The 57,420-nt window shown below is 65.6% G+C and carries 51 protein-coding genes and 1 tRNA gene (1 of these 52 only partly in view); 15 read left to right on the top strand and 37 right to left on the bottom strand.

Features of this window, described 5'->3' with window-relative positions:
- From FOZ70_RS21070 to ccsA, 7 genes are all read right to left on the bottom strand, one after another.
- Positions 1 to 174, bottom strand: the start of a protein-coding gene (locus FOZ70_RS21070) for a histone H1-like DNA-binding protein (protein ID WP_021161894.1). It extends 495 nt beyond the left edge of the window; 174 of the gene's 669 nt are visible here — the first part of the coding sequence; the start codon lies at positions 172 to 174; its stop codon lies beyond the left edge, outside the window.
- Positions 175 to 202: 28 nt separating this feature from the next.
- Positions 203 to 529: a hypothetical protein gene (locus tag FOZ70_RS21065; protein ID WP_219706633.1), complete on the bottom strand. Its 327-nt coding sequence runs from the start codon at positions 527 to 529 to the stop codon at positions 203 to 205.
- An 83-nt stretch (positions 530 to 612) separates the two neighbouring features.
- Positions 613 to 1,824 carry a ribonucleotide-diphosphate reductase subunit beta gene (locus FOZ70_RS21060; protein ID WP_014898151.1) on the bottom strand — a complete coding sequence of 404 codons (1,212 nt, stop codon included), beginning with the start codon at positions 1,822 to 1,824 and terminating at the stop codon, positions 613 to 615.
- 365 nt (positions 1,825 to 2,189) lie between these two features.
- Positions 2,190 to 5,180 (bottom strand): ribonucleoside-diphosphate reductase subunit alpha, encoded by a 2,991-nt coding sequence (locus tag FOZ70_RS21055; protein ID WP_021161897.1) that lies wholly within the window; start codon positions 5,178 to 5,180, stop codon positions 2,190 to 2,192.
- Positions 5,181 to 5,631: 451 nt separating this feature from the next.
- Entirely contained in the window at positions 5,632 to 6,222 is a 591-nt protein-coding gene (ampD, locus tag FOZ70_RS21050) for a 1,6-anhydro-N-acetylmuramyl-L-alanine amidase AmpD (RefSeq protein ID WP_021161899.1), read from the bottom strand.
- Entirely contained in the window at positions 6,219 to 6,539 is a 321-nt protein-coding gene (locus FOZ70_RS21045) for a PP0621 family protein (protein WP_059493393.1), read from the bottom strand. Before FOZ70_RS21045 ends, ampD begins: the two co-directional genes overlap by 4 nt.
- A gap of 13 nt (positions 6,540 to 6,552) precedes the next feature.
- Positions 6,553 to 7,446 (bottom strand): cytochrome c biogenesis protein CcsA, encoded by an 894-nt coding sequence (gene ccsA, locus FOZ70_RS21040; protein ID WP_027788432.1) that lies wholly within the window; start codon positions 7,444 to 7,446, stop codon positions 6,553 to 6,555.
- An 89-nt stretch (positions 7,447 to 7,535) separates the two neighbouring features.
- Between ccsA and ffh the strand changes: the two genes are divergently transcribed.
- Positions 7,536 to 8,903 carry a signal recognition particle protein gene (gene ffh, locus FOZ70_RS21035; RefSeq protein ID WP_021159890.1) on the top strand — a complete coding sequence of 456 codons (1,368 nt, stop codon included), beginning with the start codon at positions 7,536 to 7,538 and terminating at the stop codon, positions 8,901 to 8,903.
- 94 nt (positions 8,904 to 8,997) lie between these two features.
- Entirely contained in the window at positions 8,998 to 9,549 is a 552-nt protein-coding gene (locus FOZ70_RS21030) for a hypoxanthine-guanine phosphoribosyltransferase (protein ID WP_021159891.1), read from the top strand.
- 79 nt (positions 9,550 to 9,628) lie between these two features.
- On the opposite strand, the gene FOZ70_RS21025 is transcribed toward FOZ70_RS21030, so the two are convergent.
- Both FOZ70_RS21025 and FOZ70_RS21020 read right to left on the bottom strand, forming a co-directional pair.
- Complete coding sequence (locus tag FOZ70_RS21025) at positions 9,629 to 10,231, bottom strand: MarC family protein (RefSeq protein WP_009688453.1); 603 nt, start codon at positions 10,229 to 10,231, stop codon at positions 9,629 to 9,631.
- A 21-nt stretch (positions 10,232 to 10,252) separates the two neighbouring features.
- The gene (locus FOZ70_RS21020; protein WP_219706632.1) at positions 10,253 to 11,989 is read right to left on the bottom strand and encodes a proline--tRNA ligase; all 1,737 of its coding nucleotides are present in this window, start codon (positions 11,987 to 11,989) and stop codon (positions 10,253 to 10,255) included.
- 228 nt (positions 11,990 to 12,217) lie between these two features.
- Between FOZ70_RS21020 and FOZ70_RS21015 the strand changes: the two genes are divergently transcribed.
- Together FOZ70_RS21015 and FOZ70_RS21010 are read left to right on the top strand one after the other, a co-directional pair.
- Positions 12,218 to 12,865, top strand: a complete 648-nt coding sequence (locus FOZ70_RS21015; RefSeq protein WP_175894442.1) for an RNA pyrophosphohydrolase — start codon at positions 12,218 to 12,220, stop codon at positions 12,863 to 12,865.
- Positions 12,866 to 12,878: 13 nt separating this feature from the next.
- Positions 12,879 to 13,487 carry a CNP1-like family protein gene (locus FOZ70_RS21010; RefSeq protein ID WP_034195819.1) on the top strand — a complete coding sequence of 203 codons (609 nt, stop codon included), beginning with the start codon at positions 12,879 to 12,881 and terminating at the stop codon, positions 13,485 to 13,487.
- Between the two features lie 104 nt (positions 13,488 to 13,591).
- Here the strand turns inward: FOZ70_RS21010 and proB are convergent, their stop codons facing one another.
- From proB to rplU, 4 genes are all read right to left on the bottom strand, one after another.
- Complete coding sequence (gene proB / locus FOZ70_RS21005) at positions 13,592 to 14,710, bottom strand: glutamate 5-kinase (protein WP_042975353.1); 1,119 nt, start codon at positions 14,708 to 14,710, stop codon at positions 13,592 to 13,594.
- Positions 14,711 to 14,800: 90 nt separating this feature from the next.
- Positions 14,801 to 15,913 (bottom strand): GTPase ObgE, encoded by a 1,113-nt coding sequence (gene obgE, locus FOZ70_RS21000; RefSeq protein WP_042975354.1) that lies wholly within the window; start codon positions 15,911 to 15,913, stop codon positions 14,801 to 14,803.
- A 188-nt stretch (positions 15,914 to 16,101) separates the two neighbouring features.
- Positions 16,102 to 16,365, bottom strand: coding sequence for a 50S ribosomal protein L27 (gene rpmA / locus FOZ70_RS20995; protein WP_006476999.1), 264 nt, complete (start codon positions 16,363 to 16,365; stop codon positions 16,102 to 16,104).
- 24 nt (positions 16,366 to 16,389) lie between these two features.
- Positions 16,390 to 16,701, bottom strand: a complete 312-nt coding sequence (rplU, locus tag FOZ70_RS20990; protein WP_006025184.1) for a 50S ribosomal protein L21 — start codon at positions 16,699 to 16,701, stop codon at positions 16,390 to 16,392.
- Positions 16,702 to 16,911: 210 nt separating this feature from the next.
- On the opposite strand from rplU, the gene FOZ70_RS20985 reads away from it, so the two are divergent.
- The 9 genes from FOZ70_RS20985 (at position 16,912) to FOZ70_RS20945 (ending at position 24,826) form a co-directional block, all read left to right on the top strand.
- Positions 16,912 to 17,907 carry a polyprenyl synthetase family protein gene (locus FOZ70_RS20985; protein ID WP_042975355.1) on the top strand — a complete coding sequence of 332 codons (996 nt, stop codon included), beginning with the start codon at positions 16,912 to 16,914 and terminating at the stop codon, positions 17,905 to 17,907.
- 177 nt (positions 17,908 to 18,084) lie between these two features.
- Positions 18,085 to 18,161, top strand: a tRNA-Pro gene (locus FOZ70_RS20980).
- Between the two features lie 141 nt (positions 18,162 to 18,302).
- A complete protein-coding gene (locus FOZ70_RS20975) occupies positions 18,303 to 19,595 on the top strand; it encodes an HlyC/CorC family transporter (RefSeq protein ID WP_060072261.1) in 1,293 nt (430 codons plus the stop codon).
- Positions 19,596 to 19,678: 83 nt separating this feature from the next.
- Positions 19,679 to 20,956 (top strand): ATPase, T2SS/T4P/T4SS family, encoded by a 1,278-nt coding sequence (locus FOZ70_RS20970; protein WP_021159897.1) that lies wholly within the window; start codon positions 19,679 to 19,681, stop codon positions 20,954 to 20,956.
- Positions 20,953 to 22,164 (top strand): type II secretion system F family protein, encoded by a 1,212-nt coding sequence (locus FOZ70_RS20965; protein WP_219706631.1) that lies wholly within the window; start codon positions 20,953 to 20,955, stop codon positions 22,162 to 22,164. Before FOZ70_RS20970 ends, FOZ70_RS20965 begins: the two co-directional genes overlap by 4 nt.
- A gap of 46 nt (positions 22,165 to 22,210) precedes the next feature.
- Positions 22,211 to 23,122 (top strand): A24 family peptidase, encoded by a 912-nt coding sequence (locus FOZ70_RS20960; RefSeq protein WP_060131190.1) that lies wholly within the window; start codon positions 22,211 to 22,213, stop codon positions 23,120 to 23,122.
- 1 nt (position 23,123) lies between these two features.
- Complete coding sequence (gene coaE, locus FOZ70_RS20955; protein WP_059484638.1) at positions 23,124 to 23,732, top strand: dephospho-CoA kinase; 609 nt, start codon at positions 23,124 to 23,126, stop codon at positions 23,730 to 23,732.
- Positions 23,733 to 23,841: 109 nt separating this feature from the next.
- Entirely contained in the window at positions 23,842 to 24,597 is a 756-nt protein-coding gene (gene zapD, locus FOZ70_RS20950; protein WP_021159901.1) for a cell division protein ZapD, read from the top strand.
- Positions 24,598 to 24,625: 28 nt separating this feature from the next.
- Complete coding sequence (locus FOZ70_RS20945; protein ID WP_021159902.1) at positions 24,626 to 24,826, top strand: DNA gyrase inhibitor YacG; 201 nt, start codon at positions 24,626 to 24,628, stop codon at positions 24,824 to 24,826.
- A gap of 72 nt (positions 24,827 to 24,898) precedes the next feature.
- On the opposite strand, the gene FOZ70_RS20940 is transcribed toward FOZ70_RS20945, so the two are convergent.
- The 4 genes from FOZ70_RS20940 to secA form a co-directional block, all read right to left on the bottom strand.
- On the bottom strand, positions 24,899 to 25,342 hold the full coding sequence (locus FOZ70_RS20940; protein WP_021159903.1) for an NUDIX domain-containing protein: 444 nt from the start codon (positions 25,340 to 25,342) through the stop codon (positions 24,899 to 24,901).
- Entirely contained in the window at positions 25,339 to 26,208 is an 870-nt protein-coding gene (locus tag FOZ70_RS20935) for an ATP-binding protein (protein WP_059649657.1), read from the bottom strand. The genes FOZ70_RS20940 and FOZ70_RS20935 overlap by 4 nt, the downstream gene beginning before the upstream one ends.
- 19 nt (positions 26,209 to 26,227) lie before the next feature.
- Positions 26,228 to 27,469: a bifunctional glutamate N-acetyltransferase/amino-acid acetyltransferase ArgJ gene (gene argJ, locus FOZ70_RS20930; protein ID WP_021159905.1), complete on the bottom strand. Its 1,242-nt coding sequence runs from the start codon at positions 27,467 to 27,469 to the stop codon at positions 26,228 to 26,230.
- Positions 27,470 to 27,611: 142 nt separating this feature from the next.
- Positions 27,612 to 30,410 (bottom strand): preprotein translocase subunit SecA, encoded by a 2,799-nt coding sequence (gene secA / locus FOZ70_RS20925; protein WP_059484641.1) that lies wholly within the window; start codon positions 30,408 to 30,410, stop codon positions 27,612 to 27,614.
- Positions 30,411 to 30,666: 256 nt separating this feature from the next.
- Between secA and FOZ70_RS20920 the strand changes: the two genes are divergently transcribed.
- Positions 30,667 to 31,143 carry a DUF721 domain-containing protein gene (locus FOZ70_RS20920; RefSeq protein ID WP_021159908.1) on the top strand — a complete coding sequence of 159 codons (477 nt, stop codon included), beginning with the start codon at positions 30,667 to 30,669 and terminating at the stop codon, positions 31,141 to 31,143.
- 79 nt (positions 31,144 to 31,222) lie between these two features.
- Here the strand turns inward: FOZ70_RS20920 and lpxC are convergent, their stop codons facing one another.
- The 18 genes from lpxC to coq7 form a co-directional block, all read right to left on the bottom strand.
- Entirely contained in the window at positions 31,223 to 32,140 is a 918-nt protein-coding gene (lpxC, locus tag FOZ70_RS20915; protein WP_027788449.1) for a UDP-3-O-acyl-N-acetylglucosamine deacetylase, read from the bottom strand.
- 240 nt (positions 32,141 to 32,380) lie between these two features.
- Entirely contained in the window at positions 32,381 to 32,887 is a 507-nt protein-coding gene (locus FOZ70_RS20910; RefSeq protein ID WP_027788450.1) for a peroxiredoxin, read from the bottom strand.
- Between the two features lie 188 nt (positions 32,888 to 33,075).
- Complete coding sequence (gene ftsZ, locus FOZ70_RS20905; protein WP_021159911.1) at positions 33,076 to 34,272, bottom strand: cell division protein FtsZ; 1,197 nt, start codon at positions 34,270 to 34,272, stop codon at positions 33,076 to 33,078.
- A gap of 113 nt (positions 34,273 to 34,385) precedes the next feature.
- Positions 34,386 to 35,618: a cell division protein FtsA gene (gene ftsA, locus FOZ70_RS20900; RefSeq protein ID WP_006487138.1), complete on the bottom strand. Its 1,233-nt coding sequence runs from the start codon at positions 35,616 to 35,618 to the stop codon at positions 34,386 to 34,388.
- 26 nt (positions 35,619 to 35,644) lie between these two features.
- The gene (locus tag FOZ70_RS20895) at positions 35,645 to 36,397 is read right to left on the bottom strand and encodes a cell division protein FtsQ/DivIB (protein WP_021159912.1); all 753 of its coding nucleotides are present in this window, start codon (positions 36,395 to 36,397) and stop codon (positions 35,645 to 35,647) included.
- Positions 36,398 to 36,416: 19 nt separating this feature from the next.
- Positions 36,417 to 37,358 carry a D-alanine--D-alanine ligase gene (locus tag FOZ70_RS20890; RefSeq protein ID WP_021159913.1) on the bottom strand — a complete coding sequence of 314 codons (942 nt, stop codon included), beginning with the start codon at positions 37,356 to 37,358 and terminating at the stop codon, positions 36,417 to 36,419.
- Position 37,359: 1 nt separating this feature from the next.
- A complete protein-coding gene (murC, locus tag FOZ70_RS20885; RefSeq protein ID WP_059493375.1) occupies positions 37,360 to 38,757 on the bottom strand; it encodes a UDP-N-acetylmuramate--L-alanine ligase in 1,398 nt (465 codons plus the stop codon).
- Positions 38,754 to 39,857: an undecaprenyldiphospho-muramoylpentapeptide beta-N-acetylglucosaminyltransferase gene (gene murG, locus FOZ70_RS20880; RefSeq protein WP_021159915.1), complete on the bottom strand. Its 1,104-nt coding sequence runs from the start codon at positions 39,855 to 39,857 to the stop codon at positions 38,754 to 38,756. The genes murC and murG overlap by 4 nt, the downstream gene beginning before the upstream one ends.
- Complete coding sequence (gene ftsW, locus FOZ70_RS20875) at positions 39,854 to 41,137, bottom strand: putative lipid II flippase FtsW (protein WP_021159916.1); 1,284 nt, start codon at positions 41,135 to 41,137, stop codon at positions 39,854 to 39,856. The genes murG and ftsW overlap by 4 nt, the downstream gene beginning before the upstream one ends.
- A complete protein-coding gene (gene murD, locus FOZ70_RS20870) occupies positions 41,134 to 42,648 on the bottom strand; it encodes a UDP-N-acetylmuramoyl-L-alanine--D-glutamate ligase (protein ID WP_060072275.1) in 1,515 nt (504 codons plus the stop codon). Before murD ends, ftsW begins: the two co-directional genes overlap by 4 nt.
- 28 nt (positions 42,649 to 42,676) lie before the next feature.
- Entirely contained in the window at positions 42,677 to 43,846 is a 1,170-nt protein-coding gene (gene mraY, locus FOZ70_RS20865; RefSeq protein WP_006477019.1) for a phospho-N-acetylmuramoyl-pentapeptide-transferase, read from the bottom strand.
- 16 nt (positions 43,847 to 43,862) lie between these two features.
- A complete protein-coding gene (murF, locus tag FOZ70_RS20860) occupies positions 43,863 to 45,269 on the bottom strand; it encodes a UDP-N-acetylmuramoyl-tripeptide--D-alanyl-D-alanine ligase (protein ID WP_219706630.1) in 1,407 nt (468 codons plus the stop codon).
- The gene (locus FOZ70_RS20855; protein ID WP_219706629.1) at positions 45,266 to 46,804 is read right to left on the bottom strand and encodes a UDP-N-acetylmuramoyl-L-alanyl-D-glutamate--2,6-diaminopimelate ligase; all 1,539 of its coding nucleotides are present in this window, start codon (positions 46,802 to 46,804) and stop codon (positions 45,266 to 45,268) included. Before FOZ70_RS20855 ends, murF begins: the two co-directional genes overlap by 4 nt.
- A complete protein-coding gene (locus FOZ70_RS20850; RefSeq protein ID WP_219706628.1) occupies positions 46,801 to 48,648 on the bottom strand; it encodes a penicillin-binding protein 2 in 1,848 nt (615 codons plus the stop codon). Before FOZ70_RS20850 ends, FOZ70_RS20855 begins: the two co-directional genes overlap by 4 nt.
- Positions 48,645 to 48,986 (bottom strand): cell division protein FtsL, encoded by a 342-nt coding sequence (gene ftsL, locus FOZ70_RS20845; protein ID WP_059710034.1) that lies wholly within the window; start codon positions 48,984 to 48,986, stop codon positions 48,645 to 48,647. Before ftsL ends, FOZ70_RS20850 begins: the two co-directional genes overlap by 4 nt.
- The gene (gene rsmH, locus FOZ70_RS20840) at positions 48,983 to 49,924 is read right to left on the bottom strand and encodes a 16S rRNA (cytosine(1402)-N(4))-methyltransferase RsmH (protein ID WP_059493369.1); all 942 of its coding nucleotides are present in this window, start codon (positions 49,922 to 49,924) and stop codon (positions 48,983 to 48,985) included. Before rsmH ends, ftsL begins: the two co-directional genes overlap by 4 nt.
- Before the next feature lie 23 nt (positions 49,925 to 49,947).
- On the bottom strand, positions 49,948 to 50,376 hold the full coding sequence (gene mraZ / locus FOZ70_RS20835) for a division/cell wall cluster transcriptional repressor MraZ (RefSeq protein ID WP_006487094.1): 429 nt from the start codon (positions 50,374 to 50,376) through the stop codon (positions 49,948 to 49,950).
- A gap of 386 nt (positions 50,377 to 50,762) precedes the next feature.
- A complete protein-coding gene (gene coq7, locus FOZ70_RS20830) occupies positions 50,763 to 51,389 on the bottom strand; it encodes a 2-polyprenyl-3-methyl-6-methoxy-1,4-benzoquinone monooxygenase (protein ID WP_048025708.1) in 627 nt (208 codons plus the stop codon).
- Positions 51,390 to 51,666: 277 nt separating this feature from the next.
- Here coq7 and FOZ70_RS20825 point away from each other — a divergent pair, with 277 nt between their 5' ends.
- Positions 51,667 to 52,818: a porin gene (locus tag FOZ70_RS20825; protein WP_021159922.1), complete on the top strand. Its 1,152-nt coding sequence runs from the start codon at positions 51,667 to 51,669 to the stop codon at positions 52,816 to 52,818.
- Between the two features lie 279 nt (positions 52,819 to 53,097).
- Here the strand turns inward: FOZ70_RS20825 and FOZ70_RS20820 are convergent, their stop codons facing one another.
- Both FOZ70_RS20820 and FOZ70_RS20815 read right to left on the bottom strand, forming a co-directional pair.
- The gene (locus tag FOZ70_RS20820; protein WP_021159923.1) at positions 53,098 to 54,771 is read right to left on the bottom strand and encodes a long-chain fatty acid--CoA ligase; all 1,674 of its coding nucleotides are present in this window, start codon (positions 54,769 to 54,771) and stop codon (positions 53,098 to 53,100) included.
- A gap of 136 nt (positions 54,772 to 54,907) precedes the next feature.
- Positions 54,908 to 56,983, bottom strand: a complete 2,076-nt coding sequence (locus FOZ70_RS20815) for a molybdopterin oxidoreductase family protein (protein ID WP_124465515.1) — start codon at positions 56,981 to 56,983, stop codon at positions 54,908 to 54,910.
- Between the last annotated feature and the right edge of the window lie 437 nt (positions 56,984 to 57,420).

Genomic DNA, 57,420 nt, shown 5'->3' with positions numbered 1-57,420 from the left:
TGCGGCCTTCTTCGCCGGTGCTGCCTTCTTCGCGGCAACCTTCTTCACCGCGACCTTCTTCGCAGCAACCTTCTTCACTGCAGCAGCCTTCTTCGCCGGAGCAGCAGCCTTCTTCGCAACGGTCTTCTTGGCAGCAACTTTCTTAGCAGCCGGTTTCTTCTTGGCGGTAGCCATGTTGTTCTCCTTCAGGTTCAGATGAGAGTCAGTTCAAACTACACCCTTCGTCAAAACCCGCTTCCCGCGGACGCTGTTCAGGACGTGCGCTTCGAAGCGGGCTATTCATCGGCGTACGCGGATACCACGCGCTTACGCTAATGAATACGGTATGGCGCGCGTGACCACCCGGCCTCGCGCGCCAAATCAAGTCGGTAGCCGGCGCACCTCGCGCCGCTACCCCTAATCGCTTGATCAAGCGGACCGCCACACGGCCGTCCGCTTTTTCCGGAGGGAAGTTTGCCCATCCCACTGAAGGGTTCGCAAAGTGCCTGTCGTGTAGTTGGGCCGTTAAGGCACCGGGCATGCTTTGCATCAGGCGTTCTTGCTCCTAAACCTTGGGCCGGGGCCGAGAGGCCACCGGCTGCTCACATCATGTGACGGGTTCGCTGCTGCGGGTTATTCCCAGGACAGCGCACCGCCCGTCTGATACTCGATCACACGCGTCTCGAAGAAGTTGCGTTCCTTCTTCAGGTCGATCATCTCGCTCATCCACGGGAACGGGTTTTCCTCGTTCGGGTACAGCGGATCGAGGCCGATCTGCTGGCAACGGCGGTTGCTGATGAAGCGCAGGTAGCTCTTGAACATCGACGCGTTCAAACCCAGCACGCCGCGCGGCATCGTGTCTTCGGCGTAGCGGTATTCGAGTTCGACAGCCTGCTTGAACAGCTCGCGGATCTCGGCGCGGAATTCCGCGGTCCAGAGATGCGGGTTCTCGAGCTTGATCTGGTTGATCAGGTCGATGCCGAAATTGCAGTGCATCGACTCGTCGCGCAGGATGTACTGATATTGCTCTGCAGCACCCGTCATCTTGTTCTGGCGGCCGAGCGCGAGGATCTGCGTGAACCCAACATAGAAGAACAGGCCTTCCATGATGCAGGCAAACACGATCAGCGACTTCAGCAGCTTCTGGTCCGCTTCGAGCGTGCCGGTCTTGAAGGCCGGATCCGTCAGCGTGTGGATGAACGGGATCAGGAATTCGTCCTTCGCGCGGATCGACGTGACCTCGTGGTACGCGTTGAAGATCTCGCCTTCGTCGAGACCGAGCGATTCGACAATATATTGGTACGCGTGCGTGTGGATCGCTTCCTCGAACGCCTGACGCAGCAGGAACTGCCGGCACTCGGGCGCCGTGATGTGGCGGTACGTGCCGAGCACGATGTTGTTCGCCGCGAGCGAATCGGCCGTCACGAAGAAGCCGAGGTTGCGCTTCACGATGCGGCGCTCGTCCTCGGTCAGACCGTTCGGGTCCTTCCACAGTGCGATGTCGCGGGACATGTTGATTTCCTGCGGCATCCAGTGGTTCGCGCAACCGGCCAGATACTTTTCCCACGCCCACTTGTACTTGAACGGCACCAGCTGATTCACGTCAGTCTGGCCGTTGATGATGCGCTTGTCGGCGACATTGACCCGCGCTTCCGAACCGCCGGCGGGAACAGCCGATGCTTGCGGCGGCACCGCAAGATCGCCTTCGAAAATGTCACGGACCTGATGGGCGGCAGGCGTTGCAGCCTGCATTCCGACAGCCATCCCGGCGGAGGTGCGCATTGCGTTTTGCTGCGCTCCGCTCGCGGGGGTTACGGCAGTCTTCTCGTCATCCCAGTTGAGCATAAATTCTCACCATCAATTTAGAACGGTTTGTACCATCTTTTCCTGAGCGATAAAAGGGTTCGCTCACGAAAAATCCTTTTTTCGATTCGCGTTGCGACCTCGATACAACACTTTGAGCAACGCATCGTCATTCATGCAGCGCGCGATGTGAGTCGCGCGTGTATCGCGAGGTGCGCTCGACGCATCGAACGCTGATCGAAACGCGACGTCGTCGGGGATGTTTCGATCGCTTGTCACTGCCTGCAACGCAGGTGCCGCGTTACAGATTCCTTATCATTTTTTTAGTTGAGAGCGGCGCACACTTCAACCTCGATCGGTCGTCATGTGCGCCGCCCTTGCCTGCTTCTCAGGTCAGGCGCACTGCGTTACTGGCACGCTTCGCATTCGTCGAAGCCGGGATCGCCCGGACGCATCGTGCACACCGGACCATCCGCCTCGACCGGCGCGAGTGCCGGCGCTGCGTTGACCGCGCCCGACGACGCATCGCCGCCCGCCGCACCAAAGCCGCCCGCTGCGCCTTGCGCGCCGCCGCTGCTCGAGCCGCCGGTCGGCACTGCGTTCAGTGCGCCGTGCGCGACCGTCGACTTCTCGACGTGCGTCGCCGCCATCGTGCGGAGGTAGTAGGTCGTCTTCAGGCCGCGCAACCATGCGAGCTTGTAGACCTCGTCGAGCTTCTTGCCCGACGCGCCGCCCATGTAGATGTTCAGCGACTGCGCCTGGTCGATCCACTTCTGGCGACGCGATGCCGCTTCGACCAGCCACGTCGGGTCGACTTCGAACGCGGTCGCGTAGATCGCGCGCAGGTCGGCCGGGATGCGGTCGATGCGCGACAGCATGCCGTCGAAGTACTTCAGGTCAGCGACCATCACTTCGTCCCACAAGCCGCGTTCCTTCAGGTCGCGGACGAGGTACTCGTTGACCACCGTGAATTCGCCCGACAGGTTCGACTTCACGTACAGGTTCTGGAAGGTCGGCTCGATACAGGCCGACACGCCGATGATGTTCGAGATCGTCGCCGTCGGCGCGATCGCGACGCAGTTCGAGTTGCGCATGCCGTGTGCGGCGATCCGCGAACGCAGCGACGTCCAGTCGAGCGACTCCGAGGTGTCGACCTCGACGTAGCCGCCGCGCGCTTCCGTCAGCAGCTTCAGCGTGTCCTGCGGGAGGATGCCGCGATCCCACAGCGAGCCGCGGTAGCTCGAGTAGCGGCCGCGCTCTTCGGCCAGCTCGGTCGACGCGTAGTACGCGTAGTAGCAGACCGCTTCCATCGAACGATCGGCGAACTCGACCGCCGCTTCCGACGCGTACGGCGTGCGCAGCAGGTGCAGGCAGTCCTGGAAGCCCATGATGCCCATGCCGACCGGACGGTGCTTCAGGTTCGAGTTACGCGCCTTCGGCACCGCGTAGTAGTTGATGTCGATCACGTTGTCGAGCATGCGCATCGCGACGCTGATCGTGCGCTTCAGCTTCTCGTGGTCGAGCGCGTAGCTGCCGTCGGCCTGCTTCACCAGGTGGGCGACGAGGTTCACCGAACCGAGGTTGCACACCGCGATTTCGGTGTCGCTCGTGTTCAGCGTGATTTCCGTGCACAGGTTCGACGAGTGGACGACGCCGACGTGCTGCTGCGGCGAGCGCACGTTGCACGGATCCTTGAACGTGATCCACGGGTGGCCCGTCTCGAACAGCATGCCGAGCATCTTGCGCCAGAGTTGCTGCGCCGGGATCTTCTTGAACAGCTTGATCTCGCCGCGCGCGACCTTCTCTTCGTAAGCCGTGTAAGCCTTCTCGAAATCGGCGCCGAACTTGTCGTGCAGGTCCGGGCAGGTCGACGGCGAGAACAGCGTCCAGTCGGCGCCTTCCATCACGCGCTTCATGAACAGGTCGGGAATCCAGTTCGCCGTGTTCATGTCGTGCGTACGGCGGCGGTCGTCGCCGGTGTTCTTGCGCAGTTCGAGGAATTCCTCGATGTCGAGGTGCCACGATTCGAGGTACGCGCAGACCGCGCCCTTGCGCTTGCCGCCCTGGTTGACCGCGACGGCCGTGTCGTTCACGACCTTCAGGAACGGGACCACGCCTTGCGACTTGCCGTTCGTGCCCTTGATATGCGAGCCGAGTGCACGCACGCGCGTCCAGTCGTTGCCCAGGCCGCCGGCGAACTTCGACAGCAGTGCGTTTTCCTTCAGCGCTTCATAGATGCCGTCGAGATCGTCCGCGACCGTCGTCAGGTAGCACGACGACAGCTGCGAGCGGTGCGTGCCCGAGTTGAACAGCGTCGGCGTCGAGCTCATGAAGTCGAAGCTCGACAGCACGTTGTAGAACTCAATCGCGCGCGTTTCGCGGTCGATCTCGTTCAGCGACAGGCCCATCGCGACGCGCATGAAGAATGCCTGCGGCATTTCGATGCGGGTGCCGTCGACGTGCAGGAAGTAACGGTCGTACAGCGTCTGCAGGCCGAGGTAGCCGAACTGCAGGTCGCGGTTCGCGTCGAGCGCTTCGCCGAGGCGCTTCAGGTCGAACTGCAGCAGCTTGTCGTCGAGCAGGCCGGCGTCGACGCCGCGCTTCAGGAACTGCGGGAAGTACTCCGCGTAACGGGCCGGCATCTCGGCCTGGACGACTTCCTCGCCGAGGATCTCGCGACGGATCGTGTGCAGCAGGATGCGGGCCGTGACCTGGCTGTATGCCGGGTCCTTCTCGATCATCGTGCGCGCCGCGAGGATCGCCGAGTCGTAGACCTGGCTCATCGGCACGCCGTCGTACAGGTTCTTCACCGTTTCGGCGACGATCGGGTCAGGGTTAACCGCAGCGCCGAGGCCGTCGCATGCCGACACGATCAGCGCGCGCAGCGCGTTCAGGTCGAGCGGACGCGTGACGCCGTTGTCGACGACGTTGATGCCGGTGCTCGACTCGCCGCCCGCTGCCGCTGCTTCCTCGCCCGCATGCTGGCGCTCGAGGTGACGCTTCTCGCGATACAGCACGTACGCACGCGCGACGTTGTGCTCGCCGCCGCGCATCAGCGCGAGTTCGACCTGGTCCTGGATGTCTTCGATATGGAACGTACCGCCGTTCGGGCGGCTGCGCACGAGCGCGCGCACGACGTTGTGCGTCAGCTGTTCGACCTGCTCGCGCACGCGCGCCGAAGCCGCGCCCTGCCCGCCGTTGACGGCCAGGAAAGCCTTGGTCACCGCGATCGCGATCTTCGAAGGTTCGAACGATACGACGCTGCCGTTGCGGCGGATCACCTTGTAGTCGGCGAACGTGGCCTGCGGCGCGAGCGCCTTCGCGCCCTGTTCGGTCCCGCCGAGCGGACGGCTCGAGGCGCTCTCGTACTGGGACGTCGCGTTGTCGGTGGTTTGCATGTGCAAAGCTCCTGGTGTTGGATGGTGCGGAGAGAACCGCGGATTAAAACGAACGCTGCGCAACGCGGTGCGCGAGCGGTAAGAGGCGAGCGATGCGCCGGGGAAGCCGGTTCGGTCGATGCGCGACAACCGAGCCGGTCGTGTGCTTCGTCATGTATCCCCTGCCCCGTCGAAGTTCGCTGCGCTGATCGCGACGCCTGGACCGCCCGGCCTGACGCGCCGCCCTGAGAACCCTGTCCGCCGGCGTTGGCCGCCGGCCGGTGCCGCTCGGGTTTCCCCTGCGACACACACTATATCTAGTGCAGAACCGCTCAACTGGCACCAAGTATAGTGGACATTCGGAGGACGTCCAAACGGATAATTTGCGGTGGAGGTCTTGACATCGCTCACGCGCAGACACGACAAGGCATTGGTCGGAGAAAAAACTTTCTCCGGTCAAAAAACCCCGCGATCAGTGCTGACGGAAAGGAAAGTATTCGGCGGAAAACCCGGCATCGCTCGCGAAGCGTTGCCAATCGAAATGCGGGCCCGGGTCGGTCTTGCGGCCCGGCGCGACGTCCGAATGCCCCGCGAATGCGTCGACCGGGTAGCGTGCGGCGAGCGCGCGGGAGAGTGCGGCGAGCGTCGCGTACTGCGCGTCGTCGAACGGCACGTCGTCCGCGCCCTCGAGCTCGATGCCGATGGAGAAGTCGTTGCAGCGCGGCCGGCCGAAGAATTCGGACGAGCCCGCGTGCCACGCGCGCTCGTCGCACGACACGAACTGCACGAGTTCGCCGCTGCGGCGGATCAGGAAGTGCGCGGACACGCGCACGCCGCGCAGGTGGCTCTGGTAATAAGGGTGCGCATCGCAGTCGAGGCGATTCAGGAACAGCGCCTCGATCGCGTCGCCGCCGAACTCGCCGGGCGGCAAGCTGATGTTGTGGACGACGACGAGCGTCGGCACCGCGCCCGCGGGCCGCACCTCGTAATTCGGCGACGGCGCGTGACGCGCTTCACGCACCCAGCCGTGTGCATCGACCGACAGTCGTGCTGCGTCGTTCATCGGGCGTCGTGGCCGCTCGCGCGTGCGCCGTGGCGCTGCGCGTGCTCGGTGCTGCAGAAGTATTCGCCGCCCGCGACGACGGCATCGCCCTTCGGCGCATGCACGCCGCATTCGGCGCAGCGCACCATCGGCTCGGGCAGCGAGCGGGCGGCGGCGCCGTTCGGCCGCGCAGCCCCGGGGCCGCCGGTGCCGGGCGCGCCGTCGTAACCGGCGCCGCGGCCGGTGCGCGCCTGCGCGTGCTCCTGCGCCTGGCGCAGCTTGCGCGCGAGCCACGAACCCGCGAAGAAGAGAAGGATCAGGAGAAGAATCTGTCGCATCGGAAACCTGCGTTCAAACCACGGAACGGTGCAGCAGCACCTCGAAAACGAACCGGCTGCCGACATACGCGAGCAGCAGCGCGGCGAACGACACGAGCACCCAGCGCGCAGCACCGCGGCCACGCCAGCCCGACGTCTTGCGGGCGACCAGCAGGCCGCCGAACATCAGCCACGACAGGATCGCGAATACGGTCTTGTGGTCGAGCCGCAGCGCGCGCGCGTCGACCTGTTCGCTGAACAGGATGCCCGACGCGAGCGTCAGCGTGAGCAGCACGAAGCCGGCGCCGATCAGGCGAAACAGCAGCTTCTCGAGCGTGAGCAGCGGCGGCAGCGTCTCGAGCCAGCTCGCGATCCAGCCCGTCGAGCCGTCGCGTCCGCCGCTCCTCAGCGACTGCAGGCGCCGCTCGACCATCAGCATCAGGATCGCGTGCAGCGCGGCGATCGCAAACAGCCCGTACGCGATGTTCGCGATCAGGAAGTGCAGCTTGAACAGCGGCGCTGCGGCATAAGGAAGCACCCGCACGCCGCCGAACACGAGCGGCAGCAGCGACGCACCGCACGCGAGCGGCAGCACGAGCAGCCGCAGGCTGTCGAGCGGGAAGAAGAAGCTCTCGATCCAGTAGATGCCGGCGCCGAGCCAGAACATCGCGGACAGCGCGAACGCGAAGCCGAACACCATCGCGTCGTGCGGGAAGATGGTCGTATGGAGCAGCACGCCGTGCGCGACGAGCGCGGCGAACAGCAGCGCGCGGCCGGCCCCGCTCATCCCGGACGCGGCGGACGCGGGAACCGGCACGGCCGGCACGCTCGCGACGAGCGGCGTCGCGCCCTGGCGGTGCGTGCGCCAGCCTGCGACGGCAAGGCCGCCGTACAGGAATGCGGTGAGGGCATACAGTACAATATCCATGTTCGAAGTTTACACTAGGCCCCCTTCCCGCGACGGCTCCCTTTGTTCGGTTCCGCCGCGCCTTCGGGCCCCACTGTCCATCGCTCCCCATGCTCGACAATCTCACTCAACGGATGGCGCGCGTCGTCAAGACGCTGCGCGGCGAGGCCCGGCTTACCGAGGCGAACACGCAGGAGATGCTCCGCGAGGTGCGTCTCGCGCTGCTGGAGGCCGACGTTTCGCTGCCGGTCGTCCGCGAATTCATCGCCAAGGTCAAGGAAAAGGCGCTCGGCGAAGAAGTGATCAGCAGCCTGTCGCCGGGTCAGGCGCTCGTCGGCGTGGTCCAGAAGGAACTGACCGCCGTGATCGGCGGCGACTACGAAGGCAAGGCCGCCGAGCTGAACCTCGCGGTCACGCCGCCCGCGGTGATCCTGATGGCCGGCCTGCAGGGCGCGGGCAAGACCACGACCGCCGGCAAGCTCGCGAAGCTGCTGCGCGAGAAGTACAAGAAGAAGGTGCTGACCGTGTCGTGCGACGTGTATCGCCCGGCCGCAATCATGCAGCTGAAAACGGTGAGCGAACAGGTCGGCGCCGACTTCTTCCCGTCCACGCCGGATCAGAAGCCCGTCGACATCGCAGTCGCGGCCGTCGACTGGGCGAAGCGCCACTACCATGACGTGCTGATCGTCGATACGGCCGGCCGCCTCGGTATCGACGAGGCGATGATGCAGGAAATCGCCGCGCTGCACGGCACGCTGAAGCCGGCCGAAACGCTGTTCGTCGTCGACGCGATGCTCGGCCAGGACGCGGTCAACACCGCGAAGGCGTTCAACGACACGCTGCCGCTCACCGGCGTCGTGCTGACCAAGCTCGACGGCGATTCGCGCGGCGGCGCCGCGTTGTCGGTGCGTCACGTCACGGGCAAGCCGATCAAGTTCGTCGGCGTGGCCGAGAAGCTCGACGGTCTCGAGGTGTTCCACCCCGACCGGATGGCAAACCGGATTCTCGGCATGGGCGACATCCTCGCCCTCGTCGAGGAGGCGCAGCGCGGCGTCGACGTGCAGGCCGCGCAGAAGCTCGCCGACAAGGTCAAGAAAGGCGGCGACTTCGACCTGAACGATTTCCGCGCGCAGATCTCGCAGATGAAGAACATGGGCGGCCTGTCGTCGCTGATGGATAAGCTTCCGGCGCAGTTCCAGCAGGCGGCGGCCGGCGCCGACATGGGCCAGGCCGAGAAGTCGATCCGCCGGATGGAAGGCATCATCAGCTCGATGACGCCCGCCGAGCGTGCGAAACCCGAGATCATCAAGGCGACGCGCAAGCGCCGCATTGCAGCCGGCGCGGGCGTGCCGGTGCAGGAAGTCAACCGGATGCTGAACCAGTACGACCAGATGCGTACGATGATGAAGAAGCTGAAGGGCGGCAACATGCAGAAGATGATGCGCGGCCTGAAGGGCATGATGCCCGGCATGCGCTGATTCCGCCGATCGGCCGGCGCGCGGGTTTTTGCTGTAGCGCGCGCCGGCCGTTCTGCTTCATTCTTATTTGTATACCGACTGCCCGCCAGAACACATGAACCGCGAAGAAGCCCTCCACATTTTCAACCACTCCGAAGAGATCGTCTCGGCCGACGCCGTCAATGCGTCGATCTCCCGGATGGCCGACGCGATCCGCGCCGAGATCGGCGATGCGTTCCCGCTCGTTCTCTCGGTGATGGGCGGCGCCGCGGTGTTTACCGGGATGCTGCTGCCGCATCTCGATTTCCCGCTCGAATTCGACTACATCCATCTGACCCGCTACCGCAACACGACGCAGGGCAGCCCGGAAATGCACTGGCGCGTCGCGCCGCGCGAATCGGTGAAAGACCGGATCGTGCTCGTGCTCGACGACATCCTCGACGAAGGCGAGACGATGGCCGCGATCCGCGACCGCATCCTCGACATGGGCGCGAAGCGCTTCATGTCGGCCGTGCTGTGCGAGAAGACGCTCGCGAAGGCAAAGCCGCTGCACCCCGACTTCTGCGGCTTCGCGGTGCCGGATCGCTACGTGTTCGGCTGCGGGATGGATGCGAAGGGCTACTGGCGCAACCTGCCGACGATCCGCGCGCTGACCACGAACGTCTGAGCGCCCCGCTCCGCACTATATAAATAAAAAGCGGCGCTCCGGTTTCCCGGAGCGCCGCTTTTTTGTGGGCATGCGCCGCCTACAGCTGGTGCACGAATGCGCGGATGCCGCCCAGCATCATCTCGACCGAAATCGCGACGAGCACGAGGCCCATCAACCGCTCGAACGCCGCGACGGTCCGTTCGCCGATCCATTGCTGGATCCGCTCGGCCAGCACCAGCGTCACCGCGCAGACGATCATCGTGACCGTCAGCGCGCCGACCCACTCGAGCATCTTGCCGGGCCCCTGCGACGTCAGCAGCATCACCGTCGCGAGCGCCGACGGCCCGGCGAGCGCAGGAATCGCGAGCGGCACGATGAACGGCTCGCCGCCCGCGCGCGGATCGTTGCCGAGTGCGCCGTCCGGATGCGGGAAGATCATCCGCAGCGCGATCAGGAACAGCACGATCCCGCCGCCGAGCCGCAACGACAGGTCGGTGAGGCTCATCATCCGCAGGAAGCGGTCGCCGACCAGCATGAAGAACAGCAGGATCACGAACGCGATCCCCACTTCACGCAGGATCAGCTTCACGCGCCGCTCGCGCGGCACATCCCGCATGGCCGAAATGAACAGCGGGATGTTGCCGAGCGGATCGGTGATCAGCACCAGGAGCACGGTGGCCGACAGGAAGGTGTATTCCACCGCGTTCCCCGGTCGGTGTGCTTAGCGCGCGAGCGCGGCGCGGATCTTCTCCACGACCGTCGCCGCAGCCGCGTCGGCCGGCAGCAGCGTCGCTTCGGCGTCGCGGCGGCCCTGATACTCGATCTTGCCTTCCTTCAGGCCGCGCTCGCCGATCACGAGACGATGCGGCACGCCGATCAGCTCCCAGTCGGCGAACATCACGCCCGGGCGCTCGCCGCGATCGTCGAGGATCACGTCGATGCCGGCCGCGGCGAGTTCCGCATACAGCTTGTCGGCGGTCTCGCGCACCATGTCGCTGCGGTCATAGCCCATCGGGCACAGCACGACTTCGAACGGCGCGATCGATTCGGGCCAGATGATGCCGCGGTCGTCGAAGTTCTGTTCGATCGCCGCGCCGAGAATGCGCGTGACGCCGACGCCGTAGCAGCCCATCAGCATCGGCTGCGGCTTGCCCGACTCGTCGAGGAACGTCGCGCCCATCGCTTCCGAATACTTGGTGCCGAGCTGGAACACGTGGCCGACCTCGATGCCGCGGCAGATGTCGATCACGCCCTTGCCGTCCGGCGACGGGTCGCCCTTCTTCACGTTGCGCACGTCGGCGACGTCCGGCTCCGGCAGGTCGCGGCCCCAGTTCACGCCGGCGATGTGATAGTCGACCTCGTTCGCGCCGACGACGAAGTCGCTCATGTTCGCGACCGTGCGATCGGCGATCACCTTCACCGGTTTCTTCGTGCCGACCGGGCCGAGGTAGCCCGGCGGCGTGCCGAACCACTCGACGATTTCCTGCTCGGTCGCGAAGCGGTGGTTCTTCAGGCCCGGCAGCTTCGACACCTTGATCTCGTTCAGGTCGTGGTCGCCGCGCAGCATCACGAGCCAGATGGTCGGCTCGGCGCCTTCGTTGTCGGTCGCGAGCACGATCGACTTGATCGTGCGCTCGAGCGGGATGGCCAGCAGTTCGGCGACGGCTTCGCACTTCGCCTTGCCCGGCGTCGCGACCTTCGCCATCGCCTCGGCCGGCGCCGCGCGTTCGGCGATCAGCGGCAGCGCTTCGGCCGCCTCGACGTTCGCCGCGAACTCGGACGTCGGGCAGTACGCGATCGCGTCCTCACCCGTGTCGGCGATCACGTGGAATTCGTGCGAGAAGTTGCCGCCGATCGAGCCGCTGTCGGCCGCGACCGCGCGGAACTCGAGGCCGAGACGCGTGAAGATGCGCACGTACGCCTCGTACATCTTGCGATACGACTCGTTCAGGCCGGCCGCATCCTTGTCGAACGAGTACGCGTCTTTCATGATGAATTCGCGGCCGCGCATCACGCCGAAGCGCGGACGGATCTCGTCGCGGAACTTCGTCTGGATCTGGTAGAAGTTCACCGGCATCTGCCGGTAACTCTTGATCTGGTTGCGCGCGATGTCGGTGATGACTTCCTCGTGCGTCGGCCCGATCACGAAGTCGTTGTCCTTGCGGTCCTTGAAGCGCAGCAGCTCGGGGCCGTACTGTTCCCAGCGGCCCGATTCCTGCCACAGCTCGGCCGGCTGCACGGCCGGCATCAGCAGCTCGATGGCGCCCGCCCGGTTCATTTCCTCGCGCACGATCGCCTCGACCTTGCGAATCGAACGCAGGCCGACCGGCAGGTAGTTATAGATACCGCCGGCGACGCGACGGATCATGCCGGCGCGCACCATCAGCTTGTGGCTGACGATCTCTGCGTCGGCGGGTGCTTCTTTCAGGGTGCCGATAAAGAAACGGGAAGCTTTCATGCGGACGGTTCCAAAAACGGCGCCCCCAGGCGGGGCGCCCGAAAAAGTTTCAAGGTGAAAAAGCTGCGCGCGGCGAACAGCAATGGACGACGATGGCGCAGACGACGTAGCAGACTAATCAGGGACAATTCAGCCGGTGTACCCCGCGCGGATTCGCTCCGCTACGGTGCGCAGCGCCCTTTATCTGTTTATAATCAAAGCAATTTTAAAGGATTCGAAGGTGGTTGTATGCTGGATCGTGAAGGCTTTCGCCCGAACGTCGGCATCATCCTCTTGAACGCGCGCAACGAGGTGTTTTGGGGCAAGCGGCTCCGCGAGCATTCCTGGCAGTTTCCTCAAGGTGGGATCAAGTACGGCGAGACCCCCATGCAGGCGATGTACCGGGAGCTGCACGAGGAAACGGGCCTGCATCCGGAACACGTCAAGATAATCGGCCGCACTCGCGACTGGTTGCGTTATGAGGTGCCTGACAAGTTCATCAAACGCGAAGTACGCGGTCATTACCGCGGCCAGAAGCAGATCTGGTTCCTGCTGCGGATGGTCGGACGCGATTGCGACATTTGCTTGCGCGCGACCGACCACCCGGAGTTCGATGCGTGGCGCTGGAACGAGTACTGGGTGCCGCTCGATGCGGTGATCGAGTTCAAGCGGGATGTCTATCAGTTGGCGCTGACGGAACTGTCGCGCTTCCTGCGCCGCCCGGCGCAGCGAGCCGAGAAGCCGCGTGGGCCGCGTCTGTCGCGCTATCCGCGCGTCATTGGCGCAGAGGCCCAGCAGACGCTGACGATTGTCGACGCATCGGTAGTCTGTTCGGAGATCGAAGTGGAAGCGAGCACGCTCGACGAGATGCCGCCCCACGTGATCGTCGGCAAATGACGAATCGAACTGCATGACCGGGCGCGACCTTGGTGTCGCGCCCTTTTTTTACGAGGAATGCATATTGAAAGCGATTGCTCTCGCGCTCGCATCGATTGCCGCGGTGGCCACGCTGGCAGGTTGCGCGAATTCGAAGACACCGACCAACAAGGATGACAGCGAGTTCGTGTATCTGCTGGACCGCCAGGGAACCTGGAAGGAAAACACGGTCGACTCGCTGCCGCCGCTGCCGCAGGCGAGCGACCTGCTGCCGTTCAACGTATCGCAGAACACGCCGCTCAAGTTCTTCGTCGATGCGAAGTCGCTCGCGGTCGGCACCGACGGCGTCGTGCGCTACGCGGTCGTCGTCACGAGCCCGGCCGGCGCGCGCAACGTCAACTACGAGGGCATCCGCTGCGACACCTATGAATGGCGCCAGTATGCCGGCCTGAATTCGGACCACGACGGCTGGGATCGCACGGTCGAGAACGATTGGCAGCGCATCGAGAACGGCGAGCTGAATGCCTACCACTCGGCGCTGTATCAGGATTACTTCTGCGCGAACAAGATGCCGCAAGGCTCGACCCGGCAGATCCTGGAGAACATCCGGTTTCACCGTACCGCGATGAGCCAGTTGCGCTGATGGCGCGCGGCGCCCGCCGCCGCACTCTCTGCCGTCCGCTGCATGAAAAAGCCCGCATCACGCGGGCTTTTTCATTTGACGGCCTGAACCGGCAACGCAAATGATCACACCAGCACCAGATTGTCGCGATGGATCAGTTCGGGCTCCAGCATGTAGCCGAGCACGGATTCGATCTCGCCGCTCGGCTTGCGGTGAATCAGTTTCGTCTCCGCGCTGCTGTAGTTCGTGAGCCCGCGCGCCACTTCGCGCCCGTCGGGGCCGACACACGCGATGACTTCGCCGCGCGCGAACGCACCCTGTACGTCGATCACGCCGATCGGCAGCAGGCTCTTGCCGCCGGCCGTCAGTTTCTCGACCGCGCCCGCATCGATCACGACATGGCCGCGCACCTGCAGGTGGTCGGCCATCCACTGCTTGCGCGCCGCCATCCGCGCGGTACGTGCGATCAGTTGCGTGCCGATCGCCTCGCCGGCCGCCAGACGCACGAGCACGTCGGACTCCCGGCCGCTCGCGATTACCGTATTTGCACCGCTGTGCGCCGCGCGCTTCGCCGCGAGAATCTTCGTCAGCATCCCGCCGCGGCCAAGGCTCGAGCCCGCACCGCCCGCCATCGCCTCGAGTTCCGGCGCGCCCGCATTCGCTTCCGCGACGAGCGTCGCGCTCGGATCCTTGCGCGGATCGGCCGTAAACAGCCCCGACTGGTCGGTCAGGATGATCAGCGCATCGCCTTCGATCAGGTTTGCAACGAGCGCGCCGAGCGTGTCGTTGTCGCCGAACTTGATTTCATCGGTGACGACCGTGTCGTTCTCGTTGATGATCGGCACGACGCCGAGCCGCAACAGCGTCAGCAGCGTCGATCGCGCATTCAGGTAGCGCTCGCGATCCGCCAGGTCGGCATGCGTCAGCAGGATCTGCGCGGTGCGGATGTCGTGCTCGGTGAAGCGGCTCTCGTAGACCTGCGCAAGCCCCATCTGGCCGACCGCGGCCGCCGCCTGCAACTCGTCGATTTCCCGCGGCCGCTTGCTCCAGCCGAGCCGCTGCATCCCTTCGGCAATCGCGCCCGAGCTGACGAGCACGACTTCCTTGCCCTGGGCGCGCAACGCGGCGATCTGGGCCGCCCAGCGGCCGATTGCAGCATGATCGAGCCCCTTGCCGTCGTTGGTCACGAGGCTGGAGCCCACCTTCACCACCAATCGCTTCGAATCCGCGATGATCGAACGCATCCTGCACTGTCTCCTGTATCTGATGCATGCCCGGCCGGGCGCGATCGAGCGCCGACGCCGGGCGGCACGCCCGGCGCGCTCCGGAACCACTCAGGCGTCGTCGCCCGGCGCGGCCTCGCCCTTCGCAGGCGGCGCGTCGCGGAAACGCACGTCCGCCGCGAGATCTTCCGCCTCCGCCGCGCGATGCGCGTCCGAATGTTCGGAGAGGTAGTCGTAGATCGCGTAGCACAGTGCTTCACAGCCCTGGCCCGTCAGTGCCGAAATCTCGAACACCGGGCCGTCCCACTCGAAGCGCTCGAGGAAATCCGCGACGCGCGCCTTGCGCTCGTCTTCCGGCACCATGTCGAGCTTGTTGAGCACGAGCCAGCGCGGCTTCTCGTAGAGCGCCTCGTCGTATTTGCGCAGCTCGCCGACGATCGCCGTCGCTTCGGCAACCGGATCGACGCTTTCGTCGAACGGCGCGAGATCGACCAGATGCAGCAGCACGCCGGTGCGCTGCAGATGGCGCAGAAACTGATGGCCGAGGCCCGCGCCTTCGGCGGCACCCTCGATCAGCCCCGGGATGTCGGCGATCACGAAGCTCTTGCTCGGGCCGACCCGCACCACGCCGAGATTCGGCGCAAGCGTCGTGAACGGGTAGTCGGCGATCTTCGGCCGCGCATTCGACACCGACGAGATGAACGTCGACTTGCCTGCGTTCGGCATGCCGAGCAGGCCGACATCGGCGAGCACCTTCAGCTCGAGCTTCAGCATGCGACGTTCGCCGGGCTTGCCGTCCGTCTTCTGGCGCGGCGCGCGGTTCGTGCTCGACTTGAAATGCAGGTTGCCGAGCCCGCCGGCACCGCCCTGCGCAAGCATCACCTGCTGGTCGTGCTCGGTCAGGTCGGCGATCAGCTCGCCGGTATCCATGTCGCTGATGATCGTGCCCACCGGCATGCGCAGCGTGACGTCGTCGCCACCCTTGCCGTAGCAATCCGAGCCTCGCCCGTTTTCGCCGTTGCGCGCCAGATGCTTCTTCGCGTAACGGTAGTCGATCAGCGTGTTGATGTTGCGGTCGGCGATCGCGTACACGCTACCGCCCCGACCGCCGTCGCCGCCGTCCGGCCCGCCGAACGGGACGAATTTCTCGCGGCGCATCGACGCACTGCCATCGCCTCCGTCGCCGGCGATGACTTCGATTCGTGCTTCGTCAATGAACTTCATTCGTCACTCCGCCCAGTATTTCCGCTATTGTGCCGCGCGCCGGCACGCTTGAACAATCTGCCGTTCGGCCGATCGTACGCCGGTTGCGCAACGGTCGCCGGAACGCGCACGCGCCCGGCGGCCAAATAAAAAAAGGCCCCGCGAAGACTGCGGGGCCTTTCGGCTACGAAGCCCGTGGGTGCCTGAACTTAGGCAGCCGCCGGGACGACGATGACCAGATGCTTCTTGTCCGCGCCCTTCGTCGCGAACTTGACGTGACCGTCGACCAGCGCGAACAGGGTGTGATCCTTGCCCATGCCGACGTTCTCGCCTGCGTGCATGCGCGTACCGCGCTGACGCACGATGATGCCGCCGGCATTGATTGCCTGGCCGCCGTACACTTTCACGCCGAGACGTTTCGACTCGGAGTCGCGGCCGTTCCGGGAAGAGCCGCCTGCCTTTTTGTGTGCCATCTGATTGCTCCTTTACCGAGGCGCTTACGCGTTGATCGCGTCGATGCGCAGCTCAGTGTAGTTCTGGCGGTGGCCGCCGTGCTTTTGGTAGTGCTTCCGGCGACGCATCTTGAAGATGGTGACCTTGGCATGACGACCGTGCGACACAACGGTGGCCTTGACGGAAGCCCCACTGACCAGCGGCGTACCGAACTTAATCGATTCGCCTTCGCCCACTGCGAGAACCTGGTCGAGCGTGATTTCAGCGTCAATGTCAGCCGGTATCTGTTCTACTTTGAGTTTTTCGCCAACGGCAACCTTGTACTGCTTGCCGCCGGTTTTTATGACCGCGTACATTGAGAACCTCACTCTGGATCCAATTTTTCCGCACACCACGCGCGGAAAACATGTGATTATACATGGGGTTAGCACCGAAGTCAAAACCGATCGACGATCGCCACGCGCGAGCCTCGGCCGAACGGCCAAATTCGCGGCTGCGGCACGTGTGACAGACCGGGATATCTCGGATTCGACTTATAATCCGCGGCATCACCCAATTCCATCATCATGTCGTCGTCCACCGCCTCCCCCACCCTCAGCGCCGCCCACCTGCTCGCTCCGATCACCAGCGACATGGAGCAGGTGAATCGCGTTATCCGGCAAAGCCTCGCGTCCGACGTGCTGTTGATCAACCAGATCGCCGAGTACATCATCGGCGCGGGCGGCAAGCGGCTGCGCCCGGCGTTGCTGCTGCTCGTCGCCGGTGCACTCGGCGAGACGTCGCACCAGCGGCACGTGCTGGCCGCCGTCGTCGAGTTCATCCACACGGCCACGCTGCTGCACGACGACGTCGTCGACGAATCCGAGCTGCGCCGCGGCCGCCAGACCGCCAATGCGCTGTTCGGCAACGCGGCGAGCGTGCTGGTAGGCGACTACCTCTATTCGCGCTCGTTCGAGATGATGGTCGGCGTCGGCAAGATGCGCGTGATGGAGATCCTGTCCGAAGCGACGACGATCATTTCCGAAGGCGAGGTGCTGCAGCTCCTCAACATGCACGACGCGGACGTCGACGAAGCGCGCTACATGCAGGTGATCCGCTACAAGACGGCCAAGCTGTTCGAGGCATCGGCACGCCTCGGCGCGGTGCTCGCGGGCGCCGATGCGCCGACCGAGGCCGCCGCCGCCGAATACGGCCGCCGGATCGGCACCGCATTCCAGATCATGGACGACTGGCTCGACTACGCGGGCACCGTCGAGGCAATGGGCAAGAATGCCGGCGACGACCTCCGCGAAGGCAAGCCGACGCTGCCGCTCATCTATCTGATCGAGCGCGGCACGCCCGAGCAGGCAGCGCTGGCACGCGAGGCGATCGAACAGGGCGGCACCGATCGCTTCGACACGATTTTCGAAGCGATCACGCGCTCGGGCGCACTGGATCACACGCTCGAATGCGCGCGCCAGGAAGCGCAGGCGGCAGCGGCCGCGATCGCCGCATTCCCCGATTCGATCTACAAGGAGAGCCTGCTCGCGCTGTGCTCTTACTCGACGTCGCGGCAGTCCTGATTGCATGTCGTGTGTCGCCGCCACGGCTGCGACACATGTTCGACACGGGAAAATCACCTGTCTCGAAAAATTTTTTCTCCAAGGGCTTCCCTTCTTGAAGAAACGTCGTTATAGTTATGTTCTTGCTTGACGACGCAGCGGTCTTGAAGAAGACGGCGAAATCGGAAGAGTACAAATCGGGGTGTAGCTTAGCCTGGTAGAGCGCTACGTTCGGGACGTAGAGGCCGGAGGTTCGAATCCTCTCACCCCGACCAGATTTTGAAAAAACCGTGCACCATGTGCACGGTTTTTTTTCGTCCGGCCGCCGCGGCTCGTCGTGTCGCGCACGACACATCACGGTCGCCGGCCTCTGCTATATTTCCCCCATCCCTGTCCTTCACTGCTCCTTCCAACGCGTGGACCAAATTCCCTTATGGGCGCAAATCGGCGCCGTCTTCCTGCTTCTCCTCTGTTCCAGCTTCTTTTCCATTTCCGAGACCGCGATGATGGCGCTCAATCGCCATCGGCTGAAGCATCTCGCCAGCCAGGGTGCGCTCGGCGCGAAAACCACGCAGGGGTTGCTGACGCGCACTGACCTGCTGCTCAGCGTGATCCTGATCGGCAACAACCTGTTCAACACGATCATCCCGGTCCTGACGACGTCGCTCGCGCTCCATACGTTCGGCCGCAACAACCTCGCGCTGTCGATCGCGACCGGCATCGTCGCGTTCCTGATCATCGTGTTCGCCGAAATCGCGCCGAAGATCGTCGGCGCGACGTTCCCCGAACGCATCGCACTGCCCGCGAGCCTCGTGATCGCGCCGCTGATGCGCGTGTTCAAGCCGGTCGTCTGGTTCGTCAACGCACTCGCGAACGGCGTGCTGTGGGTGCTGCGCATCAACACGAAGAAGGGCCGCGACCAGCGGATGTCGGCCGACGAGCTGCGGGCCATCGTACTCGAGTCGAGCAGTTTCATGCCGACCAAGCACCGCAGCATCCTGCTCAACCTGTTCGACCTCGAGAACATCACGGTCGACGACGTGATGGTGCCGCGCCGCCAGATCGAGTCGCTCAACTTCTACGCGCCGCTCGACGACGTCCTGCACCAGCTCGAAACCTGCTATCACAACCGGCTTGTCGTCTACGAAGGCGACATCGACAAGGTGCTCGGCGTGCTGCACGTCCGCAAGACGCTGACCGCGCTGCACAACCAGGAGTTCGACCGCGAGACGCTGCGCACGCTGCTCGCCGAGCCGTACTACGTGCCGTCGGGCACGCCGGTGGTCCAGCAGCTCCAGTTTTTCCAGGAAACGCGGCAGCGGACCGCGCTCGTCGTCAACGAGTACGGCGAACTCGAAGGGCTCGTCACGCCCGAAGACATCATCGAGGAGCTGATCGGCGAATTCACGACATCGATGCCGCGCAGCGAACGCGCGGGCGGCTGGGACGAGAACGGCGAATGCATCGTGTCGGCCAGCATGCCGCTGCGCGAACTGAATCGCTGGCTGCACCTGAAGCTGCCGACCGACGGGCCGAAGACGCTGAACGGACTGGTCCTCGAAATCCTCGAGGAAATTCCGGAAGACGACGTGTGCCTGAAAATCGGCGACGTGATGCTCGAGGTGATGCGCAGCGACGATCAGGCCGTGCGCACCGTCAAGCTCTTCAAGCCGCGCGGCTCGCGCACCGCACGCGCCGCCGCGCGTTAGCCGAACGGCCGACTGCCGGCGCCGCCCGCGACGCGCGACCATCTGCTGGTCACGGTCAACTGGCGGCCAGCGTGCCGGCTCACATGCATTTCACTCCTCCCGGGGCGCCGCTGCGCACGCAGCCGCCGCCCGCTCATTCCGATGCAACGCCCGTCACCGCACCGCGCGCGCTCGACGCGGCCCAGCTCGACGACGCGCCGGCCGTGCGGCTGCTGACGGACACGCTTCACGCGGCACGCGTGCGCGACGCATCCGACATCCACGTCGAACCGTTCGAAGCCGGCTGGCGCATCCGCCTGCGCATCGACGGCGTGCTGCACGAACATGCGCGGCCACCTCTTCATCTGCGCGACGCGCTCGTCACGCGGATCAAGGTGCTCGCACGCATGGACATCGCCGAGCGACGGCTCCCGCAGGACGGCAGGCTGCGCATCGCGATCGACGGTGGTACGCGCGGCGACTACCGCGTCAGTTCGCTGCCGACGTTGTTCGGTGAAAAACTCGTGCTGCGGCGCCTCGAAACCCTGCCGACCGACCTCACGCTCGCCCGTCTCGGCTTCGACGCGCAACAGGCGGCCGCGATGGAAGCCGCGATACGCGCACCGCATGGCCTCGTGCTCGTCACGGGCCCGACCGGCAGCGGCAAGACGCTGTCGCTCTACTGCGCGCTGCAGATGCTCGATCGCGACGCGCACAACGTCTGCACGGTGGAGGATCCCGCCGAGATCCAGCTCGACGGCATCAGCCAGGTCGGCGTCGCCGAAAAGGCGGGGCTCACGTTCGCGACGGCACTGCGCGCGCTGCTGCGGCAAGATCCGGACATCATCATGGTCGGCGAGATTCGCGATGCGGAGACGGCCGACGTCGCGATCAAGGCCGCGCAGACCGGCCATCTTGTGCTGTCGACGCTGCACACGAACGACGCGCCGGCCGCCGTCGCGCGGCTGCTCGACATCGGGGTCGCTCCATACAACCTCGCGGCCGCGCTGCACCTCGTCACCGCGCAGCGCCTCGTGCGGCGGCTGTGCACTACCTGCCGCATGCACTCGGACGCACCGGTGCCCGTATTGCACGATGCGGGCTGCGACCCGGCTGCTCTCGCCGCAGGATGGCGGCCGTTCGTCGCGCGAGGCTGTTCGGCCTGTCACGGCATCGGCTATCGCGGCCGCATCGGCCTGCATCAGACGATGCCGGTATCGCCCCGGCTGGCGGAACGCATCGTCGCCCGGGCAAGCGTCGGCGAACTCGCGCAATGCGCGGCGGCCGAAGGCGTGCGCAGTTTGCGCGACGCGGCGTTCGCGCGCGTCCGGGACGGCACGACGAGCATCGCGGAAGCCATCGCCGCGACACCTGCGGCATGAGCATGCGCACAACGCCGCGCGAAAGCCGCTTCGCATGGCGCGGCCGCCATCGCGACGGCACGCCACGCCGCGGGATCATCATCGCGTTCGACGCCGCGAGTGCACGCGCCGCGCTCGCACGCGACGGCATCGCAGTCCTGTCGCTCGACATCCGCGGGCCGGCCCGGCCGCCAACGGCCGGCACGCGGGACGTCACGCGCTTCACGCGCCAGCTCGCGAGCCTCCTGCAGGCCGGGTTGCCGCTCGCGCCGTCGCTCGAGATGCTCGCGCGCACGCGGCCACGCGACGGCCTGCCGCGCATCGCCGCCGGTCTCGCACGCGAGATCGTCGGCGGCCATCGCTTCGCCGATGCACTCGCACGCTATCCGGCGCAGTTCGGCACACTGTATCGCCAGCTGATCGAGGTCGGCGAAGCGTCAGGCTCGCTCGGCGTCGTGCTGACCCGGGTCGCGGAGCACCGCGAGCGCGCCGACGCGCAATGGCGCAAGCTGCGGGCCGCGCTTGCCTATCCGGCGGCCGTCATCCTGTTCGGGCTCGCGATCTCGGCCGCGTTGATGGTGTGGGTCGTACCGACGTTCCGCCAGATCTTCGACGGTTTCGGCGCCGCGCTGCCGGCACCGACCCGTGCGCTGCTCGCGTTGTCCTCGGCACTGTCGGCGTGGGGCGGTGTGCTGGTTGCCGGTACGGCGGCAGCCGCGCTGGCCGCCCATCGCGCGCTACGGCTGTCGGCGCCACTGCGCCGCGCCGTCGCGCGGCGCCTGCTGCACGTCCCGCTCGCGGGGAGCGCGATGAGCCGGTTCGCGGCCGCGCGCTGGTGCCGATCGCTGGCGACGCTGCTCGGCGCCGGCGTGCCGCTCGCAGACGCCTTCGCCACGCTCGAACGCACGGCCGGCCATCCCGTGTTCGAGCGCGCTACCGTCCACATCGCCGCCCACGTGCTGCGCGGCGCGCGTCTCGCGGACGCGATGCAGTCGGCCGGCTGCTTTCCGGACGACGTCGTGCAGCCGATCGCCGTCGCCGAGGAGACCGGTGCGCTCGACACGATGCTCGCCGACATCGCCGCGCTGTGCGAGCGCCAGCTCGACGCGCATCTCGATACGCTCGCCGCGCTCGGCGAGCCGCTGATCGTGATCGTACTGGGCGCACTCGTCGGCGGCCTCGTGATCGCGATGTACCTGCCCATCCTTCAGCTCGGCAACGTGGTGTAGCATCGCAACCGATTCTGTCGCCTTTTAAGTCCGAACCTTGAGCCTCATGACGCCAGCGCCCTTGTCCGCCGTTACCGATTCGCCCGAGAGCACGCTGCTCGCGCTGGCGATGCTGCCGCCCGCGCTGCAGTACGCGTTCGCGGTCGTCATCGGCCTGTGCGTCGGCAGCTTCCTGAACGTGGTCGTGCACCGGCTGCCCGTGATGATGCAGCGCGCATGGCAGGCCGAGATCGACGAAGCGACCGGCAACACGAGTGCCACGCACGAAGACGGCTACCCGCCGCGCTACGATCTGTGGCGCCCGCGCAGCGCTTGCCCGCATTGCGGCCACGTGCTGCGCGCATGGGAAAACATCCCGCTCGTCAGCTACCTGATCCTGCGCGGACGCTGCCGACGCTGCGGCCACGCGATCGGCATCCGTTATCCGCTCGTCGAACTCGCATGCGCGCTGCTCGCCGCCGGCTCGCTCGCGGCATTCGGCCCGACCGTCGCCGCGCTCGCCGCGTTCGCGCTGTGCGCCGCGCTGCTCGCGATGAGCGCGATCGATATCCGCACAGGCTACCTGCCCGACTCGATGACGCTGCCGCTCCTCTGGGCCGGGCTCGTGCTGAACCTCGGCGGCACGTTCACATCGCTGCGCTCGGCCGTGATCGGGGCCATGGCCGGCTACCTGTTCCTGTGGTCGGTCTACTGGCTGTTCAAATGGCTGCGCGGCATCGAGGGCATCGGTTTCGGCGACCTGAAACTGCTCGCCGCGCTCGGCGCATGGATGGGCTGGGCCGCACTGCCGCAGGTCGTGCTGTTCGCCGCGGTGACGGGCGCAGTCGTCGGGCTCGTCGCGACCTGGCGCGGTCGCATGCGCTTCGAGGAGCCGATTCCGTTCGGCCCGTTCCTCGCGGCAGGCGGTGTCGCGACGCTGTTTTTCGGCACCCCTTTCTATTCGGCGCTCGGAGGCTGACATGTTCGCAATTGGACTCACCGGCGGCATCGGCAGCGGCAAGACGACCGTCGCCGACCTGTTTGCCGCCCGAGGCGCATCGCTGGTCGATACCGATCTGATCGCCCATCGCATCACCGCGCCGGGCGGCCTCGCGATGCCCGCGATCGAACAGGCATTCGGCCGCGGCTTCGTTGCTGCCGACGGCTCGCTCGACCGCGCGCAGATGCGCGCACTGATCTTCAGCGACGACGACGCGCGCCGGCGCCTCGAAGCGATCACGCACCCGCTGATCCGGGCGGAGACCGATCGTGAGGCGCGCGAAGCGCAGGGCCCATACGTGATGTTCGTCGTGCCGCTGCTCGTCGAATCCGGCAACTGGAAGGCGCGCTGCGATCGCGTGCTCGTCGTCGACTGTCCGGTCGAAACGCAGATCGCACGCGTGATGCAGCGCAACGGCTTCACGCGCGAGCAGGTCGAGGCGATCATCGCGCGGCAGGCGTCGCGGGAGGCCCGCCTCGCGGCGGCCGACGACGTCATCGTCAACGACGCGACGACGCCCGATGCGCTCGCCGCGCAGGTCGATGCACTGCACCAACGCTATCTCGGGTTCGCGCTCGCTGCGCACTGAGCCTCGCGCGCGATCGTGATGGTGTACGAAATTGGCGCGTTGCTAGGGTAGAGCGTGGGCATTAGAATGTCCTGCATTGTTTCCATCCCTACCCAAGAGGCGAGCGCGCTTGATTCTTTACGAGTATCCGTTCAACGAGCGAATTCGCACGCTGTTGCGCCTCGAAGATCTCTTCGAGCGCTTCGCGTTCTTTTTGGCTCAGGAGGACCCGCGTGAACACCACGTCGCGCTGACGACGCTGTTCGAAATTGCCGAGGTAACGGGCCGCGCGGACCTGAAATCGGATCTGATGAAGGAGCTCGAACGTCAACGCCAGACGCTCGCCCCCTTTCGCGGCAATCCGGGCATCGAGCAGAACGCGCTCGAAGCCGTGCTCGGCGAAATCGAGCAGACGCTCGCGAATCTCGCGCAGATGCAGGGCAAGACCGGTCAGCACCTCGTCGACAACGAGTGGCTCGCCAGCATCCGCAGCCGTGCGGTGATTCCGGGCGGCACGTGCAAGTTCGACCTGCCGTCGTACTACGCATGGCAGCAATGGCCCGCCGAGCAGCGGCGCCAGGACATCGCGAAATGGATCCTGCCGATGCTGCCGCTGCGCGATGCCGCTGCGATCGTGCTGCGGCTCGCGCGCGAATCGGGTCAGGCGTCGAAGGTCATGGCGATGCAGGGCAGCTACCAGCAGATGCTGTCCGGCCGCACCTATCAGTTGATGCAGGTGCGCGTGGCGCCGGAATTGCGCGTCATTCCCGAGGCAAGCGCCAACAAATACATGCTGTGGGTACGGTTCACCATGCAGGACGGCGACGTGCGGCCGCGCGCGGTGGACATCGACGTGCCGTTCCATCTGACACTGTGCAATCTGTAACGGCCGCGTGCCGGATCAACGCTTTCGTATGACTACCGTCGTGAAATGTCCTTCGTGCGGCGCGGAAGTGCGCTGGACGCCTGAAAACAAGTTCCGTCCCTTCTGTTCGGCCCGCTGCAAGCAGCTCGACCTCGGCGCATGGGCCGCGGAAAAGTATCGGATCGGCGGTTCCTCCGACGAGGGTCCGTCATCGGAAGAAGACGGCACGGACAACCGCCGCGACAGCTGAGCGGCGCGCAGCGCCGCCGTCCGCCGTGCCGCCCGCCGATCTGGCCCGCGTTTCAGGTGGGCCGCCACGGCGTCATTGCGACGCCGCTTCCTTCTCGAGCAGTTCGAGCACCGGCAGCGCCGCCGGCAACAGCGGCGCGACTTCGACCGGCAGTTGCTGCCACACGAACGCCTGCCCTTCCTTGCTGTGCGGCTCGCCCGTCCAGCCCGTCACCTTGCAGAAATAGAGCCGCACGTACGCATGCGGATAATCGTGCTCGAGCGTGTGCCAGCGGTGGCTGGCAGTGACTTCGATGCCGAGTTCCTCGTGCAGCTCGCGCGCCAGCGCGTCCTCGACGCTTTCGCCGGCCTCCAGCTTGCCGCCCGGGAACTCCCAGTAACCTTCATACGGCTTGCCCTTCAGCCGCTGCGCGAGCAGATACCGGCCGTCCGGCTGCACCATCACGCCGACCGCGACTTCCGTCACCTTGCGGCCGTCCGGCGCCCGCACGGCGCCCTGCGCCTGATCCGCGCTCATGCTTGCTCCTTGCGACCCGACCAGTCACGCGCAAACTGCCACGCGACGCGCCCCGACCGCGAGCCGCGCTCGAGCGCCCACACGAGCGCATCGCCGCGTGCGGACTCGATCTCCGCATCCGGGCAACCGAAATGACGCAGCCAGTGCCCGACGATGTCGAGATAGTCGTCCTGCTTGAACGGATAGAAGCTGACCCACAGACCGAAGCGCTCCGACAGCGAGATCTTCTCCTCGACGACTTCGCCGGGGTGAATCTCGCCATCCGGGAGATGCTTGTACGTCTCGTTGTCGCTCATGTACTCGGGCAGCAGATGGCGGCGGTTCGACGTCGCGTAGATCAGCACGTTGTCCGACTGCGCGGCGATCGAGCCGTCGAGCGCAACCTTCAGCGCCTTGTAGCCCGACTCGCCTTCCTCGAACGACAGGTCGTCGCAGAACACGATGAAACGTTCGGGACGCTGCGAGATCAGGTCGACGATGTCGCCGAGATCGTGCAGGTCGTCCTTGTCGACTTCGATCAGACGCAGCCCGTCCTTCGCATACGCGTTCAGGCACGCCTTGATCAGCGACGACTTGCCGGTACCGCGCGCGCCGGTCAGCAGCACGTTGTTCGCCGGCTTCTGCTGCACGAACTGCCGCGTGTTCTGGTCGATCAGCCCTTTCTGGCGATCGATGTTATGGAGGTCGTCGAGCGTGATCGACGACACGGCCGGCACCGGCTGCAGATAACCGCGCCCCTGGCGCTTGCGCCAGCGGAATGCGTGTGCGGCATTCCAGTCGACCACTGCCTGCGCGGGCGGCAACATCCCCTCGAGACGACCGAGCAGCGCTTCCGCGCGCGTCAGAAACTGTTCAAGCTTGTCCATGTCGTTCAGGCACTCCTGATCAGGAGCGGTAATCCGCGTTGATGCTCACGTAGTCGTGCGACAGGTCGCACGTCCAGATGGTGGCCTGTGCGTCGCCGCGGCCAAGCAGCACGCGGATCGTGATTTCGCTCTGCTTCATCACGCGCTGGCCGTCCTCTTCCTGGTAAGCCGGGTTGCGGCCGCCCGCCTTCGCGACGAGCACATCGTCGAGATAGAGATCGATCTTGCCGACGTCGAGATCCGCGACGCCCGCATAGCCGATCGCCGCGAGAATCCGGCCAAGGTTGGGGTCGGATGCATAGAAGGCGGTCTTCACGAGCGGCGAATGGCCGATCGCGTAAGCGATCTGGCGGCATTCCGCGACGCTCTTGCCGCCTTCGACCTGCACCGTCATGAATTTCGTCGCACCTTCGCCATCGCGCACGATCAGCTGCGACAGCACCTGCGCGACTTCCGTCACCGCATCGCGCAGCGCCGCATAGGCCGGCGAATCCGTCGACGTGATCGCCGGCAGCGTGCTCTTGCCCGACGCGATCAGGATGAACGAGTCGTTCGTCGACGTGTCGCCGTCGATCGTGATGCAGTTGAACGAGCGGTCGGCCACTTCCTTCACGAGCGTGTCGAGCACCGGCTGCGCGACGTTCGCGTCGAACGCGAGGAAGCCCAGCATCGTCGCCATGTTCGGCTTGATCATGCCGGCGCCCTTGCTGATGCCCGTCAGCGTGACCGTGTGACCGTCGATCGTCACCTGGCGGGACGTGGCCTTCGGCAGCGTATCGGTCGTCATGATCGCCTGCGCGGCATCGAACCAGTTCGCGGCCTTGCGGTTCGCGAGCGCGGCCGGCAGCCCGGCCTTCAGGCGGTCGATCGGCAGCGGCTCGAGGATCACGCCGGTCGAGAACGGCAGCACCTGCGCCGGCTCGATGCCCGCGAGACGCGCGAGTTCCGTGCAGGTTTCGCGCGCGTTCACGAGGCCCGGCTCGCCGGTACCCGCATTTGCATTGCCCGTATTCACGACCAGCGCGCGGATGCCCGCGCCGCCCGCCCGTACCTTCGCCAGATGCTCGCGGCAGACGGTGACCGGCGCTGCGCAGAAACGGTTTTCGGTGAATACGCCCGCGACCGTCGCGCCTTCGTCGACGGAGATGACCAGCACGTCCTTGCGATTCGGCTTGCGGATGTTCGCTTCCGCCCAGCCGAGCGTGACGCCGGCGACGGGATGCAGTTGGGCGGGATCGATCGACGGAAAATTGACAGCCATGGGGCACACCTGCCGGATGGAAAATGCCGGCACGTGCCGGCATCGATTGGAAGAACCGGCGGCCCCACGCGGGCCGCCACAACTCACATCACTGACTCGAAGCTGCGAACGACGCGGCACGCGTGACGCGCGCCGCCGTCGATCATGACAGCTTCCCGTGACATTGCTTGTACTTCTTGCCGCTGCCGCACGGGCACGGGTCGTTGCGGCCGACCTTCGGCATTTCGCCGCCGGGGCCGCTGTGCGTCATCGCGCTGCCGACCATGTCGGCCGTTGCCGTGGCCGCCGCGGCAGCCGTGACGTTCGCCACCGGCGCACCGGCTTCCGCGTAATCGGCGTGCTGGTACTCGACGTTCTCGAGATGACCTGCGCGCTCCTCGATCTGCTCGGCCGCTTCCTCGAGCTGTTCCGGCGACTGGATCTGCACGTTCATCACGACGCGCGTGACTTCCTGCTTGATCGCCTCGAGCATCGCGGCGAACAGCTCGAACGCTTCGCGCTTGTATTCCTGCTTCGGGTTCTTCTGCGCATAGCCGCGCAGGTGGATGCCCTGGCGCAGATGGTCGAGCGCCGCGAGGTGCTCGCGCCACAGGCGGTCGACCGTCTGCAGCATCACCGAGCGCTCGAATGCGCTGAACGATTCGCGGCCGACCATCGCGACCTTCGCCTCGTACTGCTCGTCGGCGGCCGTCATCACGGCGTCGAGAATCTCCTCGGCCGTAATCGACGACGACTCGTTCACCATTTCCTGGATCGCGAGGTCGAGCTGCCAGTCGTTGCGCAGCGCTTCCTCGAGCTCGGGCACGTCCCACTGCTCCTCGATGCTGCCTTCCGGCACGAACTGGCGGACGACTTCGGCGATCACGCCGTGACGCATCGCGGAGATCGTCTCGGTGATGTCGTGCGCTTCGAGCAGCTCGTTGCGTTGCTGGTAGATAACCTTGCGCTGGTCGTTCGACACGTCGTCGTATTCGAGCAGCTGCTTGCGGATGTCGAAGTTGCGCGCTTCGACCTTGCGCTGCGCGGACTCGATCGAGCGCGTGACGATGCCGGCTTCGATCGCCTCGCCTTCCGGCATCTTCAGGCGATCCATGATCGAGCGCACGCGGTCGCCCGCGAAGATGCGCAGCAGCGGATCGTCGAGCGACAGGTAGAAGCGCGACGAGCCCGGATCGCCCTGGCGGCCCGCACGGCCGCGCAGCTGGTTGTCGATCCGGCGCGATTCGTGGCGCTCGGTGCCGATGATGTGCAGGCCGCCAGCGGCCTTCACCTGCTCGTGCAGCGTTTCCCACTCGTCGTGCAACTGCTGGATGCGGCGCGCCTTTTCGTCGGCCGGGATCGCGTCGTCGGCCTCGATGAACGCGGCCTGCTTCTCGGCATTGCCGCCGAGCACGATGTCGGTACCGCGGCCGGCCATGTTGGTCGCGATCGTGACGCGCTTCGGACGGCCGGCTTCCGCGACGATCGCCGCTTCGCGCTCGTGCTGCTTCGCGTTCAGCACCTCATGCGGCAGCCCGGCCTGCTTCAGCAGGTGCGACAGCAGTTCCGAGTTCTCGATCGACGTCGTGCCGACCAGCACCGGCTGGCCGCGCTCGTAGCAGTCGCGGATGTCGCGGATCACCGCGTCGTAGCGCTCCTTGGCCGTCTTGTAGATCTGGTCCTGCTTGTCGATCCGCTTCGGCGGGCGGTTGGTCGGGATCACGACCGTCTCGAGGCCGTAGATCTCGTTGAATTCGTACGCTTCGGTGTCCGCGGTACCGGTCATGCCGGCCAGCTTCGCGTACATCCGGAAGTAGTTCTGGAACGTGATCGACGCGAGCGTCTGGTTCTCGCTCTGGATCTTCACGTGTTCCTTCGCCTCGACCGCCTGGTGCAGGCCGTCGGACCAGCGGCGGCCGGCCATCAGGCGGCCCGTGAATTCGTCGACGATGACCACTTCGCCGTTCTGCACGACGTAGTGCTGATCCTTGTGGAACAGCGTGTGTGCGCGCAGCGCCGCGTACACGTGGTGCATCAGCGTGATGTTCTGCGGCGCGTACAGGCTCTCGCCCTCGCCGATCAGGCCCCATTCGGCGAGCAAGCGCTCGGCCTTCTCGTGGCCCGATTCCGTCAGGAACACCTGGCGGGCCTTCTCGTCGAGCGTGTAGTCGCCCGGCTTCTCGACACCCGTGCCGTCGGCCTTCTCTTCGCCGATCTGGCGCTCGAGCAGCGGCGGCAGTGCGTTCATCCGCACGTACAGCTCGGTGTGATCCTCGGCCTGGCCCGAAATGATCAGCGGCGTGCGCGCTTCGTCGATCAGGATCGAGTCCACTTCGTCGACGACCGCGAAGTTCAGTGCCCGCTGCACGCGCGCGTCGGTCTCGTAGACCATGTTGTCGCGCAGGTAGTCGAAGCCGAACTCGTTGTTCGTGCCGTACGTGATGTCCGCCGCGTAAGCCTGCTGCTTCTGGTCGTGCTCCATGCCGGACAGGTTGATGCCGACCGACAGACCGAGGAAGTTGTAGAGGCGCGCCATCCATTCGGCGTCGCGCTGCGCGAGGTAATCGTTGACGGTCACGACGTGCACGCCGCGGCCGGCCAGCGCATTCAGGTACACGGGCAGCGTCGCGACGAGCGTCTTGCCCTCGCCGGTGCGCATTTCCGCGATCTTGCCGTAGTGGAGCACCATGCCGCCGATCATCTGCACGTCGAAGTGCCGCATCTTCAGCACGCGCCGGCTGGCCTCGCGACAGACCGCGAACGCCTCGGGCAGCAGCTTGTCGAGCGACTCGCCGGCCGCGACCCGCTGGCGGAATTCATCCGTCTTGCCGCGCAACTGGTCGTCCGTCAGCTTCTCGATCTGCGTTTCGAGCGCATTGATCGTCGCGACGGTCTTTTGGTATTGCTTGACGAGCCGCTGGTTGCGGCTGCCAAAAATTTTCTGGAGAAAACCGGTTGTCATCGGATCGGATCCTGCGTCGCAGCACCGGCGCCCGGCGCGTGTTGCGCGCCCCGACGCCCGAGCCTCGGCGGCTTAGCGAATTAGTGGACTCAAACATCGAATTTTAGCACGCGGGGAAGCGCGCGCCCGCGTCTCGGCCGGACGGGCACTGCGCGCCGACGGCCGGGCCCACGGGGCGAAAGCCGCCCGTGCACGGGCCCGCGCGGGTACAATCGGCGTCAACGTCCGCGCGCGTGCGCGCCCGAAGAATGTCTCGATGAACCGATTTTCCAAGCGTTTCGGCCCGCTCGCCGCCTATCGCCCGCAACCCGTGTCCGAAGTGCTCGGCCGCACCGACGCGTTCGCGGCACTGCGCGCCGGCGTCGAGCAAATCGCATCGTTGCAGCGCGATCTTGCCGCGCTCCTGCCCGATTACCTGGCGAACCACGTCGAACCCGGCTTCGTGAAGGACGGCACCCTGACCCTCTTTGCCGCGCACAATGCGCTGGCCGCGCGGCTGCGGCAGGTCGAGCCGCGGCTGCTCGGCGATCTCCAAAAGCGCGGCTGGCCGGTCTCGACGCTGCGCGTGCGCGTGCGCCCGAAGGATGCGCCGGAGCCGCCGCACGTGAAGCAGGCGCGGATGACGTCGGTCGGCGCGGCCGCGTTGCGGGATCTGGCCGATCATCTCGAACCGTCGCCGCTGCAGGCCGCGCTTGCGCGAATGGCGGCCCGGCACGGCGCAAAGCCGCGCTGACGGCCTGCGCCGCCGGCATCGTCCGGCCAACAAAAAAGCAGCCCGAAGGCTGCTTTTTTTTGCTTGCGCCGAACGCAGTTCAGGCGAAGGCCGTCTGCGCGTCGAACGCGAAACCCTTCGGCGCGGCTTGCGGATCGTCGAACGTGACGATCTCGTACGCATCTTCGTTCGCGAGCAGCTCACGCAGCAGCGCGTTGTTCAGCCCGTGGCCCGACTTGTACGCCGTGTACGACGCCAGCAGCGGATGGCCGATCACGTACAGGTCGCCGATCGCGTCGAGCATCTTGTGCTTCACGAACTCGTCGTCGTAGCGCAGCCCGTCGTTATTCAGGATGCGGTACTCGTCGAGCACGATCGCATTTTCCATGCTGCCGCCGCGGGCGAGGCCCATCTCGCGCAGCATCTCGGCCTCGTGCGCGAAACCGAACGTGCGTGCGCGCGCGATCTCGCGCACATACGACGTATTCGCGAAATCGACCTCGAGCTCCTGGCCGGTCTTGTCGACGGCCGGGTGACGGAAGTCGATCGAGAATTTCAGCTTGAAGCCGAAGTACGGATCGAGACGCGCGAACTTGTCGCCGTCACGGATTTCGACCGTCTTCTTCACCTTGACGAAGCGCTTCGGCGCGTTCTGTTCCTCGATCCCGGCGGACTGGATCAGGAACACGAAGGTCGCCGCGCTGCCGTCCATGATCGGGATTTCCTCGGCCGTCACGTCGACATAGAGGTTGTCGATGCCGAGGCCGGCGCATGCCGACATCAGGTGCTCGACGGTCGACACACGCACGCCATCCTTCTGCAGCACCGACGCGAGCCGCGTATCGCCGATCGACGTCGCCGCGGCGGGAATGTCGACGGGCGTGGGAAGGTCGACGCGGGAGAACACGATGCCCGTGCCCGGTGCGGCAGGACGGAGCGTCAGCTCGATCTTGCGGCCCGAGTGGACACCGATACCCACGGTCTTCACGATGGATTTGATGGTGCGCTGCTTCAGCATGATGTTCTTCGTCGTGATTGAAGATATCAATCAGGAGTTATATTCGATAGGAGGGATTATAGCGTAATTCCCTATTCAACGCAGTTTGAAACTGCGTATCAATCTGTTTCGGCTGTTTACCCCTGCCGATACGGGACGGGCCGATGCCCGGAACGGAGGCGTTTCCGGTCATCAGCCCGTGTTACAACTGCCCTGAGGCCGGTGAGCAGCGTTGCCGGCAGGCAACGGCGCACCGCACGATCAGGACGTCAACGTCGCGAGAACACTCGCCGCATCGCTCACTTCGAATTTGCCCGGCGCCTCGACGGCCAGCGTCTTGACCACACCGCCGTCAATCACCATCGCGTAGCGCAGGGAACGAATCCCCATGCCACGCGCGGACAAATCCTGTGTCAGCCCCAGCGCATGAGTGAAAGCCGCGCTGCCGTCCGCCATCATGCGCACCTTGCCCGCGGTGTGCAGATCACGTCCCCATGCGCCCATCACGAATGCGTCGTTGACGGACACGCACCAGATCTCGTCGATACCCGCCGCGCGCAGTTGCTCGGCGTGTTCGACGTAGCCCGGCACATGCTGCGCCGAACAGGTCGGCGTGAAAGCGCCCGGCAATCCGAAGATCACCACCCGCTTTCCCGCAACCTGATCGCGCACGCTGCAGGCGTTCGGCCCCAGCGTGCACCCTTCGCGCGCGTCGTCGATGTACTCGAACAGTTGCGCGTCGGGCAGCGCGTCGCCCACTTGAATCATGGCTGGTCCCTCATAGCGATACGGTTTTTCAGCGTGTCGCGGACAGCACGGCCCATCCCGCCCCGCTTGTGCGGAGAGGGCACGTTTCCCGGCCCGGCGTCGCAGCCGACGCGGCCTGTCGTGGTCCGTAGCATCCGTCACGCCGGCGATACCGCGGCAGTTTCGCCGCGGCTTCGCCTGTGTTTGCGTCAGTCAGCCTGCTTGCGCAGGAAAGCCGGGATGTCGTACGTGTCGACACCCTTCTCCTGCAGCGCCTGCACGTGCGATGCCGCGGTTTCACGCGAATTGCGCCACACCGCCGGCGTATCGAGTGCGCCGTAGTCGGCCGTGCTGACATGATGCGCCGGTGCATAGCCGTGCGACACCGCGCTGACCGGCTGGTTGTCCGTACCCGTGCGCAGCAGCGTCATCGGTGCCGACTGCTGCTTCTTCGCCGCACGGCCCAGACCCGTTGCCACGACCGTCACACGCAACGCATCGCCCATCGCGTCGTCGTACACCGCACCGAAGATCACCGTCGCATCTTCCGCCGCGTAGCTCTTGATCGTGTTCATCACTTCGCGCGTTTCCGACAGGCGCAGCGAACGGCTCGACGTGATGTTGACCAGCACGCCGCGCGCGCCCGACAGATCGACGCCTTCGAGCAGCGGGCTCGCCACGGCCTGTTCCGCCGCGAGGCGCGCGCGATCGACGCCGGCGACCGTCGCCGTGCCCATCATCGCCTTGCCCTGCTCGCCCATCACCGTCTTCACGTCTTCGAAGTCGACGTTCACGAGGCCATCGACGTTGATGATTTCAGCGATGCCTGCAACCGCGTTGTTCAACACGTCGTCCGCGCACTGGAAGCACTTGTCCATTTCGGCGTCGTCGCCCATCACGTCGAACAGCTTGTCGTTCAGCACGACGATCAGCGAGTCGACGTGATCCTCCAGTTGCTGCGAACCTGCTTCAGCGACGCGCATGCGCTTGCCGCCTTCGAACTCGAACGGCTTGCTGACGACACCGACCGTCAGGATGCCCATCTCCTTCGCGATCTGCGCGACCACCGGTGCCGCGCCCGTGCCCGTGCCGCCGCCCATGCCGGCCGTGATGAACACCATGTGCGCGCCGCGCAGTGCGTCGGCGATGCGCTCACGCGCCTCTTCCGCTGCCGCACGACCCATTTCCGGCTTCGCACCGGCGCCGAGGCCCGTGTTGCCGAGCTGGATCACCGACGATGCGCGCGAACGCGACAGCGCCTGCGCATCCGTGTTCATCACGATGAAATCGACGCCCTGCACGCCGCGGTTGATCATGTGCTGGACGGCATTGCCGCCAGCGCCGCCAACGCCGACCACCTTGATGATGGTGCCGTTGGTCTCGGTTTCCAGCATTTCGAATTCCATGTTGCCTCCGTCAAGAGAAAAACTGCTAATCGGCCGTTATTCGGCAGGAGATCGGGCAACCCCCTGTCGCGCGCCAGCCGCCGGCACCAGCGCGAATTTCGAGATTCGGTTTGTCAGAAGTTGCTCAGGAACCATTCCTTCATCCGCGAGAACACCTGCCCCGCGTTGCCGGACTGCACGGCGACCTTGCGGCCGCGCATGCGCTGGGCACTGCCTTCGACGAGCAGCCCCATCGCCGTCGAGTAGCGCGGATTGCGCACGACGTCGGAGAGGCCGCCTGCATACTCCGGCGCGCCGATGCGCACCGGTTTCAGGAAAATGTCTTCGCCGAGCTCGACCATGCCGGGCATCATCGACGCACCGCCGGTAATGACCACGCCGGAGCTCAGGAGTTCTTCGTAACCGGATTCGCGCACGACCTGCTGCACGAGCGAGAACAGTTCCTCGACGCGCGGCTCGATCACGGCCGCGAGCGCCTGGCGCGACAGCGTGCGCGGGCCGCGTTCGCCGAGGCCCGGCACTTCCACCATTTCGTCCGGATCGGCGAGCGCCTGCTTCGCGATCCCGTAGCCGACCTTGATGTCTTCCGCATCCGGCGTCGGCGTGCGCAGCGCCATCGCGATGTCGCTCGTGATCTGGTCGCCGGCGATCGGAATCACCGCGGTGTGGCGGATCGCGCCTTCGGCGAAGATCGCGATGTCCGTCGTGCCGCCGCCGATGTCGACCAGCACCACGCCGAGATCCTTCTCGTCTTCCGTCAGCACCGCCAGCGACGACGCGAGCGGCTGCAGGATCAGGTCGTTCACTTCCAGCCCGCAGCGGCGCACGCACTTGACGATGTTCTGCGCGGCGCTCACCGCGCCCGTCACGATGTGCACCTTCACCTCGAGGCGGATGCCGCTCATCCCGATCGGCTCGCGCACGTCTTCCTGGCCGTCGATGATGAATTCCTGCGTGAGGATGTGCAGCACCTGCTGGTCGGTCGGGATGTTGATCGCCTTCGCGGTCTCGATCACGCGCGCGACGTCGGTCTGCGTGACTTCCTTGTCCTTGATCGCGACCATCCCGCTCGAGTTGAAGCTGCGGATGTGGCTGCCGGCGATCCCCGTGAACACGTTGGTGATCTTGCAGTCGGCCATCAGCTCGGCTTCCTCGAGCGCGCGCTGGATCGACTGCACGGTGGCCTCGATGTTGACCACCACACCTTTCTTCAGACCCTTCGACTCGCTCTGGCCGAGACCGATCACCTCGTAGTGACCTTCGCCCTTCAGCTCGGCGACGATGGCCACCACCTTCGACGTGCCGATGTCGAGGGAAACCAGCAGATCCTTGTAGTCTTTGCTCATAAAGTGCTCTTGCGTGTGATCTCTCGTTACTTCTTGCGCTTGTCGGTATCGGTCAGGAACCGCATGCCTGCCGCGCGAATCGCGAATCCGTTCGGATAACGCAGGTCCGCGTACTCGATGTCGTTGCCCCAGCGCTCCGTGACCGCCGGCCAGGCGGCGACCAGACGCTGGCTCCGGTCATGCAGCGACTCGCTGTTGCGTTCCTTGCCCAGCTCGACCTGCATGCCGTTCGACAGCTTCACCGTCCACGCGTACCGCGCCGACAGCGTCACTTCTTCCGGCGCCGCCTTCAGCGGCGCAAACCATTTCCCGAAGTCGCGATACCGCGTGACGACTTCCTTCGCACTGCCCTCCGGGCCGTCGAACGCCGGCAGTTCCTGATCCAGCTCGCCCTGGTTCGCGGTGAACAGCTCGCCGTCGACGCTCACGAGCTGGTCGCTGCCCCAGGTCCCGAGCGGTTTGTACTCCTCGAGCGTGACAGCCAGCGCATTCGGCCACACCCGGCGCACGCTCGCATGGCGCACCCAGGGCATCTGCTCGAACGCGGCGCGCGCGGCGTCGAGATCGACCGTGAAGAAATTGCCCTTCAGCCGGCCGACCACGCCCGCGCGCACCGTCGGCGAATTGATGTGCTCGGTGTCGCCGTCGATCCGGATTTCCCGCAACGCGAACGTCGGGCGCTGGATCAGCCAGTAGCAACCGGCCGCCGCCAACACGAGCAGCAGCAGCGCGTACAGCGCGCTGGCGGCAAGGTTGAGTTGGCGAACGTTGTTCCACATACGTCGTTCCGTTCCTGCGTCAGTCGTTGAGCGTGAGCGACAGCACCTTCACGACCAGCTCCGAATAGCTGATGCCGACCGCGCGCGCGGCCTTCGGCGGCAGCGAGTGGTCGGTCATGCCCGGCGCGGTGTTCACTTCCAGGAAGTACGCATTGCCATCGGCGTCGAGCATGAAATCCGCGCGGCCCCAGTCGGTGCAGCCGAGCACGTCGAACGCACGGCGCGCGACGCGCTTGAGCTCCGCTTCCTTGTCGGCGGGCAGCCCGCACGGGATCAGGTATTGCGTGTCGTTGGCGATGTACTTCGCGTGATAGTCGTAGAACTCGCCGGCCGGCACGATCTTGATCACCGGCAGGTCGAGATCGCCAGCGATGCATGCGGTGTATTCGCCGCCGCCCTCGATACTCTTCTCGACGATCACGATCGGGTCGTGCTTCGCGGCTTCCTCGAGCGCAGCCGGCAGCGCATCGGCCGTCTTCACCTTCAGCACCGCGACGCTCGAGCCCTCGCTCGCCGGCTTCACGAACAGCGGCAGGCCGAGCTTCGCGACGATGTCCGTCGCGCGCGCCGCGAGGTCGTCGCCGCGCAGCACCGTCTCGAACGGCGGCGTCGGCACGCCCGTCTGCTGCCAGACGAGTTTCGTGCGGAACTTGTCGAGGCCGAGCGCCGACCCGAGCACACCGCTGCCCGTGTAACGGATCCCGTAGAAATCGAGCGCGCCCTGGATCTGGCCATTCTCGCCGTAACCGCCGTGCAGCGCGTTGAACGCACGCACGAACCCTTCGTCCTTCAGCGCCGCCAGCGGGCGCTCGGCCGGGTCGAACAGGTGCGCGTCGATGCCTGCGTCGCGCAGGCCCTGCAGCACGAGCTGGCCGGACGTGAGCGAGACCTCGCGCTCCGAGGACTCGCCGCCGAACAACACCGCCACCTTGCCGAAACGTTTCGGATCAATCCCGCTCATGTCATGCCTTCTGTTGAGTGTGCTGCGCGACCTTCGCCGGCACGCCGCCGATCGAACCCGCGCCCATCGTGATCACCACGTCGCCGTTCTGCGCGACCTTCGCCAATGCGTCCGGCACGTCGTCGACCGTCGCGACGAACACCGGGTCAACCTTTCCTGCCGCGCGCAGCGCGCGCGACAGCGCGTCGCCGTTGGCGGTCGAGATCGCGGCCTCGCCGGCCGCGTAGACTTCCGTCAGCACCAGCGCATCGACCGTCGACAGCACGTTGACGAAATCGTCGAAGCAATCGCGCGTGCGCGTGTAGCGGTGCGGCTGGAACGCCAGCACGAGGCGACGCCCCGGGAACGCGCCGCGCGCGGCCGCGATCGTCGCGGCCATCTCGACCGGGTGATGGCCGTAGTCGTCGATCAGCGTGTACTGGCCGCCGTCCGCGGTCGGCACCTCGCCGTAGCGCTGGAAACGCCGGCCGACGCCGTTGAATTCGGCCAGCGCCTGCTGGATCGCGTCATCCGTCACGCCGAGGTCGGTTGCGATCGCGATCGCCGCGAGCGCGTTCTGCACGTTGTGCAGGCCCGGCATGTTCAGTACGACCGCAAGCGGCGCGCGACCTTCGCGGATCACCGTGAAGTGCATCCGGCCATCGCGCGCGTCGATGTCTTCCGCGCGCACCTGCGCGTCCGGCGACAGCCCGTAGCGCACGACCGGCTTCGAGATGAACGGGATGATCTGCCGCACGTTCGGATCGTCGACGCACACGACCGCGCTGCCGTAGAACGGCAGGCGCTGCGTGAATTCGATGAACGCCTGCTTGAGCCGCGCGAAATCGTGGCCGTAGGTGTCCATGTGGTCGGCATCGATGTTCGTGATGACTTCGATCACCGGATACAGGTTCAGGAACGACGCGTCCGACTCGTCGGCCTCGGCGACGATGAAGTCGCCCGTGCCGAGCCGCGCGTTCGCGCCGGCGCTGATCAGCCGCCCGCCGATCACGAAGGTCGGGTCGAGGCCGCCCGCGGCGAGCACGCTCGCGACGAGGCTCGTCGTGGTGGTCTTGCCGTGCGTGCCGGCGATCGCGATGCCCTGCTTCAGGCGCATCAACTCCGCCAGCATCACCGCGCGCTGCACGATCGGCACGCGCTTCGCGCGCGCGGCCAGCACTTCCGGGTTGTCCGAGCGCACGGCCGTCGATACGACGACCGCGTTCGCGCCCTCGATGTTCGCCGCGTCGTGGCCGATCGCGATCCGTGCGCCGAGCGCCTGGAGACGATCGGTCACCGCGTTGCGCGAGAGATCCGAGCCGCTGACCTCGTAGCCGAGGTTGACGAGCACTTCGGCGATGCCGCTCATGCCCGCGCCGCCGATCCCGACGAAATGAATGTGTTTGACGATGTGTTTCATTGCAATATTTCCAGGTTCGCGCCGGCCGCCTTCGCGCACACGCGCGCGACTTCGTCGGTGGCTTCGGGCTTCGCCAGCGAGCGCGAACGTTCCGCCATGTCCGCGAGCGATGCCCGCGACTGGCCGCGCAGCCAGTCGGCGAGCAGTTCCGCCGACAGGTCGCGTTGTTGCACCAGCACGGCCGCGCCTGCATCGGCGAGGAACGCGGCGTTGCTCGTCTGGTGATCGTCGACTGCGTACGGGAACGGCACGAACAGCGCCGCCACGCCCACCGCCGCGATCTCCGACACCGTCATCGCGCCCGACCGGCAGATCACGAGATCCGCCGCCGCATACGCGGCCGCCATGTCGTCGATGAACGGCACGAGCCGCACGTCTTCGCCGGCCGCGAAACCGGCCGCTTCGTAATTCGCCTTCAGCGCGTCGATGTGCTTCGCGCCGGCCTGATGCACGATGCGCGGGCGTTCACCCGGCGTCAGCATCGCCAGCGCGCGCGGCACGACTTCGTTCAGCGCGGCCGCACCGAGGCTGCCGCCGACGACCAGCACGTTCAGCGGGCCGCTGCGCGATGCGTAGCGTGCTTTGGGCGCTTCGGTGCCGGCAAGTTCCGCGCGAATCGGGTTACCGGTCCATTCCGCATGCGGCAGCGCACCGGGGAATGCGACGAGCACGCGTTTCGCGAATTTCGCGAGCACCTTGTTCGTCAGGCCCGCGATCGAATTCTGTTCATGCAGCACGAGCGGACGCCCCGACAGCGCCGTCATCACACCCGCCGGGAACGTGATGTAGCCGCCCATCCCGAGCACGACGTCGGGCCGCACGCGGCGCAGCGCGGCGAGGCTCTGCCCGCAAGCGCGCAGCAGGTTGAACGGCAACGTCAGCTTGGTCTTCAGGCCCTTGCCGCGCAGCCCGCCGAACCGCACGTATTCCATCGGAATGCCGTGCTTCGGCACGAGCGTCGCTTCCATCCCGGCCGGATTGCCGAGCCACACGACGCGCCAGCCCGCCGCCTCCATCCGGTGCGCGACCGCGAGCCCCGGGAACACATGGCCCCCGGTGCCGCCTGCCATCACCATCAGCGTGCGTTGCGACGCGGTCATACCTTCCCTCCGCGCATCAGCACCCGGTTTTCATAGTCGACCCGCAGCAGCACCGCGAGCGCCACGCAGTTCAGCAGAATGCCGGAGCCGCCGTAGCTCACGAGCGGCAGCGTCAGGCCCTTGGTCGGCAGCAGCCCGAGGTTCACGCCCATGTTGATGAAAGTCTGCGCGCCAAACCAGATGCCGATGCCCTTCGCCATCAGGCCCGCGAACGTGCGATCGAGTGCGAGTGCCTGGCGGCCGATCTCGAACGCGCGGCGCACGATCCAGTAGAACAGCAGGATCACGACCAGCACGCCGACGAAACCGAGTTCCTCGCCGATCACCGCGAGGATGAAGTCGGTATGCGCTTCCGGCAGGTAGTTCAGTTTCTCGACGCTGCCGCCGAGGCCGACACCGAACCACTCGCCGCGTCCGAACGCGATCAGCGAGTGCGTGAGCTGGTATGCCTTGCCCTGCGCGTAGCGCTCGTCCCACGGATCGAGATACGCGAAGATCCGCTCGCGACGCCACGGCGACAGCCACACGAGCATCGTGAAGGTGCCGACCGCCGTCGCGACGAGGCCGCCGAACAGCTTGCCGTTCACGCCGCCGAGGAACAGCACGCCCATCGCGATCGCCGCGACGACCATGAATGCACCCATGTCCGGCTCGAGCAGCAGCAGCGCACCGACCAGGCCGACCGCGAACGCCATCGGCAGGAAGCCCTTCGCGAAGCTCTGCATGTATTCCTGCTTGCGCACCGTGTAGTTCGCCGCGTAGATCGTCACCGCGAGCTTCATGATTTCCGACGGCTGCATGTTCGTGATGCCGAGCGGAATCCAGCGGCGCGCGCCGTTCACGCCCTTGCCGACGTGCGGGATCAGCACGATCACGAGGCCGACCAGCGCGATCAGGAAGAGATGCGGCGCGTATTTGTCCCACGTCGACACCGGCACCCGGAACGCGATCACCGCCGCGATGAACGCGACGACGAGCGACACGCAGTGGCGCATCAGGAACGCGTAATCGTGGTAGGCCGCGTATTTCGGCGAATCGGGCATCGCGATCGACGCCGAATACACCATCACGACACCGAGCCCGAGCAGCGCGATCGCGACCCACAGCAGCGAGTAGTCGAAGTCGAGCATCCGCGAACGGCTCGGGCGCACGCCGTTGACGACGCTCGCGAGGCCGCCGGTCGCGGCGCGCGTGGCCGACGCGACGCGGCCGCCCGCGGCATTGCCGCCGGTGTCGCGCCGATCGTTGAAACGGGAGACGAGGCGATCGGACCAGCTCATGGCGTCGCTCCTTTGTCGATGGCGATTTCGTCGACCGCCGCGCGGAACACATCCGCGCGATGGGCGTAGTTCCTGAACATGTCGAGGCTCGCGCATGCCGGCGACAGCAACACCGCATCGCCCGGCTCGGCGAGGTCGGCCGCCGCGTGCACCGCGTCTTCGAGCGTCGCGTGGTCGGCAAGCGGCACGCCCGTTTCGGCGAGCGTGTCGCGGATCGCCGGCGCGTCACGGCCGATCAGCATCACCGCGCGGCACCACCGCGCGACCGGCGCGACCAGCGGCGCGAAGTCCTGGCCCTTGCCGTCCCCGCCCGCGATCAGCACGATCTTCTGGGCGAGCCCGTCGAGCGCGGCAACCGTCGCGCCGACGTTCGTGCCCTTGCTGTCGTCGACGTAGTCCACGTCGTCGATCGTCGCGATCACTTCGACGCGATGCGCTTCGCCGCGGTACTCGCGCAGCGCGTGCAGCAGCGGCGCGGCCGGCAGGTCGATCGCGCGTGCGAGCGCGAATGCGGCCAGCGCGTTCGCCGCGTTGTGCAGCCCGCGGATACGCAGTGCGTCGGCCGGCATCAGGCGCTTCTGCGCGATGTCGGGCGTGTGCGCGGCATCGCGCTTGCGCCGGCGACTCGTCGTCGCCGCCTCGTCGGGTGCATCGCGATCGACGGCTTCCACCAGCCACGCGATGCCGTTGTCGCGCGACAGCCCGTAGTCGCCGTCCTGCACCGGTTCGTTCAGGCCGAACGTGACCGTACGCGGCGCGTCGGCCGCGCCGGCTGCCGGCGCGAACTTCATCACGGCCGCATCGTCGCGGTTCAGCACGCGCGTCGTCGTCGCGCCGAAGATCCGGCCCTTTGCCTGCGCGTACGCTTCGAAGCTGCCGTGCCAGTCAAGGTGGTCCTGCGTGATGTTCAGGATCGCGGCCGCATCGGGCGCGAACGTGCGCGCGGTCTCGAGCTGGAAACTCGACAGTTCGAGCACCCATACGTCCGGCAGCGCGGTTTCGTCGATCGCGCCGGCGAGCCGGTCGAGCATCGCCGGGCTGATGTTGCCCGCGACCGCGACCTTCTTGCCCGAGCGCTGGCACAGCAGGCCCGTGAGGCTCGTCGTCGTGGTCTTGCCGTTGGTGCCCGTGATCGCGAGCACCTTCGGCTGGTAGCCGCTCGTGCCGAGCGCACGCAGTGCCTGCGCAAAGAATTCCAGCTCGCCCCACACCGCGACGCCGCGCTCGTTCGCGGCCGCGACCAGCGCCGCGAGCGCCGGTTCGAGCGGCGACAGCCCGGGGCTCAGCCCGACGAGCTCGATGCCGCCGTCGAGCAGCGCAGGCGTGAACGCCCCGCCGACGAATTCCGCATCGATGCCTTCGGCCTGCAGCGCGGCAAGGTTCGGCGGCGCCTCGCGGGTATCGGCAATGCGCAGCCGGCACCCGTGCCTCGCGCACCATCGCGCGATCGCGAGACCCGATTCCCCGAGCCCCAGTACGAGCACCATCGGCCGTTGCCGATCTCCAAACATCTCGCCAGACATCCTTGTTACCTTTCCTTTACCGCAGCTTGAGGGTGGTCAGACCGAACAGGCACAGCATCAGCGTGATGATCCAGAAACGCACGACCACCTGCGTTTCCTTCCAGCCGGACAATTCGAAATGGTGATGCAGCGGCGCCATCTTCAGCAGGCGCCGCCCTTCGCCGTAGCGCTTTTTCGTGTACTTGAACCACGACACCTGCAGCATCACCGACAGCGTTTCCGCGACGAAGATGCCGCCCATGATGAACAGCACGATTTCCTGGCGCACGATCACCGCGACCGTCCCGAGCGCGCCGCCGAGCGCCAGCGCGCCGACGTCGCCCATGAACACCTGCGCGGGGTGCGTGTTGTACCAGAGGAACGCGAGCCCTGCCCCGCCCATCGCGGAACAGAAGATCAGCAGTTCGCCCGCGCCCGGGATATGCGGGAACAACAGGTATTTTGAATAGACCGCGCTGCCCATCACGTACGCGAACACACCCAGCGACGCGCCGACCAGCACGACCGGCATGATCACGAGGCCGTCGAGGCCGTCGGTCAGGTTCACCGCGTTGCTCGCGCCGACGATCACGAAGTACGTCAGCACGATGAAGCCCCACACGCCGAGCGGATAACTGATCGACTTCAGGAACGGCAGCATCAGGTCGGCGCGTGCCGGCAGCCCCATCGACAGGCCGCTCCTCACCCACGCCATGAACAGGTCGAACACGCGCACGTTGTTCGCCTCGGACACGCTGAAGGCGAGGTAGACGGCCGCGAACAGCCCGATCACCGATTGCCAGAAATACTTCTCGCGCGACGACATCCCGCGCGGGTCCTTGTGGACGACCTTGCGGTAATCGTCGACCCAGCCGATCACGCCGAAACCGAACGTGACGAGCATCACGATCCAGATGAAACGGTTCGTCAGGTCGCCCCACAGCAGCGTCGCGACCGCAATGCCGATCAGGATCAGCACGCCGCCCATCGTCGGCGTGCCGGACTTGACGAGGTGCGTCTGCGGGCCGTCCTTGCGCACGGCCTGACCGACCTTCATTTGCGTCAGCTTGCGGATCACCCACGGTCCGCACACGAGCCCGATCCCCAGCGCGGTGATGGTGGCCATCACCGCCCGGAACGTGAGGTACGTGAACAAGCGCAAAAAGCTTGCGTCTCCTTGCAGCCATTGCGCCAGCGCCAGCAGCATGCTTCCTTCCTTCTACTCAGTGTGCCGCGGGCGCCGTGCCCGCCGCGGGTTGGTTCGTCAGCGCGTCGACCACGCGCTCCATCTTCATGTACCGCGAGCCCTTCACGAGCAGCGTCGCCTGCGCGCCGTAACCGGCCGCGAGCAGCGCCGCCACAAGCGCGCCGACGTCGTCGAAGTGGCGTGCCGTGTCGCCGTACGCCGTGCACGCATCACGCGATGCGTCGCCAAGCGCGAACAGCGCGTCGATCCCGCGCTCGCGCGCGTATGCACCGACCTCGCGATGAAAAGCCGGCCCTTCGTCGCCGACCTCGCCCATGTCGCCGATCACCAGCACGCGCGGCGCCGGTTGCGTGGCGAGCACGTCGATCGCGGCACGCATCGAATCGGGATTCGCGTTGTACGTATCGTCGACGACCGTCGCACCCGCGAGGCTGCCCGCGATCGCCTGCTTCACCTGCAGCCGGCCCTTGACCGGCTCGAACGATTCGAGACCCTGCTTGATCGCCGACAACGCGACGCCGGCACCCAGCGCCGCGGCCGTGGCGGCCAGCGCGTTGCGCGCGTTGTGCTCGCCGAGCGCGCGCAACCGCACCGTGACGGCGCCCGCGGGCGTATCGATCGCGAGTTCGCCGCCGTGAAGACGGCCCGTGACCTGCGCGTCGTTCTGCCGTTCGGCGTCGTGCAGCGCGAAATCGAGGATCCGGTTGCCGGTGGCCGCGACGCGCCAGATGCCCGCATACGCGTCGTCGGCCGGGAACACCGCAACGCCGTCCGGCGGGAGCGCGTGAATCACGGCCGCATGTTCGAGCGCGACCGCTTCGACCGTCGCCATGAACTCCTGGTGCTCGCGCTGCGCGTTGTTGACGAGCGCGACCGTCGGCGCCGTGAGACGCGCGAGGACTTCGGTCTCGCCCGGGTGGTTCATCCCGATCTCGATCACCGCGAGACGATGTGTGGACGACAGGCGCAGCAGCGTCAGCGGCAGGCCGACGTCGTTGTTCAGGTTGCCGGCCGTCGCGAGCCGCGCGTCGGCGCCGACCGCCGCCGCGAAGATCGACGCGATCATTTCCTTGACGGTCGTCTTGCCGTTGCTGCCCGTCACCGCGACGAGCGGCAGCGCGAATCGTTTGCGCCAGCCATGTGCCAGTGCGCCGAGCGCGGCACGTGTTTCGCCGCCTTCGATCGCCGGCATCGTGACGCCCGCCGGCACGTCCGCGACGAGCGCCGCCGCCGCACCGCGCGCAGCGACATCGCCAAGGAAGTCGTGCGCGTCGAAGCGCTCGCCTTTCAGTGCGACGAACAGGTCGCCGGGGCCGACGGTGCGGCTGTCCGTCGACACGCGGTCGAACGTGACGCCCGCATCGCCGTGGACGGTTGCACCGGGAATCAGGCGAGCGGCTTCGCCGAGACTGAGCATCGTCATTCGGCGCCTCCCTTGCCGTGCGTCGCGCGCGCTGCCAGCGCGAGCCGCGCGTGATCCTGGTCGGAGAACGTACGCTTCTTGCCCATGATTTCCTGCGTGGCCTCGTGGCCCTTGCCGGCCAGCACGACGACATCCTCGCGTGCGGCGCCGCGCACGGCCTGCAGGATCGCGCTCGCGCGATCCTCGATACGACGTGCGTGATCGGCCGCGGTCATGCCCGCGACGATCTGGTCGATGATGCGCTGCGGATCCTCGCTGCGCGGGTTGTCGCTCGTGACGACGGTTTCATCGGCGAGCCGCTCCGCGATCGCGCCCATCAGCGGGCGCTTCGTCGCATCGCGATCGCCGCCGCAGCCGAACATGCAGACGAGCCGGCCGCCGCGCGCCGTGGCGATCGGGCGCAGCGCGTCGAGCGTCTTTTCGAGCGCGTCGGGCGTGTGTGCATAGTCGATCACGACGAGCGGTTCGTCGTTCTGCAGCCGGCCGCCGAGCCGCTGCATCCGTCCGTTGACGGACTCGAGCCGCGCGATCTCGGCGAGCGCCGCGTCGAACGGCAGGTCGGCCGCGAGCAGCGAGCCGAGCACCGCGAGCAGGTTGCTGACGTTGAACGTGCCGAGCGTGCCGACCTCGACGTCCGCCTCACCCCACGACGAACGCAGGTGGAACGCCGTGCCGGTCGCGGTGGCGCGCACGTCGAGCGCGACCAGTTCGCGATCGGCGTCAGGCGCCGGTGCGTCGCCAATCCCGTACGCGATCGTGCGCACGCGGCCGGCGAGCTTCTCGAGCAGGCGCTGACCGGCTGCATCGTCGCGGTTGACGACTGCCGCGCGCAGGCCGCGCCACGCGAACAGCTTCGCTTTCGCGGCCTCGTACGCATCGAACGTGCCGTGATAGTCGAGGTGATCCTGCGTGAGGTTCGTAAACACCGCGATGTCGAAACCCGTACCGTTCACGCGCCCCTGGTGCAGCGCGTGCGACGACACTTCCATCGCCACGGCCTTCGCGCCCGCATCGCGCAACTGCGCGAGACTGCGCTGCAGTTGCGGCGCATCGGGCGTCGTGAACCCCGTCGGCACGAGCTGGCCGGGCATCCCGGTGCCGAGCGTGCCGATCACCGCGCACGGCTGGTGCAGCGCCGTCAGCGCGGCGGCGATCCATTGCGTGCACGACGTTTTGCCGTTCGTGCCGGTCACGCCCACCGCAAGCAGGCTGTCGCTCGGATTGCCGTACCAGCCGCTGGCGATCTCGCCGGCGAGCTGGTCGAGCGCCGGCACGGCCAGCGCAACGGGCACCGCCGGCGCCGCGGCCAGCCCTTCCGGCTGATACAGTACGGCGGCCGCACCGCGCGCGACGGCATCGACAATGAAAGCGCGGTTGTCGGCCCCGTCGACCGCATAGGCAAAAAACACGTCGCCGGCCTTGAGGCTGCGCGTGTCGGCATGCAGTTGCGCTGCGGGGGCCACATGCTGATGCAGCCACGCAAGCGCGGCTGCGATCTGCTGATGCGCCGGATGGGAACTGCGAGCGGCGCTCATCGAACAACTCCTGGTGAATTACGCGTCGTGCTGGACACGATCATATGCTTCGCGCCGCCACCCGCGGCCAGCTTTTGCGGCCCCGCTGCGGAAGGTGCTGCTGGCGAATCGTCAGACACGACAAGCTGCTTGATCGGCATGTTCGGCGGCACGTTCAGCGCACGCATCGTGTCGCCGGCGATCGCCGAGAATACGGGGCCGGACACCTGGCCGCCGAAGTGGCTGCCGGCGGTCGGTTCGTCGACCGACACCGCGACGACAATGCGCGGATTCGGCATCGGCGCCATCCCGACGAACGATGCGCGGTACTTACGCGTGTAGCCGTGCCCCTCATGCTTGTACGCGGTGCCGCTCTTGCCGCCGACGCGATAACCCGGCACGGCCGCATCGGGCGACGTGCCGCCCGGCGCCACCACCGTTTCCAGCATCGCGCGCACTTCGCGCGCGGTGGTCGGGTTGAATACCTGCGTGCCCACGACCGGCTGATTGGGGTCGGTCTTGAAAATGGTCACGGGCATCAGCTCGCCGTCATGCGCGATCGCCGTGTACGCGCGCGCAAGCTGGAACAGCGACACCGACAGGCCGTAGCCGTACGACATCGTCGCCTGCTCGATGCGACGCCAGCTCTTCCACGGACGCAGGCGGCCGGCCACCGCGCCCGGGAACCCGACCTTCGGCGCCTGGCCGAGGCCGATGCTCGTATACATATTCCACATTTCCTCGGGCCGCATCGTCATCGCGATCTTCGTCGCGCCGATGTTGCTCGACTTCTGGATCACGCCGCCGACCGTCAGCGTGCCGAAACCCGCGTCGTCGGTGATCGGTGCGCCGTCGAGCACGAAATGCCCGTTGCCCGTCTCGACGAGCGTGTTCGGCGTCACGCGGTGCAGGTCGAGCGCGAGCGACACCGTAAACGGCTTCATGATCGAGCCCGGCTCGAACACGTCGGTCATGATCCGGTTGCGCAACTGCTCGCCCGTCATGCGCGAGCGGTCGTTCGGGTTGTACGTCGGGTAGTTGACGAGCGCGAGCACCTCGCCGGTGCGCACGTCGACGACCATGGCCGCGCCGGCCTTTGCCTTGAACTTCTCGACGGCGGCCTTCAGGTTCGCGTACGCGATGTACTGGATCTTGCTGTCGATCGACAGGTCCACGTCGGTGCCGTTGTGCGGCGGGATCTGCTCGGCGACGTCCTCGACGATGTGCCCCAGCCGGTCCTTGATCACGCGACGCACGCCCGACGTGCCGGACAGCATCTTCTGGTCGCCGAGCTCGACGCCCTCCTGCCCTTCGTCCTCGACGTTCGTGAAGCCGATCAGGTGAGCGGTGATCTCGCCTTCCGGATAGAAGCGCTTGTATTCGTTGCGCTGATAGATACCGGGAATGTCGAGCGCGGCAACCTTGTCCGCGACGTCGATCGGCACCTGGCGCTTCACGTAGACGAAACCCTTGTCTTCCGACAGCTTCACGCGCAGCTCCTTCGACGTCATGCCTAGGAGCTTGCCGAGCTGGTTGACCTTGTCGGCATCGAGATCGTCCGGCACCGCGTCGGGAATCGCCCAGATCGCGCGCACGGGCAAGCTCGTCGCGAGCACGAGCCCGTTACGGTCGAGAATCTTGCCGCGCGTCGCCGGCAGCTCGAGCGTGCGCTGGTAGCGGCTTTCGCCCTGCTTCTGGTAGAACGCGTTGCCGGGCCCCTGGATCCAGAACGCGCGCGCGGTCAGCGCGACGAACGCCATGAACAGCAGGAACACGACCAGCTTCGAGCGCCACATCGGCAGATGCACGCCCAGCACCGGGCTCGACGAGAACTTCACGTTCTGGCGCTTCTGGGACGGCTTCATCGCGTGCCTCCCTTGCCCTTGCCGGCCGTGTCCGCCGAAGCCGGGATCGGCGCATCGATCGCCTTCGCCGCGCCCGGCGGCAGCGTCAGGTATTGCGTGCGGCCGGTCGAGATCGGCTGCATCTTCAGCGAATCGTTCGCAAGCTGCTCGATGCGCGACGTCTTCGACAGCGCGCTCTGCTGATATTGAAGCTGCGCGTAGTCCTGCTGGAGCTGACGCTCCTGCGACTGCGCGCGCTGCAGCTGGATGAAGATCTGGCGCTGCTGGTTCGTCGAATTGACGACCGACAGCGCGCAGCCCATCACGATGATCAGCAGGAAGATATTGAAGCGGCTCATGGCGTGACGCGCTCCGCAATGCGCATCACGGCCGAGCGGGCGCGCGGGTTCGCGGCGACTTCCGCTTCGCTCGGAAACTGGCGGCTGATGATCTTGAGCGGCGGGCTCGGGAGATCGACGGCGCGGATCGGCAGGCGACGATCGACCGCAGGCGCACTCGCGTGCGCCTGCATGAATCGCTTGACGATCCGGTCCTCGAGTGAATGAAAGCTGATGACCACCAGCCGCCCCCCTTGCTCCAGCAACGACAGTGCCGCGTCTAGTACGACTTGCAGGTCCGCAAGCTCTTGATTGACGTGAATCCGTATAGCCTGAAAGGTGCGGGTTGCCGGATCCTTGCCCTTCTCACGGGTTTTGACGACGTGACCCACGATTTGGGCAAGCTCGCCCGTGGTGTCGAGAGGCCCAAGACGGTCGGACTCTGCCCGGCGAGCAACAAGCGCCTTTGCAATCTGAAAAGCAAACCGTTCTTCCCCATAATCCCGTATCACCTCCGTCAATTCCTGCACCGAAGCCCGTGCGAGCCATTCCGCCGCCGACTCGCCGCGCGTCGGATCCATCCGCATGTCCAGCGGGCCATCGGCGCGGAAGCTGAAGCCACGCGCCGGATCGTCCACCTGCGGCGAGGACACGCCCAGGTCCAGCAACACACCCGACACCTTCTCGATGCCGCGCGCCGCAAGCGCGTCGCGCATCGATGCAAAGCTGTCATGCACGATCGAGAAGCGCGCATCCTCGATGCCCTGCGCCGTCTCGATCGCTCGCGGGTCCTTGTCGAACGCAATCAGCCGCCCGGCCGACGCCAGCCGCGCGAGCACCGCGCGGCTATGACCGCCGCGCCCGAACGTGCCGTCGACATAAACGCCGTCCGGCCGCGTCACGAGCGACTCGACCGCTTCGTCCAACAGCACCGTCCGATGCCGCAATTCGTTTCCCATCGCGGGCGTCTCCGTCACCGCAATCAGAACGTGAAATTCTTCAGCGCGTCGGGCATGCCCTGCGCCATCGCCGCCTGCTCCTTCGCGTTGTAGGTCTGCGAATCCCACAGCTCGAAGTGACTACCCATTCCCAACAACATGACTTCCTTTTCCAGTCCAGCTGCCATGCGCAGCTCGGGCGATACAAGAATCCGGCCGGCGCTGTCGAGATCGACGTCCATCGCATTGCCGAGAAAAATGCGCCGCCACCAGTGCGCGTCCATCGGCAGCGCGGCGATCTTGGCGCGGAATACTTCCCATTCGGGGCGCGGAAACAGCAACAGGCAGCCGTCCGGGTGCTTGGTCACAGTCACCCGTCCTTCTGCCTGTCCTTGCAGCGCTTCGCGATAGCGAGCCGGCACCGACATCCGCCCTTTCGCATCGAGCGTCAGCGCCGACGCCCCTTGGAACACTTTCCGCTCTCCCGTTCAGGGCACCGAAGCACCCGCTCAATGCTGAGAATTTAGCCGGAATAGCCCGCCAAATCACACAAAAATACACTTTCTCACACTGTCTCCCACTTTAGAGGAAGGGTGTGGCACGGTCAAGGGAGCGGCCCGCTTTTTTGACGAATTTTGTTAGTTAGAACAAGGACTTACGCGCACATGCTCATGCGCCCCCTCATTCCAAAAACCGTTATAAATGAATGAGCTAGTGCAACTTGTGAAGGTGATACGTGAGAAAGACGGGCCAGACGGGTGTGCGGACGGGGCTTTCGGGGGCGGGAAAACGAGGAATAAACGGGCGGTATCAGCGGCGGGGAACCGGGGCGACGTCACGCGTCGCCCCGGTGCGAATCTCACAGATAGTACGCAGTGCTCGTCATGACTTTCGACGCGGCGCGCATCAGCATTCGCGCGGGCAGCGGCAGTTCGATCCCGCCTGCGTCGGCGGCGGCCTTGCCGTGCTTCACCTCGTCGATACGCATCTGGTCGACGATCGCGCGCGACGCGGTATCGGCCGCCGGCAACTCGGACATATGGCCTTCGAGATGGCTCTCGACCTGCCGTTCGGTCTCGGCCATGAAGCCGAGACTGACCTTGTCGCCGAGCGCGCCAGCCGCCACGCCGATCGCGAGCGAACCCGCATACCAGAGCGGGTTCAACAGGCTCGGGCGCGAGTCGAGCTCTTTCAGGCGGTGTGCGGTCCACGCGAGGTGATCCTCCTCCTCGCGCGCGGCTTCCTCGAACATCGCCTTCGCGGATGTCGTGCGCGCGGTGAGCTTCTGCGCCTGGTACAGCGCCTGAGCGCAGACCTCGCCGACGTGGTTCACGCGCATCAGCCCGGCGGCATGCGTACGCTCCGCGGGCGTCAATTCGACGGCGGGCGCCTCGGCCGGCGCGGGCACCGGCCGGCTCATCCGGCTAATGCCCGTCAGCGACCGCAGGCCGCGATCGAATTCGCTGATCAGTTCATCAAACACCATCCTGTTTCTCCTGGCTGCATGTGCCGCCGCGAGCGGCAAGGGCACGAGTCCGCTGCGTAACCGACTTGATTATTCAGCGGAAATTGCGGTTAACCCGTGATTTTAACCATTGTTGCATAAAGGAAACATGGCGGCCTTGAGCTGCGGCATTTCGCTTTGTGGCAAAAACCGGTTTTGCTACATTACGTGCGACTTCTTGCGAAGTTGATGGGGCCCGTCGACAGAACATAACTATCCGCCCCGCCAGAAAAATTCAGTGATTTTTGGAGATCCGTTAATGAAAAAGTCGCTTCTCGCGCTCGTCGCGCTGGGCGCGTTCGCTGGCGCTGCCCATGCGCAAAGCAGCGTGACGCTTTACGGCATCATCGATGAAGGCCTGCTCTTCAACAACAATGCGGGCGGCAAGCACCTGTACAGCATGGCCAGCGGCGTGATGCAAGGCAGCCGCTTCGGCCTGCGCGGCACCGAAGACCTCGGTGGCGGCCTGAAGGCAATCTTCACCCTCGAAAACGGTTTCGACGTGAACAGCGGCAAGCTCGGTCAGGGCGGCCTGATGTTCGGTCGTCAGGCTTACGTCGGCCTGTCGAGCCAGTACGGTACGGTCACGCTGGGTCGTCAATACGACTCCGTCGTCGACTTCGTCGGCCCGCTCGAGGCGGGCGACCAGTGGGGCGGCTACATCGCCGCTCACCCGGGCGACCTCGACAACTTCAACAACGCCTATCGCGTGAACAACGCGGTCAAGTTCACGAGCCAGACCTACGGCGGCTTCTCGTTCGGCGGCCTGTACAGCTTCGGCGGTCAGGCAGGCCAGTTCTCGAAGAACCAGGTCTGGTCGCTCGGCGCAGGCTACAACAACGGCCCGCTGGTCTTGGGCGTCGGTTACTTGAACGCACGTACGCCGAACCAGTTCGGCGGCATGTTCAACAACGGTTCCGCGTCTTCGTCGGTCTCGTCGCCGATCTACGGCGCGTACGCGAACAACGCGAACACGTACCAGGTCATCGGTGCAGGCGGCGCATATACGTTCGGCGCAGCAACGATCGGCGCGACGTACTCGAACACGAAGTTCAAGGGCTTCTCGGCAGGCCCGTTCGTGAACCAGACCGCGACGTTCAACAACGGCGAAATCAACTTCAAGTATCAGCTGACCCCGGCGCTGATTCTCGGCGCGGCGTACGACTACACGCAAGGCAGCAAGATCGACGGCAACTCGGCAGCCAAGTACCACCAAGGCTCGCTGGGCGTCGACTACTTCCTGTCGAAGCGCACCGACGTCTACGTGATCGGCGTGTACCAGCACGCATCGGGCAACGTGCTCGATTCGAACGGCAACGTCCTGAAGGCAACGGCAGCGATCAACGGCCTGGCCGGGTCGAGCACCAGCAACCAGGTCGCGGCACGCGTCGGCATCCGTCACAAGTTCTAATCAGCTTGCCTGACAAGCCGCAGCATATTGAAGGCGCCTCCGGGCGCCTTTTTCTTTTGCGGTGCAGAACGGCAAAGCCGGAGTGCGGCGAATCGCACCGGGCGTTGCGCGCTCGTCGTGGGGGCCATGCCGCCTGCCTCTGCAGCCATCGAAACGCGCGGCCGCCGCCGCAAGCCCATTCCGGAGACAGCCTCGTACGGAGACAAACCTCCTCGGGGCCGCACTGCAAACAAAAAGGCCCGACATGTGCCGGGCCTTTTCCTTCGATCGACCGCGCCGTTACGCGCGTCCGTCGCGCAATTCGCGCCGCAGGATCTTGCCGACGTTCGTTTTCGGCAGTTCCGTACGGAACTCGACCAGCTTCGGCCGCTTGTAGCCGGTGAGGCGCTCCTTGCAGTAGGCGAGGATGTCCTTGTCGGTGAGCGCCGGGTCCTTCTTCACGACGAACAGCTTCACGGCTTCGCCGGAATGCTCGTCCGGCACGCCGACCGCCGCCACCTCGAACACGCCCGGATGCGACGCCACCACGTCCTCGACTTCGTTCGGGTACACGTTGAAGCCCGATACGAGAATCATGTCCTTCTTCCGGTCGACGATCTTCACGTAACCGCGCGCATCCATCACGCCGACGTCGCCCGTCTTGAAGAAGCCGTCCGCGAACATGACCTTCGCGGTCTCGTCCGGCCGGTTCCAGTAGCCGGCCATCACCTGCGGCCCGCGGATACAAATCTCGCCGGGTTCGCCGAGCGCGACGTCGTTGCCGGCATCGTCGCGAATCGCCACTTCGGTCGACGGCAGCGGCAAGCCGATCGTCCCGCTGTATTCGGTCGCCGTCACCGGGTTGCAGGTCGCGACCGGCGACGTTTCGGACAGCCCGTATCCTTCGATGATCGCCGTATGGGTCTTTTCATACCAGCGTTTCGCGACGCCTTCCTGGATCGCCATGCCGCCGCCGTTGGCGATCACGAGCTTCGACAGGTCGAGCTGATTGAATTCGGGGTGGTTCAGCAGTGCGTTATACAGCGTGTTGACCGCCGGGATCGTCGAGATCTGGTAACCCTTCAGCTCCTTGATCATGCCGGCGATGTCGCGCGGGTTCGGGATCAGGATGCCCATGCCCCCGGTACGCATCGTCAGGAAACCGCAGACGGTCAGCGCGAACACGTGATACAGCGGCAGCGCGACAACGGTCACGAACTGTTTCACCTCCGGGAACTTCTCATGAGCCGGATGGTGCCAGGCGCCGGCCTGCAGCACGTTCGACACGATGTTCCGGTGCAGCAGCGTCGCCCCCTTTGCCACGCCTGTCGTCCCGCCCGTGTATTGCAGGAACGCGACGTCATCGGGGCCGATCTTCTGTGCCTTGAATGCCTGCCGCGCGCCTTCCGACAGCGCGGCCTTGAAGCGCGTGAACGACGGCAGTTGCCAGGCCGGCACCATCTTCTTCACGTTGCGCACGACGTAGTTGACGAGCCATCCCTTGATGCCCAGCAGATCGCCCATCGACGCGACGACGACGTGCTTGACGCTCGTATTCGCGATGACAGCCTGCAGCGTCGACGCGAAATTCTCGAGGATGACGATCGCCTCCGCACCGCTGTCCTTCAGCTGATGTTCGAGCTCGCGTGGCGTGTAGAGCGGATTGACGTTGACGACGGTGTAGCCCGCCCGCAGTACCGCGGCGATCGCCACCGGATACTGCAGCACGTTCGGCATCATGATCGCAACGCGCGCCCCGCGTGCTAGACCGCGCGATTGCAGCCAGGCGCCGAACTGGCGCGACAGCTTGTCGAGTTCGCCGTACGTGATGCCCTTGCCCATGCAGACGAACGCAGTGCGGTCGCGGTACTGGCGAAAGCTTTCGTCGAGCAGGTCTGGAACGGAGGGATAAGGAGACGCGTCAATTTCGGCTGGAACGCCGGGTGGGTACGATTTCAGCCAAATTTTGTTCATACTGCGCGTCTCCTCACGGATTTTCGAATGATCGTGCTAAAACGCATCGTAACGGCTCGCCCGTCCCGATACAACAGGGTTAGATATCCACTTCGAACTTCCGTGGAGATTCGTCGGATGATACGGTGATATTCGGTCAAATGCGTTCTACTTCCACAAGGCAATCGTAAAACGTCGCCGAATTGCCGAGATCGGTGAGCGCCTGGCTCGTCACTTCGTTCGCGTTCCTGCCGTCCGGCGACAGCTTCTTCCACCAGATCGACAGCCCGACGACGAGCCCTGCACGTGCACGATCGGTAATTCTCGCGAGCGCCTGCATCGATCCGCGGTCGTTGAAGATGCGAACGAGATCGCCCTCCGCGATGCCCCGTGCATCGGCATCCGACGGGTGAATGTCGAGATGCGGCTCGCCTTCGGTATGACGCAGGCTGTCGACGTTCACGAACGTGCTGTTCAGGAAGTGACGGGCCGGCGGCGAAATCATCGCGAGCGGATAGCGCGCCGCGAGCTCGGGTGCCGCCTCGGCCGATTCGAACGGCGGCAGGTAGTCGGGCACTGGGTCAACACCCATCTGCTCGAGCCGCGGGCTGTAGAACTCGCACTTGCCGGATGGTGTACGAAAACCGCCGTTCGCGAACGGCGCCTCCGGCAGCTTGAGTTTCAGCCAGCCGTCGCGCTTCAGCGTGTCCCAGTCGCTGTCGAGTGCCGGATCGTCCCAGCGGAGGGCCGCACGCGCGACCTCTTCGTCGCTGTGATAGAGCGCGGGCTCGTCCAGCCCCATGCTCCGCGCGATCCCCCGGAAGATCTCCGTATTCGGCCGCGCGTCTCCCACCGGAGGAATCGACGGCAGGTTCGCCATCACGTAGGTGTGGCCGTACGATTTGTGGATGTCCAGATGCTCGAGTTGCGTGGTTGCCGGCAGCACAATGTCGGCGAAATCGACGGTATCTGTCTTGAAATGCTCGAGAACAACCGTGAACAGGTCGTCGCGTGCGAACCCCGCCGCGACTTTCGAGGAATCAGGCGCGACCGCCACCGGATTCGAGTTGTACACGATCACCGCTTCGACCTTCGGTCCGAAAGTGGCATCGCCCGGGTGCAACAGCGCGTCGCCGATCGCGTTCATGTTGATGATGCGCGGCAGCTTGTGCGGCCAGCCCGGCATCAAGTCCGGGCGCAGCAGCGCAGCCTGGTTGACCGGCGCGGATTCCGACGACGAGAGCAACAGCCCACCGGCCCGATCGCGCCATGCACCCGTCAGCGCCGGCAGGCTTGCGATCGCGCGTACCGCGTTGCCACCGCCGCGGACGCGCTGCATGCCGTAGTTCAGGCGGATCGATGCCTTCCGGGTAGCGCCGTAACGACGCGCAAGATCGATCAACTCCGACGCGTCGATGCCGCAGATCTGCGCGACACGATCCGGCGGATAGGACATCGCCCGTTCCTTGAGTGCGTCGAAACCGAGCGTATGGCTGGCGATGTAGTCGTGATCGAGCAGGTCTTCGGTAATCAGCACGTGCATCATGCCGAGTGCGAACGCGCCATCGGTGCCCGGTTTCAACGCAATATGCTGATGACACTTCTCCGCTGTCAGCGAACGGTACGGATCGATGGCGACAAGACGGGCGCCTCGGCGCTTCGCTTCCTGCGCACGCGTCCAGAAGTGCAGACTCGACGCGATCGGGTTCGCTCCCCATATCAGAATCAGTTCGCTTTCCTCGAAATGCTCGAGATGCATACCGAGACTGCCACCATATGTGTACCGTAACCCCGCAGCACCGGCCGCCGCGCAGATCGCGCGCTCGAGCCGCGAGGCGCCCAGTTTGTGGAAGAAGCGCTGGGCGATGCCCTCCCCTTGCACAAGCCCCATCGTCCCCGCATAGCTGTACGGCACGATCGCTTCCGGTGCGCGCGCCGCAATTTCACCGAGACGACGGCCGATCTCGTCGAACGCCTCGTCCCAACTGATCGGTACGAAATGCCCTTCCCCTTTGGCGCCGATGCGCTTGAGCGGAACGGTGAGGCGATCGGGATGATGAACACGCTCGGCGTATCGGCTGACCTTCGTGCACAACACGCCTTGTGTCGGCGGATGATCGGGATCGCCCGTGACCTTGATCGCCTTGCCGTTCTCGACGGTCACGCGCATTGCGCACGTGTCCGGACAATCGTGCGGGCAAACAGCCCGGGTTACCTGAATCGCGGCGTTCATCGTTTTGAGTGCATAGATGGGGGTTCGCAAATTTTACGTGGACGCGCCGAATAAAGCGTTCATTTCGTTCGGATTCTGGGTTATCTGACCAAAAAGCGATTGGAGGAAGCCAAGGTAGTTTCGGTTGCACCACGCGTCATCTGCGGGGGAGGCTTGTATGGCCCGTCCGATATGCGTTGTCGACGATGGAGGGCAGAACGTGCACGACGTCGCTAGCCGGTACACGGAGAGGAGGGAGCTGGGATTTTGATCGGAGATACGATCAATAGATCGGGGGATCACGAAAGATACCGGTCATTTCGAAAACCGGGCGTTGCGATTGGGGGCACCTGGGAGGAGTAATGTGAAAGTTCCGGCCATGCCAGCGATCCCGATCACTCACGCATTTTCGTCGCCCCAATGCAAAAACCCCCGCCTTTCGGGCGGGGGTTCTTGGC

It is taken from the genome of Burkholderia sp. COPS (genome assembly GCF_019425585.1).
In the GTDB taxonomy this organism is placed as follows: Bacteria; Pseudomonadota; Gammaproteobacteria; order Burkholderiales; family Burkholderiaceae; genus Burkholderia; species Burkholderia cepacia.
This window is presented reverse-complemented; position numbering and strand designations above follow the sequence as displayed.

Coding starts and splice junctions, on each gene's coding strand:
- rpmA (WP_006476999.1), bottom strand. CDS start 16,365: ATGGCACACAAAAAGGCAGGCGGCTCTTCCCGGAACGGCCGCGACTCC.
- coaE (WP_059484638.1), top strand. CDS start 23,124: ATGTTCGCAATTGGACTCACCGGCGGCATCGGCAGCGGCAAGACGACC.
- FOZ70_RS21020 (WP_219706632.1), bottom strand. CDS start 11,989: ATGAAAGCTTCCCGTTTCTTTATCGGCACCCTGAAAGAAGCACCCGCC.
- FOZ70_RS20855 (WP_219706629.1), bottom strand. CDS start 46,804: ATGAGCGCCGCTCGCAGTTCCCATCCGGCGCATCAGCAGATCGCAGCC.
- ftsA (WP_006487138.1), bottom strand. CDS start 35,618: ATGAGCAAAGACTACAAGGATCTGCTGGTTTCCCTCGACATCGGCACG.
- rplU (WP_006025184.1), bottom strand. CDS start 16,701: ATGTACGCGGTCATAAAAACCGGCGGCAAGCAGTACAAGGTTGCCGTT.
- ampD (WP_021161899.1), bottom strand. CDS start 6,222: ATGAACGACGCAGCACGACTGTCGGTCGATGCACACGGCTGGGTGCGT.
- murG (WP_021159915.1), bottom strand. CDS start 39,857: ATGACCGCGTCGCAACGCACGCTGATGGTGATGGCAGGCGGCACCGGG.
- FOZ70_RS20970 (WP_021159897.1), top strand. CDS start 19,679: ATGCATTTCACTCCTCCCGGGGCGCCGCTGCGCACGCAGCCGCCGCCC.
- lpxC (WP_027788449.1), bottom strand. CDS start 32,140: ATGCTGAAGCAGCGCACCATCAAATCCATCGTGAAGACCGTGGGTATC.
- FOZ70_RS20935 (WP_059649657.1), bottom strand. CDS start 26,208: ATGGACAAGCTTGAACAGTTTCTGACGCGCGCGGAAGCGCTGCTCGGT.
- obgE (WP_042975354.1), bottom strand. CDS start 15,913: ATGAAGTTCATTGACGAAGCACGAATCGAAGTCATCGCCGGCGACGGA.
- rsmH (WP_059493369.1), bottom strand. CDS start 49,924: ATGGGAAACGAATTGCGGCATCGGACGGTGCTGTTGGACGAAGCGGTC.
- FOZ70_RS21065 (WP_219706633.1), bottom strand. CDS start 529: ATGCAAAGCATGCCCGGTGCCTTAACGGCCCAACTACACGACAGGCAC.
- FOZ70_RS21060 (WP_014898151.1), bottom strand. CDS start 1,824: ATGCTCAACTGGGATGACGAGAAGACTGCCGTAACCCCCGCGAGCGGA.
- FOZ70_RS20965 (WP_219706631.1), top strand. CDS start 20,953: ATGAGCATGCGCACAACGCCGCGCGAAAGCCGCTTCGCATGGCGCGGC.
- FOZ70_RS20815 (WP_124465515.1), bottom strand. CDS start 56,983: ATGAACGCCGCGATTCAGGTAACCCGGGCTGTTTGCCCGCACGATTGT.
- FOZ70_RS20890 (WP_021159913.1), bottom strand. CDS start 37,358: ATGAGCGGGATTGATCCGAAACGTTTCGGCAAGGTGGCGGTGTTGTTC.
- FOZ70_RS20960 (WP_060131190.1), top strand. CDS start 22,211: ATGACGCCAGCGCCCTTGTCCGCCGTTACCGATTCGCCCGAGAGCACG.
- murC (WP_059493375.1), bottom strand. CDS start 38,757: ATGAAACACATCGTCAAACACATTCATTTCGTCGGGATCGGCGGCGCG.
- murD (WP_060072275.1), bottom strand. CDS start 42,648: ATGTTTGGAGATCGGCAACGGCCGATGGTGCTCGTACTGGGGCTCGGG.
- FOZ70_RS20820 (WP_021159923.1), bottom strand. CDS start 54,771: ATGAACAAAATTTGGCTGAAATCGTACCCACCCGGCGTTCCAGCCGAA.
- ftsZ (WP_021159911.1), bottom strand. CDS start 34,272: ATGGAATTCGAAATGCTGGAAACCGAGACCAACGGCACCATCATCAAG.
- murF (WP_219706630.1), bottom strand. CDS start 45,269: ATGACGATGCTCAGTCTCGGCGAAGCCGCTCGCCTGATTCCCGGTGCA.
- proB (WP_042975353.1), bottom strand. CDS start 14,710: ATGCGTTCGATCATCGCGGATTCGAAGCGATTGGTGGTGAAGGTGGGC.
- FOZ70_RS21055 (WP_021161897.1), bottom strand. CDS start 5,180: ATGCAAACCACCGACAACGCGACGTCCCAGTACGAGAGCGCCTCGAGC.
- FOZ70_RS20945 (WP_021159902.1), top strand. CDS start 24,626: ATGACTACCGTCGTGAAATGTCCTTCGTGCGGCGCGGAAGTGCGCTGG.
- mraY (WP_006477019.1), bottom strand. CDS start 43,846: ATGCTGCTGGCGCTGGCGCAATGGCTGCAAGGAGACGCAAGCTTTTTG.
- FOZ70_RS21010 (WP_034195819.1), top strand. CDS start 12,879: ATGACCGGGCGCGACCTTGGTGTCGCGCCCTTTTTTTACGAGGAATGC.
- FOZ70_RS20850 (WP_219706628.1), bottom strand. CDS start 48,648: ATGAAGCCGTCCCAGAAGCGCCAGAACGTGAAGTTCTCGTCGAGCCCG.
- argJ (WP_021159905.1), bottom strand. CDS start 27,469: ATGGCTGTCAATTTTCCGTCGATCGATCCCGCCCAACTGCATCCCGTC.
- FOZ70_RS20825 (WP_021159922.1), top strand. CDS start 51,667: ATGAAAAAGTCGCTTCTCGCGCTCGTCGCGCTGGGCGCGTTCGCTGGC.
- FOZ70_RS20910 (WP_027788450.1), bottom strand. CDS start 32,887: ATGATTCAAGTGGGCGACGCGCTGCCCGACGCGCAACTGTTCGAGTAC.
- FOZ70_RS21015 (WP_175894442.1), top strand. CDS start 12,218: ATGCTGGATCGTGAAGGCTTTCGCCCGAACGTCGGCATCATCCTCTTG.
- FOZ70_RS20985 (WP_042975355.1), top strand. CDS start 16,912: ATGTCGTCGTCCACCGCCTCCCCCACCCTCAGCGCCGCCCACCTGCTC.
- FOZ70_RS21030 (WP_021159891.1), top strand. CDS start 8,998: ATGAACCGCGAAGAAGCCCTCCACATTTTCAACCACTCCGAAGAGATC.
- ffh (WP_021159890.1), top strand. CDS start 7,536: ATGCTCGACAATCTCACTCAACGGATGGCGCGCGTCGTCAAGACGCTG.
- FOZ70_RS20895 (WP_021159912.1), bottom strand. CDS start 36,397: ATGTGGAACAACGTTCGCCAACTCAACCTTGCCGCCAGCGCGCTGTAC.
- FOZ70_RS20940 (WP_021159903.1), bottom strand. CDS start 25,342: ATGAGCGCGGATCAGGCGCAGGGCGCCGTGCGGGCGCCGGACGGCCGC.
- ftsW (WP_021159916.1), bottom strand. CDS start 41,137: ATGAGCTGGTCCGATCGCCTCGTCTCCCGTTTCAACGATCGGCGCGAC.
- FOZ70_RS21045 (WP_059493393.1), bottom strand. CDS start 6,539: ATGCGACAGATTCTTCTCCTGATCCTTCTCTTCTTCGCGGGTTCGTGG.
- coq7 (WP_048025708.1), bottom strand. CDS start 51,389: ATGGTGTTTGATGAACTGATCAGCGAATTCGATCGCGGCCTGCGGTCG.
- ccsA (WP_027788432.1), bottom strand. CDS start 7,446: ATGGATATTGTACTGTATGCCCTCACCGCATTCCTGTACGGCGGCCTT.
- ftsL (WP_059710034.1), bottom strand. CDS start 48,986: ATGAGCCGCTTCAATATCTTCCTGCTGATCATCGTGATGGGCTGCGCG.
- secA (WP_059484641.1), bottom strand. CDS start 30,410: ATGACAACCGGTTTTCTCCAGAAAATTTTTGGCAGCCGCAACCAGCGG.
- FOZ70_RS20920 (WP_021159908.1), top strand. CDS start 30,667: ATGAACCGATTTTCCAAGCGTTTCGGCCCGCTCGCCGCCTATCGCCCG.